53 protein-coding genes (2 of these 53 running past the window's edge) are annotated in these 56000 nt (G+C 72.4%); 21 read left to right on the top strand and 32 right to left on the bottom strand.

Annotated features, from left to right (window positions below; translation table 11 throughout):
* The 3 genes from AC5WAM_RS18185 to cseC all read left to right on the top strand — a co-directional run.
* Positions 1-646, top strand: partial view of a hypothetical protein gene (locus AC5WAM_RS18185; RefSeq protein WP_495523162.1) — the 3' portion only. 41 nt of this gene lie to the left of the window's left edge; only the last 646 of its 687 coding nucleotides appear in the window; its start codon lies off the left edge, out of view; the stop codon is at positions 644-646.
* A 99-nt stretch (positions 647-745) separates the two neighbouring features.
* Positions 746-1459, top strand: a complete 714-nt coding sequence (gene cseB, locus AC5WAM_RS18190; protein ID WP_366794223.1) for a two-component system response regulator CseB — start codon at positions 746-748, stop codon at positions 1457-1459.
* Positions 1460-1536: 77 nt separating this feature from the next.
* A complete protein-coding gene (gene cseC, locus AC5WAM_RS18195; protein ID WP_495523163.1) occupies positions 1537-2946 on the top strand; it encodes a two-component system sensor histidine kinase CseC in 1410 nt (469 codons plus the stop codon).
* A gap of 91 nt (positions 2947-3037) precedes the next feature.
* Here cseC and AC5WAM_RS18200 read toward each other — a convergent pair whose 3' ends face one another.
* The 3 genes from AC5WAM_RS18200 to AC5WAM_RS18210 all read right to left on the bottom strand — a co-directional run bounded on the left by AC5WAM_RS18200 (position 3038) and on the right by AC5WAM_RS18210 (position 5737).
* Positions 3038-3481 (bottom strand): VOC family protein, encoded by a 444-nt coding sequence (locus AC5WAM_RS18200; protein ID WP_366794225.1) that lies wholly within the window; start codon positions 3479-3481, stop codon positions 3038-3040.
* A 56-nt stretch (positions 3482-3537) separates the two neighbouring features.
* Complete coding sequence (locus AC5WAM_RS18205; protein WP_495523164.1) at positions 3538-3996, bottom strand: helix-turn-helix transcriptional regulator; 459 nt, start codon at positions 3994-3996, stop codon at positions 3538-3540.
* Positions 3997-4177: 181 nt separating this feature from the next.
* Positions 4178-5737, bottom strand: a complete 1560-nt coding sequence (locus AC5WAM_RS18210; protein ID WP_495523165.1) for an MDR family MFS transporter — start codon at positions 5735-5737, stop codon at positions 4178-4180.
* 178 nt (positions 5738-5915) lie between these two features.
* Between AC5WAM_RS18210 and AC5WAM_RS18215 the strand changes: the two genes are divergently transcribed.
* Positions 5916-6497 carry a TetR/AcrR family transcriptional regulator gene (locus AC5WAM_RS18215; protein WP_366794228.1) on the top strand — a complete coding sequence of 194 codons (582 nt, stop codon included), beginning with the start codon at positions 5916-5918 and terminating at the stop codon, positions 6495-6497.
* A gap of 24 nt (positions 6498-6521) precedes the next feature.
* On the opposite strand, the gene AC5WAM_RS18220 is transcribed toward AC5WAM_RS18215, so the two are convergent.
* Complete coding sequence (locus AC5WAM_RS18220; protein ID WP_366794229.1) at positions 6522-7079, bottom strand: M23 family metallopeptidase; 558 nt, start codon at positions 7077-7079, stop codon at positions 6522-6524.
* A 356-nt stretch (positions 7080-7435) separates the two neighbouring features.
* Between AC5WAM_RS18220 and AC5WAM_RS18225 the strand changes: the two genes are divergently transcribed.
* The gene (locus AC5WAM_RS18225) at positions 7436-10474 is read left to right on the top strand and encodes an NACHT domain-containing protein (RefSeq protein WP_495523166.1); all 3039 of its coding nucleotides are present in this window, start codon (positions 7436-7438) and stop codon (positions 10472-10474) included.
* A 113-nt stretch (positions 10475-10587) separates the two neighbouring features.
* The gene (locus AC5WAM_RS18230; protein ID WP_495523167.1) at positions 10588-11565 is read left to right on the top strand and encodes a PDDEXK nuclease domain-containing protein; all 978 of its coding nucleotides are present in this window, start codon (positions 10588-10590) and stop codon (positions 11563-11565) included.
* A 211-nt stretch (positions 11566-11776) separates the two neighbouring features.
* On the opposite strand, the gene AC5WAM_RS18235 is transcribed toward AC5WAM_RS18230, so the two are convergent.
* Complete coding sequence (locus AC5WAM_RS18235; protein ID WP_138961125.1) at positions 11777-14302, bottom strand: ATP-dependent Clp protease ATP-binding subunit; 2526 nt, start codon at positions 14300-14302, stop codon at positions 11777-11779.
* A gap of 465 nt (positions 14303-14767) precedes the next feature.
* On the opposite strand from AC5WAM_RS18235, the gene AC5WAM_RS18240 reads away from it, so the two are divergent.
* Entirely contained in the window at positions 14768-15424 is a 657-nt protein-coding gene (locus AC5WAM_RS18240; protein WP_495523168.1) for an SCO3374 family protein, read from the top strand.
* Here AC5WAM_RS18240 and AC5WAM_RS18245 read toward each other — a convergent pair.
* The 11 genes from AC5WAM_RS18245 to AC5WAM_RS18295 form a co-directional block, all read right to left on the bottom strand.
* A complete protein-coding gene (locus AC5WAM_RS18245; protein ID WP_030679881.1) occupies positions 15403-15738 on the bottom strand; it encodes a histone-like nucleoid-structuring protein Lsr2 in 336 nt (111 codons plus the stop codon). The two genes, AC5WAM_RS18240 and AC5WAM_RS18245, sit on opposite strands and share 22 nt — an antisense overlap.
* A gap of 224 nt (positions 15739-15962) precedes the next feature.
* The gene (locus tag AC5WAM_RS18250) at positions 15963-16556 is read right to left on the bottom strand and encodes an amino-acid N-acetyltransferase (RefSeq protein WP_366794234.1); all 594 of its coding nucleotides are present in this window, start codon (positions 16554-16556) and stop codon (positions 15963-15965) included.
* 9 nt (positions 16557-16565) lie between these two features.
* Complete coding sequence (locus AC5WAM_RS18255) at positions 16566-17009, bottom strand: BlaI/MecI/CopY family transcriptional regulator (protein ID WP_366794235.1); 444 nt, start codon at positions 17007-17009, stop codon at positions 16566-16568.
* Positions 17010-17173: 164 nt separating this feature from the next.
* Positions 17174-17350 carry a hypothetical protein gene (locus AC5WAM_RS18260; RefSeq protein WP_366794236.1) on the bottom strand — a complete coding sequence of 59 codons (177 nt, stop codon included), beginning with the start codon at positions 17348-17350 and terminating at the stop codon, positions 17174-17176.
* A gap of 13 nt (positions 17351-17363) precedes the next feature.
* Positions 17364-18026 (bottom strand): hypothetical protein, encoded by a 663-nt coding sequence (locus AC5WAM_RS18265; protein ID WP_495523169.1) that lies wholly within the window; start codon positions 18024-18026, stop codon positions 17364-17366.
* Positions 18027-18167: 141 nt separating this feature from the next.
* Positions 18168-18437: a hypothetical protein gene (locus AC5WAM_RS18270; protein ID WP_495523170.1), complete on the bottom strand. Its 270-nt coding sequence runs from the start codon at positions 18435-18437 to the stop codon at positions 18168-18170.
* 87 nt (positions 18438-18524) lie between these two features.
* A complete protein-coding gene (locus tag AC5WAM_RS18275; RefSeq protein ID WP_138961121.1) occupies positions 18525-19331 on the bottom strand; it encodes a type III pantothenate kinase in 807 nt (268 codons plus the stop codon).
* A gap of 6 nt (positions 19332-19337) precedes the next feature.
* Positions 19338-20360 carry a carboxylating nicotinate-nucleotide diphosphorylase gene (nadC, locus tag AC5WAM_RS18280; RefSeq protein WP_495523171.1) on the bottom strand — a complete coding sequence of 341 codons (1023 nt, stop codon included), beginning with the start codon at positions 20358-20360 and terminating at the stop codon, positions 19338-19340.
* Complete coding sequence (locus AC5WAM_RS18285) at positions 20357-22060, bottom strand: L-aspartate oxidase (protein WP_495523172.1); 1704 nt, start codon at positions 22058-22060, stop codon at positions 20357-20359. Before AC5WAM_RS18285 ends, nadC begins: the two co-directional genes overlap by 4 nt.
* A 55-nt stretch (positions 22061-22115) precedes the next feature.
* Positions 22116-23117 carry a pantoate--beta-alanine ligase gene (panC, locus tag AC5WAM_RS18290; RefSeq protein ID WP_366794240.1) on the bottom strand — a complete coding sequence of 334 codons (1002 nt, stop codon included), beginning with the start codon at positions 23115-23117 and terminating at the stop codon, positions 22116-22118.
* Positions 23114-24112, bottom strand: a complete 999-nt coding sequence (locus AC5WAM_RS18295; RefSeq protein ID WP_495523173.1) for a Rossmann-like and DUF2520 domain-containing protein — start codon at positions 24110-24112, stop codon at positions 23114-23116. The genes panC and AC5WAM_RS18295 overlap by 4 nt, the downstream gene beginning before the upstream one ends.
* Positions 24113-24248: 136 nt before the next feature.
* Between AC5WAM_RS18295 and AC5WAM_RS18300 the strand changes: the two genes are divergently transcribed.
* A complete protein-coding gene (locus AC5WAM_RS18300; RefSeq protein ID WP_495523174.1) occupies positions 24249-25487 on the top strand; it encodes a threonine aldolase family protein in 1239 nt (412 codons plus the stop codon).
* Here AC5WAM_RS18300 and AC5WAM_RS18305 read toward each other — a convergent pair.
* Positions 25447-25683: a hypothetical protein gene (locus tag AC5WAM_RS18305; RefSeq protein WP_495523175.1), complete on the bottom strand. Its 237-nt coding sequence runs from the start codon at positions 25681-25683 to the stop codon at positions 25447-25449. The two genes, AC5WAM_RS18300 and AC5WAM_RS18305, sit on opposite strands and share 41 nt — an antisense overlap.
* Positions 25684-25973: 290 nt before the next feature.
* Between AC5WAM_RS18305 and AC5WAM_RS18310 the strand changes: the two genes are divergently transcribed.
* Positions 25974-27083 (top strand): DUF5937 family protein, encoded by a 1110-nt coding sequence (locus tag AC5WAM_RS18310; RefSeq protein ID WP_495523176.1) that lies wholly within the window; start codon positions 25974-25976, stop codon positions 27081-27083.
* Between the two features lie 36 nt (positions 27084-27119).
* Here the strand turns inward: AC5WAM_RS18310 and AC5WAM_RS18315 are convergent, their stop codons facing one another.
* Positions 27120-27794 carry a response regulator transcription factor gene (locus AC5WAM_RS18315; protein WP_495523177.1) on the bottom strand — a complete coding sequence of 225 codons (675 nt, stop codon included), beginning with the start codon at positions 27792-27794 and terminating at the stop codon, positions 27120-27122.
* A 126-nt stretch (positions 27795-27920) separates the two neighbouring features.
* On the bottom strand, positions 27921-29123 hold the full coding sequence (locus tag AC5WAM_RS18320) for a sensor histidine kinase (protein ID WP_366794245.1): 1203 nt from the start codon (positions 29121-29123) through the stop codon (positions 27921-27923).
* Positions 29124-29227: 104 nt separating this feature from the next.
* On the opposite strand from AC5WAM_RS18320, the gene AC5WAM_RS18325 reads away from it, so the two are divergent.
* The gene (locus AC5WAM_RS18325; RefSeq protein WP_495523178.1) at positions 29228-30256 is read left to right on the top strand and encodes an SAM-dependent methyltransferase; all 1029 of its coding nucleotides are present in this window, start codon (positions 29228-29230) and stop codon (positions 30254-30256) included.
* Here AC5WAM_RS18325 and AC5WAM_RS18330 read toward each other — a convergent pair.
* On the bottom strand, positions 30221-31363 hold the full coding sequence (locus tag AC5WAM_RS18330; RefSeq protein ID WP_138966889.1) for an NADH-quinone oxidoreductase subunit D: 1143 nt from the start codon (positions 31361-31363) through the stop codon (positions 30221-30223). The genes AC5WAM_RS18325 and AC5WAM_RS18330 overlap by 36 nt on opposite strands.
* Positions 31364-31477: 114 nt before the next feature.
* Here AC5WAM_RS18330 and AC5WAM_RS18335 point away from each other — a divergent pair, with 114 nt between their 5' ends.
* Positions 31478-31990 carry a PH domain-containing protein gene (locus tag AC5WAM_RS18335; protein WP_366794247.1) on the top strand — a complete coding sequence of 171 codons (513 nt, stop codon included), beginning with the start codon at positions 31478-31480 and terminating at the stop codon, positions 31988-31990.
* 14 nt (positions 31991-32004) lie between these two features.
* A complete protein-coding gene (locus AC5WAM_RS18340) occupies positions 32005-33345 on the top strand; it encodes a PH domain-containing protein (RefSeq protein WP_495523179.1) in 1341 nt (446 codons plus the stop codon).
* Positions 33346-33585: 240 nt separating this feature from the next.
* On the opposite strand, the gene AC5WAM_RS18345 is transcribed toward AC5WAM_RS18340, so the two are convergent.
* The 4 genes from AC5WAM_RS18345 to AC5WAM_RS18360 all read right to left on the bottom strand — a co-directional run bounded on the left by AC5WAM_RS18345 (position 33586) and on the right by AC5WAM_RS18360 (position 37274).
* Positions 33586-34659: a hypothetical protein gene (locus AC5WAM_RS18345; RefSeq protein ID WP_495523180.1), complete on the bottom strand. Its 1074-nt coding sequence runs from the start codon at positions 34657-34659 to the stop codon at positions 33586-33588.
* Positions 34660-34818: 159 nt separating this feature from the next.
* Positions 34819-35781: an ABC transporter substrate-binding protein gene (locus AC5WAM_RS18350; protein ID WP_495523181.1), complete on the bottom strand. Its 963-nt coding sequence runs from the start codon at positions 35779-35781 to the stop codon at positions 34819-34821.
* Positions 35782-35856: 75 nt separating this feature from the next.
* Positions 35857-36537: an ABC transporter permease gene (locus tag AC5WAM_RS18355; protein WP_138961108.1), complete on the bottom strand. Its 681-nt coding sequence runs from the start codon at positions 36535-36537 to the stop codon at positions 35857-35859.
* Entirely contained in the window at positions 36534-37274 is a 741-nt protein-coding gene (locus AC5WAM_RS18360; protein ID WP_138961106.1) for an ABC transporter permease, read from the bottom strand. Before AC5WAM_RS18360 ends, AC5WAM_RS18355 begins: the two co-directional genes overlap by 4 nt.
* A 308-nt stretch (positions 37275-37582) precedes the next feature.
* Between AC5WAM_RS18360 and AC5WAM_RS18365 the strand changes: the two genes are divergently transcribed.
* Entirely contained in the window at positions 37583-38740 is a 1158-nt protein-coding gene (locus tag AC5WAM_RS18365) for an ABC transporter ATP-binding protein (RefSeq protein ID WP_495523182.1), read from the top strand.
* A gap of 181 nt (positions 38741-38921) precedes the next feature.
* On the opposite strand, the gene AC5WAM_RS18370 is transcribed toward AC5WAM_RS18365, so the two are convergent.
* Positions 38922-40055, bottom strand: coding sequence for an alpha/beta hydrolase (locus AC5WAM_RS18370; RefSeq protein WP_366794252.1), 1134 nt, complete (start codon positions 40053-40055; stop codon positions 38922-38924).
* 280 nt (positions 40056-40335) lie between these two features.
* Here AC5WAM_RS18370 and AC5WAM_RS18375 point away from each other — a divergent pair, with 280 nt between their 5' ends.
* The 6 genes from AC5WAM_RS18375 to AC5WAM_RS18400 all read left to right on the top strand — a co-directional run bounded on the left by AC5WAM_RS18375 (position 40336) and on the right by AC5WAM_RS18400 (position 45372).
* Entirely contained in the window at positions 40336-42153 is a 1818-nt protein-coding gene (locus AC5WAM_RS18375; RefSeq protein WP_366794253.1) for a phosphatidylglycerol lysyltransferase domain-containing protein, read from the top strand.
* 30 nt (positions 42154-42183) lie between these two features.
* The gene (gene folP, locus AC5WAM_RS18380; protein WP_366794254.1) at positions 42184-43068 is read left to right on the top strand and encodes a dihydropteroate synthase; all 885 of its coding nucleotides are present in this window, start codon (positions 42184-42186) and stop codon (positions 43066-43068) included.
* Positions 43065-43694 carry a nuclear transport factor 2 family protein gene (locus tag AC5WAM_RS18385; RefSeq protein ID WP_495523183.1) on the top strand — a complete coding sequence of 210 codons (630 nt, stop codon included), beginning with the start codon at positions 43065-43067 and terminating at the stop codon, positions 43692-43694. The genes folP and AC5WAM_RS18385 overlap by 4 nt, the downstream gene beginning before the upstream one ends.
* 176 nt (positions 43695-43870) lie before the next feature.
* Complete coding sequence (folB, locus tag AC5WAM_RS18390; protein ID WP_138961101.1) at positions 43871-44230, top strand: dihydroneopterin aldolase; 360 nt, start codon at positions 43871-43873, stop codon at positions 44228-44230.
* On the top strand, positions 44227-44823 hold the full coding sequence (gene folK / locus AC5WAM_RS18395) for a 2-amino-4-hydroxy-6-hydroxymethyldihydropteridine diphosphokinase (protein WP_366794256.1): 597 nt from the start codon (positions 44227-44229) through the stop codon (positions 44821-44823). The genes folB and folK overlap by 4 nt, the downstream gene beginning before the upstream one ends.
* Positions 44824-44883: 60 nt before the next feature.
* Entirely contained in the window at positions 44884-45372 is a 489-nt protein-coding gene (locus tag AC5WAM_RS18400) for a DUF3180 domain-containing protein (protein WP_242720558.1), read from the top strand.
* 211 nt (positions 45373-45583) lie between these two features.
* On the opposite strand, the gene folE is transcribed toward AC5WAM_RS18400, so the two are convergent.
* From folE to dacB, 6 genes are all read right to left on the bottom strand, one after another.
* A complete protein-coding gene (gene folE, locus AC5WAM_RS18405) occupies positions 45584-46189 on the bottom strand; it encodes a GTP cyclohydrolase I FolE (RefSeq protein ID WP_138961098.1) in 606 nt (201 codons plus the stop codon).
* Between the two features lie 113 nt (positions 46190-46302).
* Entirely contained in the window at positions 46303-48339 is a 2037-nt protein-coding gene (gene ftsH, locus AC5WAM_RS18410; RefSeq protein ID WP_495523607.1) for an ATP-dependent zinc metalloprotease FtsH, read from the bottom strand.
* Between the two features lie 203 nt (positions 48340-48542).
* Entirely contained in the window at positions 48543-49103 is a 561-nt protein-coding gene (hpt, locus tag AC5WAM_RS18415) for a hypoxanthine phosphoribosyltransferase (RefSeq protein ID WP_030679974.1), read from the bottom strand.
* A gap of 76 nt (positions 49104-49179) precedes the next feature.
* Positions 49180-50265: a tRNA lysidine(34) synthetase TilS gene (tilS, locus tag AC5WAM_RS18420; protein WP_366794257.1), complete on the bottom strand. Its 1086-nt coding sequence runs from the start codon at positions 50263-50265 to the stop codon at positions 49180-49182.
* A gap of 237 nt (positions 50266-50502) precedes the next feature.
* A complete protein-coding gene (locus tag AC5WAM_RS18425) occupies positions 50503-51624 on the bottom strand; it encodes a zinc-dependent metalloprotease (RefSeq protein WP_138961095.1) in 1122 nt (373 codons plus the stop codon).
* A gap of 92 nt (positions 51625-51716) precedes the next feature.
* Positions 51717-53228 carry a D-alanyl-D-alanine carboxypeptidase/D-alanyl-D-alanine endopeptidase gene (dacB, locus tag AC5WAM_RS18430; RefSeq protein ID WP_495523608.1) on the bottom strand — a complete coding sequence of 504 codons (1512 nt, stop codon included), beginning with the start codon at positions 53226-53228 and terminating at the stop codon, positions 51717-51719.
* Positions 53229-53325: 97 nt separating this feature from the next.
* On the opposite strand from dacB, the gene AC5WAM_RS18435 reads away from it, so the two are divergent.
* The gene (locus AC5WAM_RS18435; protein ID WP_138966881.1) at positions 53326-53817 is read left to right on the top strand and encodes an inorganic diphosphatase; all 492 of its coding nucleotides are present in this window, start codon (positions 53326-53328) and stop codon (positions 53815-53817) included.
* 183 nt (positions 53818-54000) lie between these two features.
* On the top strand, positions 54001-55659 hold the full coding sequence (locus AC5WAM_RS18440) for a threonine/serine exporter family protein (protein ID WP_366792230.1): 1659 nt from the start codon (positions 54001-54003) through the stop codon (positions 55657-55659).
* Positions 55660-55673: 14 nt separating this feature from the next.
* Here AC5WAM_RS18440 and AC5WAM_RS18445 read toward each other — a convergent pair whose 3' ends face one another.
* Positions 55674-56000 carry the 3' portion of a DedA family protein gene (locus AC5WAM_RS18445; RefSeq protein ID WP_495523184.1) on the bottom strand. The gene runs 918 nt beyond the window's last position, so only the last 327 of its 1245 coding nucleotides appear in the window; the start codon falls outside the window, past its right edge — the gene reads right to left on this strand; it ends in the stop codon at positions 55674-55676.

A 56000-nucleotide genomic window follows, 5' to 3' on the forward strand; every position in this document is an offset into this window, starting at 1 on the left:
CGGTCGGGCGGGACAGGACAGACGAGCGGGTGTGAGTCCGAAGGCGGGGAGTACGGCGGTGGCCGTGCTCGCCGCCCTCGGGCTTTTGCTCGCCGTGACGAGCTGCTCCACGGGCGGCTCCGGCACCCGTGACGAGGGCCCGGCGCGCACCGGGGCCGTGGCCTCGGCCTCCCCCTCGGAGTCGCCGGCCCCCGCCCCCAAGAACGTCGACGCGGTCCAGCTCGTGAAGAACGACCCGAAGGTCAGCCTCGCCGTGAAGCGAGACCTGAAGCCGTGCACCGAGGACGAGTACCCGGTGGACGTCTCGTACGGCAACCTGACCGGAGCAGCGTCGTCCGACATCGTCGTGAACGTGCTGACCTGTGGTGACGCCGTGGGCATCGGAAGTTACGTGTATCGCCCCGACGGCAAGAAGTACGAGAATGTCTTCGTCGACGAGCAGCCTCCCGTCTACGCCGAGATCGACCGTGGCGACCTGGTCGTCAGCAAGCAGCTGTACGGCAAGGACGGCTCGGTGGCGGAGCCCACGGGCGAGGACGTCATCACGTACCGCTGGGCGACGGACCACTTCACCGAGCGGGGCCGCGTCCGCAACAACTACAGCAGCGCGGTGGGCGGCGAGCCCACCCCTTCGAGCGACAACTGAGCCACGCCCGCCGCACGACCCGAGACCACCCATCCGGACCGGACAGTGACCACCCCGACCACCTCGACCGCCCTGACCACCTCGAACTGAGAGCACCCGATGGCAGAACACACCCATGTCCTGTTCGTCGAGGACGACGACGTCATCCGCGAAGCCACGCAGCTCGCCCTGGAGCGCGACGGCTTCGTGGTCACCGCCATGCCCGACGGGCTGCTCGGCCTGGAGGCGTTCCGCGCCGACCGGCCCGACATCGCGCTGCTCGACGTGATGGTGCCCGGCATGGACGGCGTCTCGCTGTGCCGCCGCATCCGCGAGGAGTCCACGGTCCCGGTCATCATGCTGTCGGCCCGGGCCGACTCCATCGACGTCGTCCTCGGCCTGGAGGCGGGCGCCGACGACTACGTGACCAAGCCGTTCGACGGCGCCGTCCTGGTCGCCCGCATCCGCGCCGTCCTGCGCCGCTTCGGACACGCCAGCGGCTCCGGCACGGGGGCGGCAGCGTCCCAGGACCAGGGGCCCGGCGACGGCGGGGTGCTGACCTTCGGCGACCTGGAGATCGACACCGAGGGCATGGAGGTGCGCCGCGGCGGCCAGCCGGTCGCCCTGACGCCCACGGAGATGCGGCTGCTGCTCGAGTTCTCCTCCGCGCCGGGCACCGTCCTGTCCCGCGACAAGCTCCTGGAGCGCGTCTGGGACTACGGCTGGGGCGGCGACACGCGCGTCGTCGACGTCCACGTGCAGCGGCTGCGCACGAAGGTCGGCCAGGACCGCATCGAGACGGTCCGCGGCTTCGGCTACAAGCTCAAGGCGTGAGCTTGCGGGATGCGATACGAGGCGCTGCGCGCCGGGTCCGCCGCGGCGGTGCCCGCGCGGCGGTCCAGGGGGCGGACATGAGCGGAGCGGCACGGCGCGGGCGGGACGGCCGCACCGGATTCGGCGGCCGGGCCGGTGGCCTGCGGGACCGGCTCATCGGCCTGGTCGGGACGCGGCTGCGGACCGGCGTGCGGTGGAAGATCGCCACCGCCATCGGCTTCGTCGGCGCGCTGATCGCGGTCGCGCTCAGCCTCGTCGTGCACAACGCCGCCCGGGTGTCCATGCTCGACAACGCGCGCGACCTCCAGGACGAGCGCGTCCAGATCGCCCAGCGCAACTACGAGTCGCGCGGCACCACCACCGCCATCTACGGCACCAAGGTCGACGACCCGGAGCTGCCGAAGGAGCTGCGCCGCCAGGTCCTCAAGGGGCGCCGCGCCACCTACGTCCAGGAGCGCGGCGACGGCACGCCCGACATCTGGGCGGCCGTGCCGCTCAGCAACGGCCACGTCCTTTCGGTGCACACCCGCTTCACCGACCGCAGCGCCACCATCATGAAGGACCTCGACCAGGCCCTGGTGATCGGCTCCATCTCGGTCGTCTTCGGCGGCTGCGCGGTCGGCGTGCTCATCGGCGGCCAGATGGCGCGGCGGCTGCGCAAGGCGGCGACGGCCGCGCGCGAGGTCGCGCAGGGCCACACCGAGGTGTCCGTACGGGACGCCATCGGCGGGGTCGTGCGCGACGAGACCGACGAGCTGGCGCAGGCCGTGGACGCCATGGCGGACGCGCTCAAGCAGCGTCTGGAGGCCGAGCGCCGGGTGACCGCCGACATCGCGCACGAGCTGCGCACGCCGGTGACCGGGCTGCTCACGGCGGCCGAGCTGCTGCCGCCGGGCCGCCCCACCGAGCTGGTCAAGGACCGCGCGCAGGCGATGCGCACGCTCGTCGAGGACGTCCTTGAGGTGGCCCGGCTCGACTCCGCTTCGGAGCGGGCCGAGCTGCAGGACATCCTGCTCGGCGAGTTCGTGAGCCGGCGGATGGCCACGCTGCCCGTCGAGGTGACGGTGGCCGTGGTGCACGAGTCGGAGGTCACCACCGACCCGCGCCGTCTGGAGCGCATCCTGTACAACCTGGTCACCAACGCCGCCAAGCACGGCAAGCCGCCGATCGAGGTGAGCGTGGAGGGCCGCGTGGTGCGGGTGCGCGACCACGGCCCCGGCTTCCCCGAGGCGCTGCTCGCCGAGGGCCCGAGCCGCTTCCGCACCGGCTCCGCGGACCGCGCGGGCCGCGGCCACGGCCTGGGCCTGACCATCGCGGCGGGCCAGGCGCGGGTGCTCGGCGCCCGGCTGACCTTCCGCAACGTGCGTCCCCCCGGGGAACCCACGGACGGGCCCGCGGAGGGGGCCGTGGCGGTCCTGTGGCTGCCCGAGCACGCGCCGACGAACACGGGCAGCTATCCGATGCTCCAGCTGCCGGACCTCGGCTGAGGGCGAGGGCAGGGGCGGGGGTGGGGGCGGGGCTCAGCGGCCCCAGGCCTCGTCGGGGGCTCAGCAGCCCCCCCCCGTCCTTGCCGGGGGCTCAGCAGCCCCAGTCCTTGTCGAGGTCGAGGCCGCCCTCGCGCGGCTGGGTGAACGAGAACCAGTTCCCCGAGTCGTCGCGGAAGATCGCCTCGATGCCGTAGGGGCGCTCCTGGGGCTCCTGGAGGAACTCGACGCCGCGGGCCTTGAGCTTCTCGTAGTCCCCGTGGATGTCGTCCGTGCTCAGGGCCGCGCCGAGGGTGCCCTTGCCGACCAGCTTGCGCAGCGCCTCGGCGGACTCGGCGTCCATGCCCGCGCCGCCGGGCACCATCAGGGCGATCATGACCTCGGGCTGGTCCTTGGCGCCCACGGTGAGGAAGCGCATGCCGCCCTCACCGAGGGTCATGTCGGTGCGGACCTCCAGGCCGAGCTTCTGCGTGTAGAACTCCTTGGCCCGGTCCTGGTCGAGGACCCAGACGGTGGAGATGGCGAGTCCCTTGATCATGGTGTGCTCCTGTGTGCGGGGATGTCCTTGCCCGGCCACCGTAGGCAGCGGCCCGCTCAGTCCGCTTCTTGAGAATTGCGGTCTGTCCCGGCCTCGGATCCCGGGGCGGCCGGGCGGCCGGAGCGGCCCGGGAAGCCGCCCGCCCACAGCAGCGCGTAGCACCCCGGGATGAGCGCGGAGCCGCGGCCCAGGTGCTTGCGCCGGTACTCACTGGGGGTGAGGCCCGTGTGGCGCTTGAACGTGGACGAGAACGTGCCGACGCTGGTGAAGCCGACCAGCATGCACACCTCCGTGACCGCGAGGTCGGCCGAGCGCAGCATGTCCTCGGCCCGCTCGATGCGGCGCCGCGACAGGTACTGGCCGGGGGTCTCGCCGTACGTCTCCTTGAAGGCGCGCAGGAAGTGATAGCGGGAGTACCCGGCGTGCGCGGCCACCGCGGCCAGGTCGAGGTCAGGGTCAGCCCAGTCACGGTCCATCGCGTCCTTCGCCAGGCGCAGCTGCCGCAGTCTGTCCACCCGTCCGATGCTGGCACGCGCCACTGACAACGGCCCCCCGACCGGTCCCGGGCACGGCCGCGGCCCCCGGCGCGCTCGCGCCGGGGGCCGTGGTGGGCCGGGGTGCGGGGCGGCCGCTCGGACGGCTCGGCGGCCGTCGCTCCCGCCCCGCGCGCGGAGTCCCCTTCCGCGCTCCCGGCTGCTACTGGTCGGCGGGGGCCGCGGGGGCCGCGCCCCGCAGCGGCGTCTCCCGCACGAACACCGCGGCGCACAGCGCGGCCGCGGCCATCACGGAGCCGAGCACGAAGGCGGCGTGCGTCCCGGACGAGACCGCGTGCTGGTAGGCGTCGCGCACCACGTCCGGCAGCTTGGCGAGGCTCGCCGCGTCGAGCTGCGCGGACTGCTCGGTGACCTTGCCGCCCGCGGCACCGGCCCGCTCGGCCATCTCGTCCTGCACCCGGTTGTTGAACAGCGCGCCCATGACGGCGACGCCGAAGGACGAGCCGAGCGTGCGGAACAGCGTGGCCGAGGAGGACGCGACGCCCATGTCCTTCATCTCGACGCTGTTCTGCGCGACGAGCATGGTGATCTGCATCAGGCAGCCCATGCCCGCGCCGAGGACCGCCATGTAGATCCCGGAGGTCAGCCGGGAGGTCTCGGTGTCCATCTGGGCGAGCAGGAAGAGGCCCACGGCCATCAGGACGCTGCCGGCGATCGGGAACACCTTGTACTTGCCGGTGGAGGTGGTGACGCGGCCCGCGACGTTCGACACGGCCATCATGGCGAGCAGCATCGGCATGAGCAGCAGGCCGGAGTTGGTGGCCGAGGCGCCCTGCACGGCCTGCTGGTACAGCGGCAGGAAGAGCATCGCGCCGAACATCACGAAGCCGGTCAGGAAGCTGATCACCGACATCAGCGAGAAGTTGCGGCTGCGGAAGATCCGCAGGGGCATGAGCGGCTCGGCGGCCTTCTGCTGCACGAAGTAGAAGCCGACGAGCGAGGCGACGCCGAGGCCGATGAGCTCCATGATCACGGCCGAGCCCCAGGCGTACTCGGTGCCGCCCCAGGTGGTCACCAGGACGAAGGACGTGATGCCGACGGTGAGCAGCGCCGCGCCCAGGTAGTCGATGCGGCCGCTGGCCTGCTTCTTCGGCAGGTGCAGCACGGCGCTCACCATGAACAGGGCGACGATGCCGAGCGGCAGGTTGATGTAGAAGGCCCAGCGCCAGCCGAGGTGGTCGGTGAGGGTGCCGCCGACGAGCGGGCCGCCGATCATCGCGACCGCCATGACGCCGGTCATCATGCCCATGTACTTGCCGCGCTCCCGGGGCGGCACCAGTTCGCCGATGATCGCCATGACGCCGACCATCAGGCCGCCCGCGCCGAGCCCCTGGACCGCGCGGAAGGCGATGAGCTGCCCCATGTCCTGGGCCAGGCCGCTGAGCGCGGAGCCGATCAGGAAGATCACGATGGAGCTGAGGAAGGCGCCCTTGCGCCCGTACATGTCGCCGAGCTTGCCCCAGATCGGGGTGGAGGCGGCGGTCGCGAGCGTGTACCCGGTGACGACCCAGGACAGGTGCTCCAGGCCGCCGAGGTCGCCGACGATCGTCGGCATCGCGGGGCTCACGATCATGTTGTCGAGCATCGCGAGGAGGATCGCGACCATCAGCGCGAAGATCACCACCCGCACGCTCCGCTGGGGTGGCTCCTGTGCCGCCCGTTGCTCCTTGGTCCCCGGCCCGACTGCTACGGCGTTCGCCATGTCGCTCCCCGCTCGCCAGCTACTTACTTGCCGCCCGGCAAGTTGATTACACTGAGGGAAGGTAGACCCCCAACTAGCCGGGCGTCAAGTAAGTAGGCTGGCCGGGCGTCAAGCACGTCCCAAGGGGCCGTAAAAAGCGGAGCTCCCTCGGGCGGAGAAGGAGTGCGAGGATCGCCCCATGGGCACAGGGAAGCAGCAGCGCCGCGGTGACACCCGCCAGCGCATCCAGGACGTGGCACTCGAACTGTTCGCCGAGCAGGGGTACGAGAAGACGTCGCTGCGGGAGATCGCCGAGCGTCTAGAGGTCACGAAGGCGGCGCTGTACTACCACTTCAAGACCAAGGAAGACATCCTCACCAGCATCTTCGACGACATGACCCGCCCCATCGACGAGCTGATCGAGTGGGGCAAGGAGCAGCCCCGCACGCTCGACACCAAACGGGCGATCCTCACGCGCTACAGCGAGATCCTCACGAACGCCGCCCCGCTCTTCCGCTTCATGCAGGAGAACCAGGCGACGATGCGCGACCTGAAGACCGGCGAGAGCTTCAAGGACCGCATGCTCGCGCTCCTGGACATCCTCAGGGACGACGACCCGGCGACGCCGATGACCGCGCAGGTGCGCTGCTTCAGCGCGCTGTTCACCATGCACGGCGGGATGTTCGTGCTCAAGGACGCCGAAGGCGACCCCGAGGAGAAGCGGAAAGCCATCCTCGAGGTCGCCATCGACTTGGTGACCCAGGCGCACGAAGGCGCCTGAGTCAGAGCGTGCGCGCGGAGGGGATCACACGCGCACGCCCTGCTGGCGCAGGAAGGAGACCGGGTCGACGGCCGAGCCGTAGTTCGGCGTCGTACGGATCTCGAAGTGCAGGTGGGGGCCGCTGGAGTTGCCCGTGTTGCCGGAGAGGGCGATGCGCTGGCCGCCGGCGACCGCCTGGCCGACGCGCACCTCGACGCGGGAGAGGTGCGCGTACTGCGAGTACGTGCCGTTGGCGTGCTTGATCACGACGGCGTTGCCGTACGCGGGCCCGTCACCGGCGCCGTTCGGGCCGGCCTTCACGACGGTCCCGGCGTGCACGGACTTGACCACGGTGCCGCTCGGGACGGCGAAGTCCTGGCCGGAGTGCTTGTGGGCCCACATGCTGCCGCCCAGGCCGAAGGTCGCGGAGAGGCGGTAGCGGTCGACCGGGTCCTGCCAGGACGGGGCGGCCGGGGCCTTCGCGGCGGCGCCCGCGGCACCCGCTCCGAGCGCCGTCACCGCGCCGACGCCGACGGCGACGACGGCCGCGCGGACACGGCGGGACGGACGGCCGGAAGGGTGGGACTTCGAGCGCTTCGACATGGAGACCTCCGGGGCGGTCGGCACACGGGGTGCCGGGCACGGGCCGCGGGGGCGCGGCTCGCACGCTGGGGACGTACAAGACAGGGCAAGACAGGAACGGCAAAGCGAATCCGGCACGCTTTGGGGGTGCGTGCCGGATGGCCATCCCTTGGTAACCCCCATCCCGCCCGGCGCCCAAAACGCGCTTCTACTAGGGGCGGCCGTAGCTCCGGGGGCGCGTTGCGGGCCGAAAGTCCCCGCCACGGCGCCGAAGGGCACCACTACCCGTCCTCGTATGTGACGTATGCCCTGTGCCCCATGTCACCGCCGCCAAGATCCACCACCGGCGGGATGTGACCGGCGCTACGCTCGCGCGCATGGAACCCGCGGCCGTCGGCATCCGTCTCGCGTCCACAGTCGTCACCCCTTTGGTCAGGAAGCTGTTCGCCCGCCCCGGCCCCGGCGCCGCCCTGGTGGACGAACCCGTACGCATCGACTCCCTGGTCTCCTTCACGGGAGAGCGCCGGAAGCTGACGGACAAGGACCTGCGCGGCCTGGCCGCCGAACTGGTCCGCCAGGCGGTCCGCGCGGGCGAGCGCCCGCTGCCCGCCGACGAGGAGCAGGCGGTGGTCCACGCCCTGGCGGACACGCTGCACGCCCTCGGCGACCTCACCCTGACCGACGTGGAGGCCGTGGAGCTCGGCCACGAGCAGCTGGCGCGGAGCCTGCGCCGGGCGGCCGCGGCGGCGACCGGGGACCCGGCCCGCGACCTGTCGGCGGACGCCACGTACGTCTACGAGCGCCTGCTCACCGCCACCTGTCTGCACGTCCTGAACTTCTTCACGCAGCGGTCGGCGTTCGTGGCCCACACGCTGGTGCGCCAGAGCCGCCGCCAGGCGGAACTCATAGCCAAAGTTGACGAGCTGATCAGAAGGGACCCCCTTCCGGGAGCGGAGGACGCGGCCTTCGAGCAGCGGTACCTGGAGTACGTCGCGAAGAGGCACGGCAAGCTGACGATCTTCGGGATCGACCTGGCGAACTCCCCCGGGAAGTGGCCGCTGGACGCGGCGTATATGAGCCTGATGGCGACCCCGCGGGGCGAGGCCCCTGCCGACGACATCCAGCCGGGCGACGACTGGCGGGAGATCCTCGGCAAACAGCTGGAGCAGGAGGAGCCCCACCCTGCCGACCAGGCCCTCGCCACCCACGACCGCGTCCTGCTGCGCGGCGAGGCGGGCTCCGGCAAGACGACCCTGGTGCAGTGGCTCGCGGTCTCGGCGGCCCGCCAGGACCTCGACGAGCGGATGGCGTACCTCTACGACCGCGTCCCCTACGTCCTGCCCCTGCGCACCCTCACCCGCCACGGCGAGCGCCTGCCCGCGCCCAGGGACTTCCTCGCGGCGGTGGGCTCGCCGCTGGCCGGGGAGCAGCCCGGCGGCTGGGAGGCGCGCGTGCTCACGGCGCGGCGCGCCCTGCTCCTGGTCGACGGCATCGACGAGGTGCCGGACGCGGAGCGCGCCCGCACGCGCGCGTGGCTGGCGGACCTCATGGACGCCTACCCCGGCAACCGCTGGCTGGTGACCTCCCGCCCCTCCGCCGTACGGGAGGACTGGCTGGCGGACGAGGAGTTCACGGAGCTGACCCTCGCGCCGATGCGCGGGCCGGACGTGGCCGCGTTCATCGGGCGCTGGCACGCCGCCGCGACGACGGGCGCCCCGGACGACGACGCGGAGCTGACGGCGTACGAGAGCCAGCTCCTGGCGGCCGTGCGCGCCAAGCCCGACCTGGGCCGCCTCGCCACCAACCCCCTGATGTGCGGCCTGATCTGCGCCCTCCACCGCGACCGCAGGGGTTTTCTGCCCCTCGGCCGCAAGGACCTCTACACCGCGGCCCTGTCCATGCTCCTGCTGCGCCGGGACCGCGAGCGCCACATGGGCATGCCGGAGCTGCGCGAGGAGCCCCAGCTCCAGGTCCTGCAGCGGCTCGCGTACTGGCTGATCCGCAACGGCCGCACGGAGCTGGACCGCTCACGGGCGGAGACGATCATCGCGGACGCGCTCCCCGCGGTGCCGGAGCTCGCCGCGCTCGGCGCCGCCCCCGCGGTGTACGACCACTTCCTCCAGCGCAGCGGGCTGCTGAGCGAACCGGGCCCGGACACGGCGGTGTTCGTCCACCGCACCTTCCAGGACTTCCTCGGCGCGCGGGCGGCCGTCGACGAGGGCGACTTCGGGATGCTCGCGCGCCACGCGGCGGACGACCAGTGGGAGGACGTCATCCGCATGGCGGTGGCGCAGGCGCGCCCGCGCGAGCGGGCCGAGATCCTGCGCGACCTGCTGGCCCGCGGCGACAGCCTGCGCGACGCCCCGCGCGCCCGCGTCCACCTCCTGGCGGCGGCCTGCCTGGAGCACGCGGCGGAGCTGGACCCGGCGGTGCGGGCCGAGGTGGAGCGGCGCACGGCCGAGCTCGTTCCGCCGCGCGACGCGGCCGACGCCCGCAAGCTGGGCGCGGTCGGCTCCATGGTGCTCGACCTGCTGCCGGGCCCCGACGGCCTGACCGAGAACGAGGCCCTCAACGTCGCCATCGCCGCGACCCACGTCCCGTCCGACGCGGCGATCCCCTTCCTGGCCCGTTTCGTCCACCACCCCGCGCAGATCGTGCGCAGCCAGCTCATGTGGGGGTGGCACCGCTTCGACTGCCGCCTGTACGCGGACCAGATCGTCCGTCACCTCGACGACGGGGAGACCCACTTCACGCTGCGCGGTGACGAACAGGTCGAGCAGGTGGAGCGCCTCGGGCTGCGCCCGAAGCACCTCGACGTCCGGGGCACCGTCACCAGCCCGGCGACCTCCCGGCTGATCGAGGCCTGCGAGCCCACGTTCCTGATGCTCTCGCGGCCCTTGGCGCACCTGACGGACGGAGCCCTCAGCACGCTCGCCGGGGTGGCGGAGCTACGCCTCTTCGACAGCGTCGAGCCCTGGGCGCTCAGCCGGATCCCCGCCGACGCGCCCCTGCGCACCCTCGGCCTCTTCAACTCCACGCGGCGCGTGACCGACCTGCACCTCCTGGACCGGTGGCAGGGCTTGGAGTGGGTGGTGTTCGGCGACGAGGACGGGCCGAGGAGCGCGGCGGACTGGGAGGCCCTGTCGCGGCTGCCCCGGCTGCGGCGGCTCGACCTTCCGGCGGACGTCCTGGACCGTGCGCCCGCCGGGTTCAGCCTGCCCCAGGTGACCGAGCTGTGGCTGGCCCTGGAGGACGCCTGGGCCCCGGCGGCGAAGGCCGCCGCCCGCCTCTTCCCGAGCGTGCGCCGCGTCCTGGTACGAGAAATGCGACGCCAGAGCTCCCTTCCGTACCTCGCCCGGGCGCAGGCCGGGTTCAGCGAACGGGACCTGGACCTCCGCTCCTGGCCCGTCGGCTGAGACAGCCGAGCGGCGCCCCGCGGGAAGCCGAACTCCCAAACCACCCCCACACGTTCGGATGACCCCACAGGGTTCCCGCCCCTGTCAAGCGCGCGCTGCGCCAGCCTCGCCCCATGCACAAGTACGAAGATCTGCTGGCCGAAGCGAAGGCCACGGCAGAGGGGGCCCGCCTCCGCACCCGGAGGGCCGTGAACGCCGAACTGGTCCAGATGTACTGGCGGATCGGCAAGCTGATCCTCGCCCGTCAGACAGAGGACGGCTGGGGCACCGGCATCGTGGCCCGGCTCGCCACGGACCTGCGGGGCGCCTTCCCCCGGCAGCGGATCTTCTCGTACCGCAACCTCGTGCAGACCCCGAAGATGGCGCACACCTGGCCCGCGCTCATCGCCCAGCGCCCGGTCGCGCAGCTCCCCTGGAGCCACATCACGGTGCTGCTCGACAAGTTGCACACCCGCGCGGAGCGGGACTTCTACGCGACCGAGGCCGTGCGCAACGGCTGGTCACGGGCGCAGCTGACCCTGGCCATCCGCCAGCGCCTGCACCTCCCGCAGCGCGCCACCCCGCCGCTTACCGACGACGTGGCCCTGCCCGCGGGCTCCCCCGCCCTCGCCGAACTCGCCTGCGACCCCTACCGCCTCGACTTCCTGCGCCTGGACGACCAGCGCCCGGCCGACCCCACGTACGAGGAGTCGATCGCGAACCGGATGGTCCGCGTCCTCACCGGCCTCGGCAGCGGCTTCGCGTTCGTCGGCTGCCGCTACCCCGTCCTCGCCGGTGACCAGTACCACCGCGTGGACCTGCTCTTCTACCACCTCTCCCTGCGCCGCTACGTGGCCTGCGCACTCGGCACGACCACCACGCGCCCCACCCACCTCACCCGTCTGGACGCCCAGGTGCGGGCGGTGGACGAGCTGGTCCGCGACCCCGACCGGGACGCCCCCACCATCGGCGTCCTCATCGAGACGAGCAGCGGCCAGGCCACCTACACCTCGCTCCCCCCGCGCGGCCGCCAGCTTCTGCCCACGGAGGAGGACCTGACCCGCGTCCTGCGCGAGGCCATCGCCCCGGCCGACGCCACCCCCCACCTCTGAACGCCTGCGAACCGGCGCCAGGGACTCGACGGCACTCGCCTCCCCCGCGGCGGCCCCTGTGCCCGGATGGGCATTTCCGCCGCCCGCACGGCCCGAGAACTGCTCGCATTCGTCATTCCGGTGGAACGCCCCGGCCCCATAGCCGGAAAAGGGGCTGCCCCGGACCGTACGAAACGGTCCGGGGCAGCCCCTTCGGCGTGCTCTGGAAGAGCTACGCCTCCTTGCTCAGGTTCGGCCCCGAGCCACCGGCGGCCGACTCGATCGGCGGCACGTCCGGCAGCGCGGCCTTCTCCTCGCCACGGAAGGTGAACGTGGCGGTCTCGCCCTCGCCCTCCGTGTCGACGACCACGATGTGGCCCGGACGCAGCTCACCGAAGAGGATCTTCTCGGAGAGCGTGTCCTCGACCTCGCGCTGGATGGTGCGGCGCAGCGGCCGGGCACCCAGGACGGGGTCGTAGCCCTTCTTGGCGAGGAGCTCCTTGGCGGACTGGGAGAGCTCGATGCCCATGTCCCGGTCCTTCAGGCGCTCGTCCACCTTGCTGATCATGAGGTCGACGATCTGGAGGATGTCGTCCTGGGTCAGCTGCGGGAAGACGACGACATCGTCGACGCGGTTGAGGAACTCGGGGCGGAAGTGCTGCTTGAGCTCGTCCGAGACCTTGTTCTTCATGCGCTCGTAGTTGGTCTTCTTGTCGCCCGAGGCCGCGAAGCCCAGGTTGAAGCCCTTGGAGATGTCCCGGGTGCCGAGGTTGGTCGTCATGATGATGACCGTGTTCTTGAAGTCCACGACCCGGCCCTGGGAGTCGGTCAGACGACCGTCCTCCAGGATCTGAAGGAGCGAGTTGAAGATGTCCGGGTGGGCCTTCTCGACCTCGTCGAAGAGGACGACGGAGAACGGCTTGCGGCGGACCTTCTCGGTCAGCTGGCCGCCCTCCTCGTACCCCACGTAGCCGGGGGGCGAGCCGAAGAGGCGCGACACCGTGTGCTTCTCGCTGAACTCCGACATGTCGAGGGAGATCAGCGCGTCCTCGTCACCGAAGAGGAACTCGGCGAGGGCCTTGGACAGCTCGGTCTTACCGACGCCGGACGGGCCCGCGAAGATGAACGAGCCGCCGGGGCGCTTCGGGTCCTTCAGACCGGCACGCGTACGCCGGATCGCCTTCGAGAGCGCCTTGACGGCGTCCTTCTGGCCGATGACGCGCTTGTGGAGCTCGTCCTCCATGCGGAGCAGCCGGGAGGACTCCTCCTCCGTCAGCTTGAAGACCGGGATGCCGGTGGCCGTGGCGAGGACCTCGGCGATCAGCTCGCCGTCGACCTCGGCGACGACGTCCATGTCGCCGGCCTTCCACTCCTTCTCGCGCTTGGCCTTCGCGGCGAGGAGCTGCTTCTCCTTGTCGCGCAGGGACGCGGCCTTCTCGAAGTCCTGCGAGTCGATCGCGGACTCCTTGTCCCGGCGCACGCCCGCGATCTTCTCGTCGAACTCGCGGAGGTCCGGCGGCGCGGTCATCCGGCGGATGCGCATCCGGGAACCGGCCTCGTCGATCAGGTCGATCGCCTTGTCCGGCAGGAAGCGGTCCGAGATGTACCGGTCGGCGAGGGTGGCCGCCTGCACGAGGGCCTCGTCCGTGATCGAGACGCGGTGGTGGGCCTCGTAGCGGTCGCGCAGGCCCTTGAGGATCTCGATGGTGTGCGGCAGGGACGGCTCCGCGACCTGGATCGGCTGGAAGCGGCGCTCGAGGGCCGCGTCCTTCTCCAGGTGCTTGCGGTACTCGTCCAGCGTGGTCGCACCGATGGTCTGGAGCTCGCCGCGGGCCAGCATCGGCTTGAGGATGCTCGCCGCGTCGATGGCGCCCTCGGCGGCACCCGCACCCACGAGCGTGTGCAGCTCGTCGATGAACAGGATGATGTCGCCGCGGGTGCGGATCTCCTTGAGGACCTTCTTCAGGCGCTCCTCGAAGTCACCGCGGTAGCGGGAGCCGGCGACCAGGGCGCCGAGGTCCAGCGTGTAGAGGTGCTTGTCCTTGAGGGTCTCGGGCACCTCGCCCTTGACGATGGCCTGCGCGAGCCCCTCGACGACGGCGGTCTTGCCGACGCCGGGCTCACCGATCAGGACCGGGTTGTTCTTCGTGCGGCGGGACAGCACCTGCATGACCCGCTCGATCTCCTTCTCGCGCCCGATGACCGGGTCGAGCTTGGACTCACGAGCGGCCTGGGTGAGGTTCCGGCCGAACTGGTCGAGGACCAGGGACGTGGAGGGCGTGCCCTCGGCAGGACCGCCGGCGGTGGCGGTCTCCTTGCCCTGGTAGCCGGAGAGCAGCTGGATGACCTGCTGCCGCACCCGGTTGAGATCGGCACCCAGCTTGACCAGGACCTGGGCGGCGACGCCCTCGCCCTCGCGGATCAGGCCGAGCAGGATGTGCTCCGTGCCGATGTAGTTGTGGCCCAGCTGAAGGGCCTCGCGGAGCGACAGCTCCAGGACCTTCTTGGCACGGGGGGTGAAGGGGATGTGCCCGGACGGGGCCTGCTGGCCCTGGCCGATGATCTCCTCCACCTGCTGGCGGACCGCCTCGAGCGAAATCCCGAGGCTCTCCAGGGCCTTAGCGGCGACACCCTCACCCTCGTGGATCAGGCCCAGGAGGATGTGCTCGGTGCCGATGTAGTTGTGGTTGAGCATCCGGGCTTCTTCCTGAGCCAGGACGACAACCCGCCGCGCGCGGTCGGTGAACCTCTCGAACATCGTTAATCGCTCCTCAGAGCGGTCAGGCAGTAAGGGGTCGGTCCCCTCCCTGTCCTTCCGCAGCTTAGTCCCGCAAGCGGGGACCGCTCATTCCAACTGCCGACACCGGTCGGATCACCCTCACTACGGTAGGGAACGCTTCCTGACTCATACGCCGACACATGCTCCAACCTGATGGTGCGAGACGATGTTCCCGCAGGCCAGGCAGTTACCCTCGCCATCAGTACGCCGTTGGCGAACGTGAGACGCCTGAACACCGCGTGTCGCCCCTCCCCACTAGGGATGTCTTACCCGTATGCACGGACACTCCATGCGGCGCACACCGGTTCCCTCCGCTACGGGCGAACACCCTTGCGCCGGAGAGCGTCCGGGCACGCCCCCATTTTCGCCACCGTACGCAACCAGTGCCCCACCCTGCGTGACGTTCGCCGTAACTCCCGTACGCCTCGGGCGGTTGCTCCTGGCATGGCCCTTCCCAGCGTTCCGCACCCCCGGCCGTCCGCCGAACCGCGCACCCGGCGTGCGGGGGCGCTGCGGGACGACCCGGTGCGGCGGTGGTACGAGCGGGAGCTCGGCTGGCCGGTGCGCCCCGGGCCGGGGCCAGGGGCCGCCCTCCGCCTGATCACGGGGGTGCGCTTCGACGTCCTTCAGCTGCCGGCCGAGGCGGGCTTCGCCGCGCTGCGCCACCTGGGCCCGAAGGCTCCCGTGGCCCTGCACGGCGGGACGATGCGGCTCCTGGTGGCCGCGGGCAGCGCCGACGAGCTGCCGGGGCTGCTCGACTGGCTGGAGTGGGGGGGCATCCCCCTGGACCTCACCGCGATCGGCACGGGCGGCCTCATCGACGCGCCGACGCCGCCGGGCCTGCCCGGCTCACGAGGGGCCGCCGTGTGGCTGCGCCCCCCGGAGCCCGGACACGAAGTGGAAGCCACGCTGCCGTCGCTCACGACTCTGGCGACCCTGGCGCCACGGGCGGCGGCGCGGGTCCTGGACGGCAGCGGAACCGACCCCCATTCCGGCTCCGCCGCGGGCTCCGATCTCGTACGGCTCGTGGACACGGCGGCGACACAGTGCCACCGGGTCCGCTTGCGGCGTGCGAGCAATCAGCCGTTGGCCTTCTCGTAGGCCTCGCGGATGGACGCGGGGACGCGGCCGCGGTCGTTGACCTCGAAACCGTTCTCCTTCGCCCAGGCGCGGATCTGCGCGGTGTCCTGGCTCTGGCTCGCTGCCGGGGCGCGCCCCTTGCCACGACCGCTCGCGCGGCCTCCGGTACGCCGACCGCCCTTGAGGTACGGCTCGAGGAGTCCGCGGAGCTTGTCTGCGTTGGCGGTGGTGAGATCGATCTCGTAGCTCTTGCCGTCGAGGGCGAACGTCACGGTCTCGTCCGCCTCGCCGCCGTCGAGGTCATCGACAAGAAGGACCTGAACCTTCTGTGCCACCGGATTTCCTTTCATCGATAACTTCAGGGCCGGGCCACGCGGCCTGCGCCGCCGATTCGCCGCCCCCTGTTATATGCAGCACTGCAGTACGTCGGAAAGCAAACCGCTTTTCCTGGAAAAACACAAACCCCTGGGAGAGACCGGCTCCACGAGATCCCGGGAAACATGCGCGTTTCGGACATAGGGCACCGGGCATGTGACAGCCCGGAATAGTGCCGTCACGATCACAGATGCAGAAGCATCCGGCTGTTGCCCAAGGTGTTCGGTTTCACTCGTTCGAGACCCAGGAACTCCGCTACGCCCTCGTCATAGGAACGAAGGAGCTCCGTGTAGACATCTGTGTCGACGGTATCGGCGGGTGCCTCGCCGATCTCCACGAAGCCGTGCTTGGCGAAGAAGTCGACTTCGAAGGTGAGGCAGAAAACGCGCCGGACACCGAGCCGGCGCGCGGTCCGAAGCAACTTACCGAGCAGCTGATGCCCCACGCCCGCGCCCTTGACCTCAGGATTCACCGCGAGGGTACGGACTTCGGCCAGGTCTTCCCACATCACGTGCAGGGCCCCGCAGCCGACCACCGTCCCCGCTTTGCCGTTGCCGCCGCCGCGTTCCGCGACCCAGAACTCCTGGATGTCCTCGTAAAGCGTGACGGTCGCTTTGTCGAGCAGGACACCCCGGCGGGCGTACGAGTCGAGCAGGGACCGCACGGCGGGCACATCCGTGGTGCGCGCCCTGCGTACGGAGACGGCATTTGGCGCGGAGTCGCTGAGCGGCGGGACTTCGGCACGCTCCGCGGGGAGTTCGTCGGGCTCGGCTGGCATGGGCGGACGCTATCGCTCGGTCACGCGGTCCGGACCGTCGGGGTTCGCGGGGTTCTCGGGGTTCGCCGGGTTCGCCGGGCTCGCGGGGCTCTCATGGGATTCGACCATGCGGACCGCGTCGCTGAGGGCTTCCCGCTGCTGTGGCGACATCATGCCGAAGAAGGCGACGAGAGCGGCCGCCGGGTTGTCGCTCTGCGACCAGGCTTCGTTCATGAGTGCGGCCGAGTAGGCGGCACGCGTGGAGACCGCCTCATATCGATAGGCGCGACCTTCCGCTTCGCGGCGCACCCAGCCCTTCTGATGGAGATTGTCCAGAACGGTCATCACCGTGGTGTACGCGATCGACCGTTCCTGTTGCAGGTCTTCCAGGACTTCTCGAACGGTCACGGGGCGGTTCCACTTCCACACCCGCGTCATCACTGCGTCTTCGAGTTCTCCCAAGGGGCGAGGCACAGCAGAACAATAGTGGGCGAAGTGACCTAAGTCACTGAAGCCGCGAAAGGCGGGACGGGCATGGGCAGGCGCCCCACAGTGTCGACTTTTATGACAAAAAGGGCATACGGTTCGCGCACGAGGGGAACCGTATGCCCTTGAGGGGCCTCGGACGGGCGCCTGGGTCAGGCGCCGGCCTTCGGTGACTGCCGGACGGCCTCGGCTCCGGCGATCGCCGCGTCGACGGCGGCGTCCTCCTTGGCCTTGTTGGCGCCGCCCTGGGTCTTGACGATCGTCACGATGAGGCCGATGAAGAACACGGCCATCACTACGGGGGGCACGAGCGCGGAGACGTATTCCATGCCCCCAGCGTAGCTAGCCCGCCGCGAGCCGCTGCGACGGGGCGGGGGGCCGGGCCGGGCGCTTGGGCGGGAACACCTCGGCCGGGGTGGGCACCGGGCGCGGCCGCTCGGACGGAGCGGGCTCCGCGGGCGGCTCGGGCCGGGGCGCGGGCTTGTCCCCGTCGGCGGCGCGGCCGCCGGGCAGGGCCAGGAGCCGGGTGCGGGACTGCGGCACGAGGGGCCGGGGCGGGGGCGCGGTGCGGCTGTCCGCCGCCCGGGCTTCGCTCGCCGCCGCGAGGCGGGCGCGCAGGGCCCGCTCGGCGAGGCCCTCGCAGCGGGCGAGCAGGGCGGCCGCGCGCGGTGTGCCGCGCAGGGCGCGCAGCGCGGCGAGGTCGTCGGGAGCGGGCCGGTAGCCGGTGGCGAGCACGTCCTCCAGGAGCTCCAGGTAGCCGGCGGCGGTGCCGGGGAGCGCCGCCCGGTAGCGCGCGAGGTCGGCCACCAGGAAGGCGCGCAGCCGTGCGCCTTCGCGCACCGTCTCGTCGATGTCGTCGGCGAGGCGCACGCAGTCCTGCACGGCCTGGTCGTCGAGGGCGTGAGCGGTACTGGGGTGCAGGGCGAGGGCCAGGGCGCGGCGGAGCACGCGCAGCTCCTGAGCGCCGAAGGCCATGCCGCCCCGGGATCCGTATGGCGTGGGCATGGGGTGACGATACGCGCGCAAAGGACAAAATCGTCTTAACTCACCCGTATGCGCGACACGAGCCTGCGGCCGCGCTTGTCTGGGTGGTGGGCTCTGTCTTCCCACCCGTCCGCCCGGAATTCCCCGGCCTTGCCGGGCGGCCTATTTCGAGCGGCGCCGCGTCGTGGCGAAGGCGACCGCGCCCACGCCGAGGGCCGCGGCCCCGGCGGCCGCGGCCCAGGGCAGCACCCCCGCCCCGGTCTCGGCCATGCGGCCGTCCGGGCGGGGTCCGGAGGGCGCGGAGGGCTCGACCGTGGACAGGGCGGGCCCGGGCGGCGGCTCCTGTGCCGAGGCCGGCGCGGCGGCCGTCAGCGCCGCCACCGCCAGGGCCGCCGCGGCACCCCACCGCCCCCTACGTTTCCTGCGTCCCATGCCCATCAGGCACCCAGCCCCCACACCCGCTCAGAACCCCTCCCTGGGGAGACTCCACGGGGCGGCGCCAGGTTGCCTGAGGGGACGTCAAGTACGCGACACGTTCCGCTCGTAGACCAGACGGAGGCCGATCAGCGTCAGCCACGGCTCGTGCTCGTCGATGACCGACGCCTCGCCGAGCACCATGGGCGCGAGCCCGCCCGTGGCGATGACCGTGACGTCGCCGGGCTCCCCGTGCGGGCCCGCGAGCTCGCGGGCCATCCGCCGTACGACGCCGTCGACCTGGCCCGCGAAGCCGTACAGGATGCCTGCCTGCATGGCCTCCACGGTGTTCTTGCCGATGACGCTGCGCGGCCGGGCCAGCTCGATCTTGCGCAGCTGCGCGCCGCGGACGCCGAGGGCCTCCACGGAGATCTCGATGCCGGGAGCGATGACGCCGCCCGCGTACTCCCCGCGCGCGGAGACCGCGTCGAACGTCGTCGCCGTACCGAAGTCCACGACGATCGCGGGACCTCCGTAGAGCTCGACCGCCGCGACCGCGTTGATGATGCGGTCGGCGCCGACCTCCTTGGGGTTGTCCATGAGGATGGGGACGCCGGTCTTGATGCCGGGCTCCACGAGGACGGCCGGGACGTCGCCGTAGTAGCGGCGGGTGACCTCGCGCAGCTCGTGCAGGACGGACGGGACCGTGGAGCAGATCGCGATGCCGTCGATGCCGTCGCCCAGCTCCTCGCCGAGCAGGGGGTGCATGCCCATCAGGCCGTTGAGGAGCACCGCCAGTTCGTCGGCGGTGCGCCGGGCGTCGGTGGAGATGCGCCAGTGCTCGACGATGTCCTCGCCGTCGAAGAGCCCGAGGACGGTGTGGGTGTTGCCGACGTCGATCGTGAGCAGCATGGCGGGTTACTCCGCCCCGCGCGCGGGGGCCTCGGCGGCGTCCCTCAGGTCGAGGCCGATGTCCAGGATCGGCGAGGAGTGCGTGAGCGCGCCCACCGCGAGGAAGTCCACGCCCGTCTCCGCGTACGCCCTGGCGTTCTCCAGGGTGAGGCGGCCGGAGGACTCCAGGAGCGCGCGGCCGCCGACGATCGCGACGGCCTCCGCGGTCTCCCCGGGCGTGAAGTTGTCCAGGAGGATCAGGTCGGCGCCCGCCTCCACGACCTCGCGGAGCTGGTGCAGGGTGTCCACCTCGACCTCGACGGCCACGTCCGGGAAGGCGTCCCGGACGGCCTTGAAGGCCTGGGCCACGCCGCCCGCAGCGACCACGTGGTTGTCCTTGACGAGGGCCGCGTCGGCGAGCGACATGCGGTGGTTGACGCCGCCGCCCGTGCGGACGGCGTACTTCTCCAGGGAGCGCAGGCCCGGCGTCGTCTTGCGGGTGTCGCGGACCTTCGCGCCGGTGCCCTCCAGGGCGTCCGCCCACGCGCGCGTGGCGGTCGCGATGCCGGACAGGCGGCACAGCACGTTCAGCGCGCTGCGCTCGGCGGTGAGCAGGTCACGGGTGCGGGTGGTGATGCTCATCAGGACGTCACCGGCCTCGACGCGCTCGCCGTCCTCGACGTGCCGCTCGACCTCGAACTCGTCCGCGCAGACCACGGAGACGATGGCCTCGGCGACCCGGAGGCCCGCGACGGTACCCGCCTGGCGCGCCGTGAAGTCGGCGGTGGCGACGGCCTCTTCGGGGATGGTGGCGACCGTCGTGACGTCCACGGCGTCCGGCGAGAACTCCATGTCCTCGGCGATCGCGAGGTGCGCGATGTCCTCGACCTGGACGGGGTCGAGCCCGGCGTCGGCGAGGAGCTGGGCGAGCGACGGGTCGAGTCCGCACGCCATGGCGTCGGGCGCCTCGTCGCCGCAGCCGCAGGCGTCGCCGCAGCCGCTGTCGGCGAGGGGGAGTTCGGGGGTGCCGGTGGTGCTCACGTCGGTCACTGCTCCTGAGTGCTGGGGAAGCTGGCGTTGTCGGTGGTGCGTATGGCGAGGGTGCGATCCGGATTGATGCGTACGACGATGTGGCGTCCCCACGCCGCGTCGTCGCGGGTCCCGTGGTCCTCGCGCCAGTGGCAGCCACGAGTCTCCTCGCGCCGCTGCGCCGCCGCCACCAGAACGCGCGCCACGCACAGGAGGTTGGTGGTCTCCCAGGCGTCGACGCCCGGCTCAGCGGTCTTGCCGTCCTCGGCGAGCGCGCCCGCCGCGGCCGCGTGGATCCCGGCGAGCCGCTCGGCGGCCTCGGCGAGCGAGGCGGCGGAACGCAGCACTCCGGCGCCCTCGGTCATGGCCCGCTGGATGGCGAAGCGGGCCTCCGGGGGCAGCAGCGGGTGGGCGGGCTGCTCGGGGGCCGCCACCGGGGCGGGCACGCGCGCGTGGAGGCTGTCCGCGGCCTGCCGGGCGGCGATGTCCGCCGCGATGCGCTCGGCGTAGACCAGGCCCTCCAGGAGGGAGTTGGACGCCAGCCGGTTCGCGCCGTGCACGCCTGTGCAGGCGACCTCGCCGCACGCGTACAGGCCCGCCACGGTGGTGCGGCCGTGCAGGTCGGTGCGGACGCCGCCGGAGGCGTAGTGCGCGGCGGGGGCGACCGGGATCGGCTCGGTCACCGGGTCGATGCCGTGGGCCCGGCAGGCGGCGAGGATCGTGGGGAAGCGCGTGGCCCACATGTCGGCGCCGAAGTGGCGGCCGTCCAAGTACATGTGCTCGACGCCCTGTTCCAGCATGCGGCGCGTGATGCCCTTGGCGACGATGTCGCGCGGGGCCAGCTCGGCGAGCTCGTGGGCGCCCAGCATGAAGCGCACGCCGTCCGCGTCCACGAGGTGGGCGCCCTCGCCGCGCACGGCCTCGGACACCAGCGGCTGCTGGCCCTCGGCGTCGGCGCCCAGGAAGAGCACCGTCGGGTGGAACTGCACGAACTCCAGGTCGGACACCTCCGCGCCCGCGCGCAGGGCGAGGGCCACGCCGTCGCCCGTGGACACGGACGGGTTCGTCGTCGCCGAGAAGACCTGGCCCATGCCGCCGGTGGCGAGCACCACGGCGGGCGCGCGCACGGCGCCCACGCCGTCGTGCTGGCCCTCCCCCATGACGTGCAGGGTCACGCCCGCCGCGTGCCCGTCGGCGTCCGTCAGGAGGTCCAGGACCAGGGCGTTCTCGACGGTGGGTATGCCGCGCTCGCGGACCGCTTCGACGAGGGCGCGGGAGATCTCCGCGCCGGTCGCGTCGCCGCCCGCGTGCGCGATGCGGCTGCGGTGGTGGCCGCCCTCGCGGGTCAGGGCGAGCCCGCCCCCGGCGGCCGCGTCGAACCGGGCGCCCGTCTCGATGAGGCGGCGCACGGCGTCGGGGCCCTCGGTGACCAGGAGGCGCACCGCCTCCTCGTCGCACAGGCCCGCGCCCGCCACGAGGGTGTCGTCCAGGTGCTGCTCGGGGGTGTCGCCCTCGCCGAGCGCGGCGGCTATGCCGCCCTGCGCCCAGCGTGTGGAACCGTCGTCCAGGCGCGCCTTGGTGACGACGACGGTCTCCAGGCCCGCCGCCGCACAGCGCAGCGCGGCCGTCAGACCGGCCACTCCGGAGCCGACGACCACGACGTCGGCGGTCAGCGACCAGCCGGGGGCGGGAGCGTGCAGCCGTATGCCAGTACCGCTCATGCGAGGGCTCCGATCACGGTCGTACGGGGGCGCGCGGCGGCCCCGGTGGGCGCGGTCACGCCGGACCTCCGAAGGTCAGCGGGATGTTGTCGATGAGGCGGGTCGTGCCGACCTTGGCGGCGACGGCGAGCACCGCCTCGCCCTGGTGGCCGCGCACGACCGGCCGGAAGTCCGACGGGTCGACGAGCGCCGCGTAGTCCAGGACGAGCGGGGGCCGGAGGCGCGCCGCCTCGTCGAGGACCTGCCGCGCGGCCGCGAGGACGGCCTCGGGGCCGGCGGGCGCGGCCTGGGCGACCGCGTGGGCGTCGGCCGCCGCGCGGGACTCACCGAGCGCGTTCAGCGCGTCCGCGCGTGCCGGGGTGGCCGGGGCGAGCGCCGCACGCGCGCGCAGGGCCTCCTGCGCGGCGTGCCGGTCGCGGCCCGCGAACAGGGCGCGGGAGAGCGCGAGGGCGGTGTGCCGCTCGGCCGGTGACAGATAGCGGTTGCGGCTGGAGCGGGCGAGGCCGTCCTCCTCGCGGACCGTCGGCACGCCGGCGATCTCCACGGGGAAGTTCAGATCCCGGACCATGCGGCGGATCAGGGCGAGCTGCTGGGCGTCCTTCTGGCCGAACAGCGCCACGTCGGGGGCCGTCAGGTGCAGCAGCTTGGCGACGACGGTGAGCACGCCGTCGAAGTGCCCGGGGCGCGTGGCGCCTTCGAGGACCGTGCCCATGGGGCCCGCGCCGACGCGGACCTGGGGCTCGCCGCCGGGGTAGACCTCCTCCACGGAGGGCGCGAACACGACGTCGGCGCCCGCCTGCTCGGAGGTCTTCACATCGGCTTCGAGGGTGCGCGGGTAGCGGTCCAGGTCCTCGCCCGCGCCGAACTGGAGCGGGTTCACGAAGACCGTGACGACGACCTCGCCGTCGGGGCCCGCGGCGCGCCGCGCCTCGCGGATCAGCGTGGCGTGGCCCTCGTGCAGGGCCCCCATGGTCATGACGACGGCCCGGCGGCCCGTACGCGCGCGTGCGCGCAGGTCGTCGGCGGTGTGCAGCAGCCGGATCGGTGCGCCGCTCATCGGTCTCCTCCGTCCGCTCCGCCGTCGTGGAACCCCTCGGTGCCGCCCGCGGCTCCCCCGGGGCCCGCGAGCACGCCGAGGAGGTCCTCGGCGAGCTCGGGCTTGAGCAGGCCGTGCGCGAGCGCGCGGTCGGCGGTGGCGCGGGCCATCGCCAGATACCCGGCCACGGTCTGCGGCGCGTGCTTGCGCAGCTCGGCGACGTGCGCGGCGACGGTGCCCGCGTCGCCGCGCGCGACCGGGCCGGTCAGCGCGGCGTCACCGGAGCGCAGGGCGTTGTCCAGGGCCGCGCCGAGCAGCGGGCCGAGCATGCGGTCGGGGGCCGCGACGCCCGCGCCGCGCAGCAGCTCCATGGACTCGGCGACCAGGGTCACCAGGTGGTTGGCGCCGAGCGCGAGCGCCGCGTGGTACAGCGGCCTGGCGTCCTCGGCGATCCACTCGGGCTCGCCGCCCATCTCGATGACCAGGGCCTCGGCGGCGAGCCGCAGCTCGTCGGGCGCGGTCACGCCGAAGGAGCACCCGGCCAGGCGCTGGACGTCCACGGGGGTGCCGGTGAAGGTCATCGCGGGGTGCAGCGCGAGCGGCAGCGCGCCCGCGCGCAGGGCGGGGTCGAGGATCTTCGCGCCGTACCGCCCGGAGGTGTGCGCGAGGAGCTGTCCGGGGCGCACCGCGCCGGTCTCGGCGAGGCCTTCGACAAGGCCGGGAAGGGCGTCGTCGGGCACGGTCAGGAGCACCAGGTCGGCGCGCTCGAGGACCTGCGCGGGCGTGACCACGGGCACGTCGGGGAGCATGGCCGCGGCCCGCCTGACGGAGCTGTCGGAGACGCCCGACACGGCCACCGGACGGTGCCCGGCGAGCTGCAGCGCGGCGGCGAGGGCGGGGCCGACGCGGCCCGCGCCGACGACGCCCACGGTGAGCCGCGCGGGCCGGTCCTTGGGGTCGGGGCCGTGGCCCGCCCGGGGGTCGGAGTGGGGCTCCGGCCGGTGAGGTGCGTTCACGCGATGACGCCTTCCCGTTCCAGTCCGCTCGGGGTACCGGACGATTTCTCGTCATGCTAACGCTATCCGTCCGCGCGGCGCCGTCGGCTGTCCACAGGCTGTGGGCATTCGTACGACCGCGCGGGATGATCTGTGGATGACCGCACACGACGCGCAGGACGACGCGCTCACTCCGCAGGAGAGCCCCCGGGCGGCCGGGCCGGGGACCCGGCAGGAGGACCCCGGGGCGGCCGGGCCCGAGGGCCGGGGCGAGCCCGACGAGCAGGAGCGGCGCATCGCGGCGGCCCGGGGCGCTCGGCGGCTCCTCGCCCGCCACCCGGTGACCGTTCCGCTCGGCGAGCACCTCGCCGCCCTCGCCGGGGGCGCGGCGGACGTCGCGGACCTGGAGGGACCCGCCGACCTGTACGGCGACGGCGTGGTCGAGGACCTGGAGGACGAGGTCGCGCGGCTGCTCGGCAAGGAGGCCGCCGCGTTCTTCCCGACGGGCACGATGGCGCAGCAGGTGGCGCTGCGCTGCTGGGCGGGCCGCACCGGCAACGCGACGGTGGCGCTGCACCCGCGCTCCCACCCGGAGGTCCACGAACGGGGCGCCCTGGTCACGGTGAGCGGTCTGCGCACGGCGCACCCCACGGACGCCCCGCGCCCGCCCACGGCCGAGGAGGTGCGGGACTTCGAGGAGCCCTTCGGCACGCTGATGCTCGAACTGCCCCTCAGGGAGCCCGGTTTCCTGCTGCCCACCTGGGACGAGCTCCAGGAGGTGGTGGCCGCGGCCCGCGAGCGGGACGCCGTGGTCCACTTCGACGGTGCCCGGCTGTGGGAGTGCGCACCGCACTTCGGCCGCTCCCTGGACGAGATCGCCGGGCTCGCGGACAGCGTGTACGTGTCGTTCTACAAGTCCCTGGAGGGCATCGCGGGCGCCGCGCTCGCCGGCCCGCAGACGCTCGTCGAGGAGGCGCGGGCCTGGCGGCACCGCTACGGAGGGCTCGGTTTCCAGCAGTTCCCGACCGCCCTGTCGGCGCTGCTCGGCCTGCGGAACGTCCTGCCGCGCCTGCCGGAGTACGTCGCCCACGCGCGCGTGGTCGCCGACGCGCTGCGCGAGGCCTTCGAGGCCTCCGGGGTGCCGTGGTCGCGCGTGCACCCGCAGCCGCCGCACACCCACCAGTTCCAGGTGTGGCTGCCGTACCCGCCCGACATCCTGAACGAGGCGGCCCTCGCGCAGGCCGAGGAGACGAAGACCCTGCTGTTCTGGCGCTGGTTCCCGGACGGCCCGCCGGGCCTGTCCGTCACGGAGGTCACCGTGGCCGGGCCGGGGATGGCGTGGACGGCCGACGACGTCAGGGAAGCGGTCGCGGACTTCGTACGCCGCCTCCCCTGAGGCCGTGCAGGGCCCGGCGGAGGGCGGCCCGCAGGCGTCCGTGCGCGGGGCGTTCGTGGACCACGGCGTGGAACCGGCCGTAGTCGCGCACCTCGCGCACGACCTGCCAGTCGTGGGCGCCAGGCGCGGGCGGCGCGGCCTCGCCGTGCTGGGCGGCGCGGTAGCTGTCGAGCAGGAACTGCTGGGTGACGCTCATGACGTACGACCTTTCATGGCAAATAGTACTTAACGGGCAGCGCGGAGGCGGCGGAACCCGTCGGACGTCCGGGGCGGGGCCCCGAGGACCGGTGAGCGGGAAGGAGAGAGGGCCGGAGGGAGGAACAAGCCGGGCCGGGCCGGGAGAACGGCCCGCCGGGGCGGGGCGGCGACATCGGCACCCCGTCGATGTCCCAAGCCTGCGCCAGGCCCGGCGGCCAGGTCCCGCCGATTGACGTCAGTCGTCAATCGACGGCGGCGATGTCAGTGGCCCGGTGCACCATGGGGACCATGAGCGTGAGCATCGACATCACCGGCCTGGCGCCGGAGCGGGTCCATGTCGTGCCCTCGCCCCTCGCCGAGCTCGGCATGGCGCTGCACGCCCTGTCCGAGCCCGGTCACCACCCGGGGCTGCAGGGCTGGGCGACGGCGGTCAACGCGCGTCTGGACCAGAGCCTCGCGGACCGCCTGTGCGAGGCGGACTTCCTGTGGCGGACGACGTTCTCGGACGTCTTCGCGCCGTTCGCGGGCATCCCCGGCAAGCGGGCGCTGCCCGGTGCCACGCTCGCCGAGGAGCTCGACCAGCTGGACAAGCTGACGGACGAGCAGTTCGTGGACGCCGCCCTGGAGTTCACCTGCCAGCTCGCCTACGACCAGAACCGCGTGACGGACCCGCTGAACGACCTGGACATGCGCCGCCACGCCCTGGAGCTTGCCGCCGCCCGGGGCGAGCACCAAGTGGCGTTCACCGAGCGCCTCCTGGACGACCCGCCCGCCGTGCGCGCCTGGTTCCGCCAGCTGATGCAGGACTGCGACGAGGCGTTCTTCGCGGACACCTGGGCCCGGGTGAGCCACCAGCTCGCCGCGGACGCCCGGCACAAGACCGAGCTGCTGCGCCGCAAGGGCCTCGGCGAGGCCCTGAAGGCGATGTCCGGGGCGGTGACCCTGGACGAGGAGGCCCGGCGGATCACCATCGACAAGATGGCCTCGGGCCACACCAGGACGGCCGAGGGCGGCCTCGTCCTGGTGCCGACCAGCCTCGGCTGGCCACACGTGATGGTCCTGCACCGCTATGGCTGGCAGTCCTCGATCACCTACCCCATCAGGTCCCCCGGCCTGACCGAGCCCGCCTCCGTGGAGCAGCTCACCCGCCGCATGGCCGCGCTCTCGCACCCGGTGCGGATGCGCCTGTGCCGCCACCTGGCCCGCGGGGCGTACACCACGGGTGAGCTGGCGGACGCCCACGGCATGACGGCCCCGGAGATATCCCGCCACCTGAGCGTCCTGAAGAAGGCCGAGCTGATCACCACCCGCCGCCGCGGCAGGTACGTGCAGCACCAGCTGGACCTGGGCGTGGTCTCGCGGCTCGGCAGCGAGTTCATCGAGGGCGTGCTCCGGTAGGCCGTGCCGGGGGGCCCGCCCGGGCCCCCGGAGGGGTCAGCTTCCGCCGCCGCCCGCGCGCACCAGGCCCGTCTCGTAGGCGAGCACCACCACCTGCACCCGGTCCCGCAGTCCCAGCTTGGTCAGGATGCGGCCCACATGGGTCTTCACGGTCGCCTCGGACAGCACGAGGCGGGCCGCGATCTCGCCGTTCGACAGGCCCTGGGCGACGAGCACCATGACCTCGCGCTCGCGCTCGGTGAGCCGCTCGAGGCCCTTGTGCTGCGGCTGCCCCGCCGTGCCCGGCAGCATCGGCGCGAACCGGTCCAGCAGACGCCGCGTCGTGGACGGCGCGACCACCGCGTCACCGCTGTGCACGGCCCGGATCGCGGCGAGCAGTTCGCCGGGCGGCACGTCCTTGAGCATGAACCCGGACGCGCCCGCCTTCAGCCCCGAGAAGGCGTACTCGTCGAGGTCGAAGGTCGTCAGGATCAGCACCTTCGGGGGGTTGGCCTCGGAGCAGATGCGGCGCGTCGTCTCCACGCCGTCCAGCTTCGGCATGCGCACGTCCATCAGGACCACGTCGACCGCCGTGGCCCGCAGCACCTGGAGGGCCTCCACGCCGTCGCCCGCCTCGGCGACGACCTCCATGTCCGGCTGGGCGGCGAGCACCATCCGGAATCCGGTGCGCAGCAGCACCTGGTCGTCGACGAGCATCACGCGGATGGACATCACACGGTCCCTTCAGGGTGGATCGGCGGCAAGGACATCGGCGGAACGGGCGGGAGCGGGCCGAAGCAGCACCCCACGGGCGGAGTCAACCACGGACACCTGGTCCCGGTGCACCGGTGACAGGTGTCAGTGTGCGGGTTTGAGAGGCAGCAGCGCGCTGATGCGGAATCCGCCCCCCGGCCGCGGGCCCGCGTCCAGGGTGCCGCCGACCATGCCGACGCGCTCGCGCATGCCGATCAGGCCGTGGCCGCTGCCGTCCGCGCCGCCGTCCTCGTACAGCTCGTGCGGGGCGCCCTTGCCGTCGTCCTCCACGAGCAGCCCGAGGCCGTCGTCGAAGTAGACGAGCCGGACGCTGGCCCCGGCGTTCTCACCACCGTGCTTGCGGGTGTTGGTGAGGGCCTCCTGCACGATGCGGTACGCGGTCAGCTCCACGCCGCTGGGCAGCGGGCGCGGGGTGCCCTCGACCTTGAAGTCGACCGGCAGACCGGCGCCGCGCACCTGCTCGATGAGCTCGTCGAGCTGCTCGACGTCCGGCTGCGGGACGTACTCCCCGCTCTCCTCGGGCTCGCCGGTGCGCAGCACGCCGAGCAGCCTGCGCATCTCCGCGAGCGCCTGGCGGCCGGTGCCGGAGATCGTCGCGAGGGCCTGCTTGGCCTGGTCGGGCGCCGCGTCCAGGACGTATGCGGCGCCGTCGGCCTGGACGACCATCACCGACACGTTGTGCGCGACGACGTCGTGCAGCTCGCGGGCGATGCGGGCGCGCTCGGCCGCGACCGCGACCTTGGCCTGCGCCTCGCGCTCCCTCTCCAGGCGGGCGGCGCGCTCCTCCAGTTGCGCGAAGTAGGCGCGGCGGGTGCGGATCGAGTCACCGAGCACCCAGGCGAGGGCGAACGGAACGAGCATGAAGACGGTGTAGAGCACCTTGCCCCACATTCCGGTCGCTGTCTCCGGCCAGCGCAGCTGCGACAGCGGCGCGGCCGCGAGACCGCCGGTGAGGGCGAACCGCGAGGCCCACTTGGGGCCGTCGGCGGCCGCCGTGTAGATGATCACGAGCATCGCGAAGTTCGCCATGTTCGGCCGCACGTCGCCGGCCATCTGCACGAGGCCGATCACCGCGGCGAGCACCAGCATGTGCTCCGTGAACCGGCGGCGCAGCGCCACCACCAGGCACAGGCCGATGACGACCGGGACCACCACCAACGTGGGGTCGTGGCCCTCCGAGTCGGCGACGGCCACCACGCTCAGCCCGGAGAGACCGAGGAGAACGAACGCCCAGAAGGCGTCGACCCCCGTCGGGTGTCTGCGGAGAAAGTCATAGAGGCGCTGCACGTAACCCAGCGTAGGCAACCGGTCCGGGCCCCGGGTCAACCCGAGGTGCGATCCGTACGGCCGTCTCGTACTCCCCAAGGTGGAGGCCGCATAGCCTTCTCGCTGTGACGCACGAGGCACAGCGAGCGGCAGGGCACCCCGCGCGGGGCTGGCGGGAGGCCACCGAGGAGGCCCTGTACGGGCCGTACGGCTTCTACCGCAGGCCCGAGGGCCCGGCGGGGCACTTCCGCACCTCCGTGCACGCCTCGCCCCTGTACGCGGCCGCCGTGGCCCGGCTCCTGCGCCGCGTGGACGCCGCGCTCGGGCACCCCCGGGAGCTGGCGTTCGTGGACGTGGGCGCGGGCCGCGGCGAGCTGACGACGGGCGTCCTCGCGGAGCTGCCCGCCGACGTGGCGGCCCGCACGCGCGCGTACGCGGTGGAACGCGCCGCACGCCCCGAAGGCCTCGATCCGCGCGTGCGGTGGTGCGCCGCCCCGCCCGCCGGGGCGAGCGGCCTGCTCTTCGCCAACGAGTGGCTCGACAACGTCCCCCTGGACGTCGCGGAGACCGCCCCCGACGGCTCGGTGCGCCGGGTCCTCGTCCGCGAGGACGGCACCGAGGAGCTCGGCGGCCCCCTGGCGGGCCCCGACGCCGACTGGCTCGCCCGGTGGTGGCCCCTGGGTACCGAGCCCGGTCTGCGGGCGGAGATCGGCCGCCCCAGGGACACGGCCTGGGCGGCGGCCGTCGCGACGCTGGACCGCGGCCTCGCGGTCGCCGTCGACTACGCGCACGCCCAGGACGCGCGACCGCCCTTCGGCACGCTGACGGGCTTTCGCGAGGGCCGGGAGGCGGTGCCCGTGCCGGACGGGAGCTGCGACATCACCGCCCATGTGGCGCTCGACGCCTGCGCCCTGCCCGGCGGACGGCTGCTCACCCAGCGGGCCGCGCTCGCCGCCCTGGGGGTGCGCGGCGGCCGCCCGCCGCTGGCCCTGGCCTCCGCCGACCCGGCGGCGTACGTACGCGCCCTCACGCGCGCGGGCGAGGCGGCGGAGCTGACCGCGCGGGGCGGGCTCGGCGACTTCGGCTGGCTGACGCAGCCGGTGGGGATCGCGGACCCGCTACTTGTCGATGTCGCCGACCACGAAGAACAGTGACCCCAGGATCGCCACCATGTCGGCGACCAGCTGCCCCGGCAGCAGCTCGGTGAGCGCCTGGATGTTGTTGTACGACGCCGAGCGGAGCTTGAGGCGGTACGGGGTCTTCTCGCCCTTGGACACCAGGTAGTAGCCGTTGATGCCGAGCGGGTTCTCCGTCCACGCGTACGTGTGGCCCTCGGGGGCCTTGAGCACCTTCGGCAGGCGCTGGTTGATGGGCCCCTGGGGGAGGTCGGCGATCCGGTCCAGACAGGCGTCCGCGAGGTCGAGGGCGTTGTGGGTCTGCTCCAGGAGGCACTCGAAGCGCGCCAGACAGTCGCCCTCCTCGCGGGTCACCACCTTCAGGACGTCGCCCAGCTCGCCGTACGCCAGATACGGCTCGTCGCGGCGCAGGTCGAAGTCCACTCCGGAGGCACGGGCGATGGGACCGCTCACTCCGTAGGCATGCACCGCCTCTTCGGAGAGCACGCCCACGCCGCGCGTGCGTCCCCGGAAGATCTCGTTGCCGAGGACCAGTCGGTCGTACACGTCCATGCGGGAACGCACCGAGGCGACGGCCGCCCGCGCGCGGGCGGTCCAGCCCGCGGGCAGGTCCTCCTTGAGGCCGCCGACCCGGTTGAACATGTAGTGCATTCGGCCGCCGGAGATCTCCTCCATGACGTTCTGGAGCTCCTCGCGCTCCCGGAAGGCGTAGAAGACCGGGGTGATGCCGCCCAGCTCCAGCGGGTACGAGCCGAGGAACATCAGGTGGTTCAGCACGCGGTTCAGCTCGGCGAGCAGCGTGCGCGTCCACACCGCGCGCTCGGGCACCTCCATGCCGAGCATCCGCTCCACGGCGAGCACCACGCCCAGCTCGTTGGAGAACGCCGACAGCCAGTCGTGGCGGTTGGCCAGCATCACGATCTGCCGGTAGTCGCGTGCCTCGAAGAGCTTCTCCGCACCCCGGTGCATATAGCCGATGACCGGCTCCGCGTGCTGGATGCGCTCGCCGTCCAGGACGAGGCGCAGGCGCAGCACGCCGTGGGTGGACGGGTGCTGCGGCCCGATGTTCAGCACCATGTCCGTGCTCTCGGCGGCACCGCCGACCCCGACCGTCGTCTCGGTCAGCTCCGTACCCGCCGCTGTCCGCGTCTTCCCGTGCTCCGTCGTGGGGCTCATGCGCACAGTCTGACGCACGGGCGCGGCCGCGCCACTGTCAGATGCCGTACGTAGGCTGGGGGCATGGAGACGGGGACGGGGGCGCCGGGGACGGCGCCCGGCGCGGACGCGGGCGAGCCGGTGTGGACCGGGCTGCCGCGCGGGCTGCTGAAGATGCGCCGGATGCTGCTCGTGGTCTGGCTGGTGCCGATGGCGGCGGCGCTCGGGGTGCTGCTCGGCCTGTTCGCCGGACCCGTCTGGACCGTCCTCGCGGCCCTCCCGCTCGCCCTCGCGGCCTGGGGCTGGGTCCTCCTGGAGCGCAACTGGCGCTCCTGGCGGTACGCGGAGCGGGTCGACGACCTGCTCATCAGCCGCGGCGTGCTGTGGCGCGAGGAGACGGTCGTTCCGTACGGCCGCATGCAGCTCGTCGAGGTGACCTCGGGGCCCGTGGAGCGCTACTTCGGCCTCGCGGGCGTCCAGCTGCACACCGCCGCGGCCGCCACGGACGCGCGCATCCCCGGCCTGGAGCCCCAGGAGGCCGAGCGCCTCCGCGACCGCCTCACCGAGCTCGGCGAGGCCCGATCGGCGGGGCTGTGACCGGGGAGCCGGCCGTGGGACCGCGCGCGGAGGCCGCGCCCGAGCCGCAGACCGGCCGGGGCGGCCCGGCGGAGCGGCGGCTGCATCCCGTGACACCGCTGCGGCGGGCCTGGGCGCCCGTCGCCGTGCTCATGGGCTGGGCCGTCCACGACCCGGACGGCGCCCAGCGCCGCATGGCCGACATGACCGCCACCTCGCTCGCCCTGGTCGCCACGGCGGTCGTCATCGGCGGCTCCCTGTACGGCTTCCTCAGCTGGTGGTACACGCACTACGCCGTCACCGACACCGAACTGCGCATCCGTACGGGCCTGGTGTTCCGACGCACCGCGCACATCCGGCTCGACCGGCTCCAGGCCGTCGACCTGACCCAGCCGCTCGCGGCCCGCGTCGCCGGCGTCACCAAGCTGAAGCTGGACGTCGTCGGCACGGACAAGAAGGACGAACTGGCCTATCTCGGCGAGCGCGACGCCACCGCGCTGCGCGCCGAGCTCCTCGCACGGGCCGCCGGTTTCGCCCCCGAGACGGTCCACGAGGTCGGCGAGGCGCCCTCGCGGCAGCTGCTGCACGTGCCGCCGCGCATGCTCGCCGTCTCCGTCCTGCTCACCGGCGCGCCCTGGCTGCTGCTGCTCGCCACGCTCGTCGTCCCGACCGTCCTGTGGTTCCTGACGCACAGCGTGTGGACGGTCATCGTGACCGGCATTCCAATGCTCGGCGGTGCCTTCGCCAGCAGCGTCGGCCGCTTCGTCGGGGAGTACGACTGGACGGTCGGCGAGTCCCCGGACGGTCTGCGCCTGGACCACGGGCTGCTCGACAAGGCGCACGAGACGGTGCCGCCGGGCCGCGTGCAGTCCGTACGGCTCGTGGAGCCGCTGCTGTGGCGCCGGTTCGGCTGGGTGCGGGTCGAGCTGGACGTGGCCGGGTCGGCGAACGGCGTGCTCGTCCCGGTCGCCCCGCGCGCGCTCGCCGAGTCGGTGATCGCGCAGGTCCTGCCGGGGGTGCGGGTGCCGGGCCCGGACGAGCTGTCCCGGCCGCCCGCGCGCGCGTCGTGGTGCGTCCCGGTGTGGTGGAAGGGGCACGGGCTCGCCGTCACCGACGCGGTGTTCGCCGCGCGGCACGGTCTGCTCCGGCGGCGGCTCTCGCTGGTGCCGCATGCGAAGGTGCAGAGCGTGCGCCTGGTGCAGGGGCCCTGGGAGCGGTTCAAGGGCGTCGCCGACGTGAAGGTGGACACCGGGGCGGGCCGTACGGTGACGGCTCGGCTGCGGCCCTCCGGGGAGGCGGCGGAGCTGTTGCGCGGGCAGGCGGAGCGCTCCCGTACGGGGCGCCGGGCCGCGCGGCCCGACCGGTGGATGGCCTGACCCTGCCTGCCCTCCGCGGGCAGCGCCCGCCACCGCTACCGCGGCGGACGCCTCCCGCCCTCCCGGCTGCAACTCCCCGGCCTCGCGAGGCCCGGCCCCGACGCGCAGCGCCTGCGCCGAGTGGGCGGTGCCGCCGCTACCGCGGCGGAGTTTCCCACCCTCCCGCCGCCTTGCGAGCCCGGCCCCGACGCGCAGCGCCTGCGGGTGGATATCCCCTACGGCCCTCGGCCGGGCATCCGCTCAGGCGCGCAGCGCCGTGCGCAGGCCCTTCAGGTCGATCTGCTCCGTCTCGTCGTGGGCGGTCAGGTCGATGACCTGGCCCACGCCGCGCTCCGCGTCGGTCGTCGCGTCCGACGGCTTGAACTCGGCCTCGGCCTCCGCCTTGTGGACCGCGAGGGCCTCCTCGCCCACGACGTCGGCGAGGTCCTCGTTCTGCACGGCGTCGAGGGCGGCCGGGGCCGCGCCCTTCGTGCCGAAGAAGTCGAAGCCGCCCTCTCCGGCGGTCCTGCGGACCTGCGCGGGCGGCACGACGGCCGCCGCGGCCGGAACCAGCTGGTGCGCGCCCACCGCGCGCTCGTGGCCCTCCACGGCCTCGTCGGCCGCCTCGGGCTCGGCGGCCGCCTCGGCTGCCTCAGGGGCGCTCGGCTCGTCGCCGTCCGCCGCGTCCGCCACGGCCTCCGGGGCGTCGGAGGCATCGGAGGTGTCGAGGTCCTCGGCGGCCTCGCCCTCGGCCTCGGGCTCGCCGTGCCGCCCCGCCAGGCGGTCGAGCGCCGCGTTGGCCCGCTCGTACAGCGAAGCCTCGGGCGTCACTTCCTCGGAGTCCTCCGAAGAGCCCGCGGGGAGCGCCCGCGTGGACGTCGTGGCCTCGATGGCGAGCAGCCGTCGCCCTTCGAGGGCGCTGGCACGCTCGGTCTCCGCCGTCGCGTACCGGCGCAGCAGCGCGGCGTGTTCGTTGCGCAGCGCGGCCAGCTCCGCCCGCTTGGAGCGCAGCTTGTTCTCCAGCTTGGAGCGCAGCTCACGCGCCTCGTCGAGGTCGGACTCGCACTCCGCTATGCGCTCCTCGTAACGCCACTCCTCGCTCGCGCGGGCCCGGCCGAGCTCCGCGACCCGCTTGCCCGCGGCCCGGTCCCAGCGGCGCATGACGACGGAGCCCAGGACGGCGCTCGCGGCCGCGGCGGCGGCGAGCCCGCGCAGCACGACGGGTTCCGCGAACAGCCAGGCGCCGCCGGCTGCGGCGAGGGAGAAGCCTGCGACCGCCGACGGAGGAAGCAGCCTGTGCAGTGGTGGGGAATGGCGGTGACGTCCACGTGGCATGGCCAGAAACTTACCGCGCGTAGGCGAAGTCTGGTGCCCCGCCCGCCAAAATCCCGGTGCCCCCACCGCAACTCCCCACCCCGCCGAGCCACTTCTTCTCCGACCGGCCACTCCACCGCCTCCGGCCGGATTTCGCAACCCGGCACGCGATCTCCGCGCTTACTTCTTGATCAGGCCCTTGGACTTCAGATAGTCCTGCGCGACATCGCCTTCCTTCTGGCGCTCCTCGTCGACCTTGCGGTTCAGTTCGATGAGATCGTCCGTCGTGAGCGTCTTGGTGAGCTTGCCGAGCGCGTCGGCTATCTCCTTGTCGCCCGCCGACTTCTCGTTCACGACGGGAAGGATGTTGTCGGCGTTCTGGAGCTTCTTGTCGTCCTCGAGGATCACGAGGCCGAAGTTCTTCAGCGTCGCGTCGGTGGTCGTCGTCAGGACCAGTTGGTCCGTGCCGTTCTTCACTGCCTGCTTCGACTGGGTGGTGCCGACGCCCTTGGGGTCGATTCCGGCGACGTCGATGCCGTACTTCTTCTTCAGTCCTGGGGCGCAGAACGGCCGCGTCTCGCATTCGTCACCGGCGGCGATCCTGACCTTCTCGCCGGACTTGCCAAGATCCGAAAGCGTCTTGAGCTTGTGCTCCTTCGCGTAATCCTTGGTCACCGCGAACGCGTTCTGATCGACCGCGCCGCCCGCCGGAAGCACCTTGAGGCCGCGCGGCTTCGCCAGCTTGGTCAGTTCGCTGACCGTGGCCCCCAGGTCACTGGACGCGACCGGCTCGGCGTCCGAGCCGTTCTTCTTCAGGTTCAGGAATTCCGCGAGCGTGGCCGCGTATTCGGGGGCGACGTGGATGGAGCCCTTCTTCAGCTCCGGCTCGTACACCTCGCGGTTCTGCACGGTCTTCACCGACGCGTCGTATCCGGCGTCCCGCAGCACGCCCGCGTACAGCTCGGCGAGCACCTTCTGCTCGGTGAACCGCGCCGAGCCCACCACGATCGCGCCCTTGCCGCCGGCCGAGCCCTTGTCGTCCTCCAGGCTGTCGCCGCCGCACGCGGCGAGGCCCGCGCCCAGTGTCACGACGGCCACGGCCGTCCCTGCCATCCGTCGCGCGCGACGCGTTCTGCTGTTCATCGGTGAACCACCATTCGAGAGTTTCAAGACCACAGGGGTGAAGAGAGGGGGAGGGCCCGAGGCCCCGTCGGGCGCTCAGGCACGCATACGGGACCGCCCCCGCATCGGGTCGCAGGCCCACCCCACCGCGACGAGCACACCCTCCACGGCCAGGGCGAGCAGCGCCACCAAGAAGGCGCCCGCGACCACCTGCGGCGTGTTCTGCAGATTGAACCCGGCCGTGATGATCCGGCCCAGGCCGCCCTCGCCCGCCATCGCGGCGAGCGTCGCCGTGGCGACGACCTGCACGGCGGCCGACCGCACCCCCGTCATGATCAGGGGGTACGCCAGCGGCAGCTCGACCCGCCCGAAGACCTGACGGCCGCTCATTCCCATGCCGCGCGCGGCCTCGACCACCGAGCGGTCCACCTCGCGCATGCCCACGTAGGCGTTCGTCAGGAGCGGTGGCACGGCGAACAGGACCAGGGCGATCAGCGTCGGCACGTCCCCGTGCTCCCCGAGCGGGGTGAGGGTGAGCAGGATGAGCACCGCGAGGGTCGGCACCGCGCGCCCCACGTTCGAGATGTTCACCGCGAGGGCGCCGCCCTTGCCGATGTGCCCGAGCAGCAGGGCGATCGGCAGCGCGATGGCGCACGACACGGCGAGGCAGACCCCGCTGAAGTAGAGGTGCTCGGCGAGCCGGTGCCACACCCCCTTCTCGCCCTGCCAGTTGGCGGACGTGGTCAGCCACTCATAGGCACCGGATATCGCGTTCATACGGGCTCAGCCACCTTGCCCACACCGGGGGCCGCGTCCGCTTTGCGCGAGAAGCGGCTCGTACGTATTCGATGCGCCCGGGTCCACGGGGTGAGCCAGCGCTGGAGCGCGAGCAGCAGCAGGTCGGCCGCGAGCGCGAGCAGGACGCACAGCACCGACGCCGTGAGCACCTGGGCCTTGAACTGGGTGTCGAGGCCGTCGAGGATCATCGTGCCCAGGCCGCCCTTGTCCACGATGGCGCCGACCGTGGTGAGCGCCACCGTCGAGACCGTGGTGATGCGCACGCCGGCGAGCAGCGAGGGCAGCGCCAGCGGCAGTTCGACCTCCCACAGCAGCCGCAGCGGGCCGTACCCCATGCCCTTGGCGGCCTCCCGCGCCTCCTCGGGGACCGCGCGCAGGCCCGCGAGGATGTTCCGCACGAGGATCGTCAGGGAGTACAGGACGAGGCCCGTGACGACGAGCGACGCGGACAGGCCGAAGAACGGAAGCAGCAGCGAGAACATCGCGAGCGACGGGATCGAGTACAGCACCGTCGTCACGCCGAGGATCGGCGCGGCGAGGAAGCGCCAGCGCCGCGCGAGCAGGGCGAGCGGCAGCGACACCGCCACGCCTATCGCCACGGACGCCGCCGTGATGCCGACGTGCTGCACCGTCGCGTCGATCAACTCCTGACTGCGCGAGCGGACGTACTCGCCGCAGATCCAGTCGTTCGTCACGAGACAGTTCCGCTTGCTCACCCGCCCCGCCTCCCCCGATTCCCCGAAGCCATGCCGATCGGACGTGTGCTCCATCGCACACGTGCCGCGTGTCCTGTCGACCGCACAGGCCGACCCGGTGCGCGGGCCGGGTGCGCCGACCGCGCGCGGCCCCTCCACCCGGGCCCCGCACGGACCGTGACACGTGCCCAAACGCACACGTCCATCTGTCCCGCGACCCTAACGCCGAGCACTGACAATCGCCGAGACTCGTCGTGCGGGCGCAACACGGCCTTCACAGACGCGGGCGCACCATGGCCCTCTCAGCACACGCGCCACAATGGGGACTCATGATCCGGTTCGAGCATGTGACCAAGCGGTACGCGGACGGCACGACGGCCGTCGACGACCTGTCCTTCGAGGTCAACGAGGGTGAACTGGTCACACTCGTCGGCCCTTCGGGCTGCGGCAAGACCACGACGATGAAGATGGTGAACCGGCTCATCGAGCCGACCAGCGGCCGGATATTCCTCGACGGTGACGACATATCGGACATCGATCCGGTCCACCTGCGCCGCCGCATCGGCTACGTCATCCAGCAGGTCGGCCTGTTCCCGCACAAGACGGTCCTGGACAACACCGCGACCGTCCCGCACCTCCTCGGCGTCAAGCGCGCCAAGGCCCGCGAGCGCGCCGCCGAGCTCCTCGACCTCGTGGGCCTCGACCCGGCGGTGTACGGCGACCGCTACCCCGAGCAGCTCTCCGGCGGCCAGCGCCAACGCGTGGGCGTGGCACGGGCGTTGGCGGCCGATCCGCCGGTGCTCCTGATGGACGAGCCGTTCGGCGCGGTCGACCCGGTGGTGCGCGAGCACCTCCAGAACGAGTTCCTCCGCCTCCAGCAGGCCGTGCGCAAGACCGTGTTGTTCGTCACGCACGACATCGAGGAGGCCGTCCGGCTCGGCGACCGCATCGCCGTCTACGGGCACGGCCGCATCGAGCAGTTCGACACCCCGTCGACCGTCCTCGGCGCGCCCGCCACGGAGTACGTCGCGGACTTCGTCGGGGCGGACCGGGGCCTGAAGCGCCTCTCCGTGACGCCGATCGAGGAGGGCGACCTGGAGCAGCCGCCGGTCGTGCACCTCGACGACGCGCTGCCCAGGGAGCTGGACGCCCGCTGGGCCGTCGTCCTGGACGGCGACAACAACCTGCACGGCTGGATCTCCGCGGAGCACGCGCGCGTGGGCACCGGTACGGTGCGCGAGCACGCGCGGCGCATGGAGGCGTGGCTGCCGGTGGGCGCGAGCCTGAAGCAGGCGTTCTCCACGATGCTCCAGCACGACGCGGGGTGGATCGCGGTCATCGACGAGCGCAGCGAGGGGCGGTTCCTCGGGGTGCTGACGCCGGCGCGGCTGCACGAGGCGCTGCGGCGCTCGACGACGGCGGACGCGTTGGACATCGCGCGCGGGGACGTCGAGCTGGAGAGCGTGGCTTCGGTGACGGGCGGCTGACACGGTCGCTCGGCACCGGGGTGCTGCACGACCGCGTCGGCCGCCCGCACCGAGCCCCGGGGGCCGGGCAGCCGTTTCAGCCTTCCGTAGCGGACCCCGAGGGCTGAACGACCGCTTCAGCCACCCTCAGCGGGCCCCAGAGGCCGAGCAACCGTTTCAGCCCTCCACAACGGGTCGAGGGCTACCGCACGTCCGAGCCGCCCGTCAGGCGTTCGCTCATCCACACCAGGGACCCCGGGATCTCCCGCCGCCACGTGTTGAAGTTGTGGCCGCCGCTGTCGAGGATCATCGACGAGACGCGCGTCGGCGGCTTCACCTTGTCGATGAACTTCAGGGTGTCCTTGTAGTTGCCCTCGCCCTTCTTGCTGCTGCTGAGCAGCAGGGAGGTCTTCGGGGGCGGCATGTGCTCCAGGTACCACATGAGGTTGGCCTGGTTCTCCAGGTCCTTGTCCCCGTGGAAGAGGTTGCCCGTGGTGACGTCCTGGGCGGCCTTGTAGTAGCCGGACAGGCTCGCCCCGGCGCCGTACACGTCGGGGTGGTGCATCGCGAGCTTCAGCGCGCAGTAGCCGCCCGTGGAGTCGCCGATGATGCCCCAGGAGTCGGGCTTCTTGCCCGCGCGGTAGTGCTGGGTGATGGCGTCCGGCAGGTCCCGGGCGAAGAAGGTCTCCGTCTGCGGGCCGCCGGGGATGTCCACGCACTCGGTGTCGCGCGGCGGCGCCACGGTCGGCCGGAGCATGACCAGGATCATCGGCTGCATCTTGCCCTGGCGGGCCTGCTTGTGGGCGGTCTGCGGGTAGTGCAGGCCCTTGATGAGCGCCTCGGCGGTGCCGGGGTAGCCGGTCAGGACGACGGCCGAGGGGAAGGTGCGGTGCTTGTACTGCGGCTGGAAGTACTCCGGCGGCAGATAGACGTACGCGGGGCTGGCGATCTTCGAGTTCCGGCCCTGGACCTGGACCTTCTGGATCTGGCCGCCGACACGGGGCGTCTCGCCGCCGGGGACGTCCACGGTCTGCGTGTCCGTGACCTTGACCGGGCCCTTCTCACCCTTGAGCACGTCGTGGTCCACGACGACGCCCTGTTCGGTCTCCTGGCCGAGCAGGTCCGCCCAACTGGCGTAGAACCCGAACGCCTGGTTGGTGTAGAGACCGATGGAGGCGAAGACCGCGACCTGCGTGGCGAGGAGCAGCCCGACGCGCCCGGTGATGGCGCGCCAGCTGCGGCGTGCGAGCCGCGGCCACAGCCAGATCGTGCCGATGAACAGCAGCACGGCCAGCGCGATCGCGAGTGCCAGCACTTTGTTGCTCGTGAGACCCATGGGAAGATCCTGCCTGCGCTTTCTGCCTGTTCACTCCCGGGGGCCGGAAGGGCGGGCTCCGGACTCGGGTCAGAGCCCTGGCCCGGGTTTGGCCGGGGCTTTCCTCGGCCTTGCCATGCCTTTTCCGCCAGCTTTGAGCTGGTTTTCCGGTTCGGAGTGAACCCGTGTCCCCGAAGGACCGTCCTAGAGGGCGCAATATTGCCGGTTGCCGGTTTTGGCACCGGATCGAAGCTCTCTCGCGGAACTACGGGATGCGATGTCTGTCAGGATAGATGGGGAAATGTCGGGTGTGGTTCCAGAAGGCAAGGGTGGGCTGCGCCGCATCCTCCGCGGCCCCCGCCCCGAAGCCGTCCCCACCCTGGTCGCCAGAGCCTGCACGCTCGTAGGGCTCCTGAACGTGGCGGCGGGGGTGTTTCCCCGCTTCCGCCACAGCCGTCTGCACACGTTCGCCGAGGTCCTGCCCGGTCTGTTCGGGCCGTTCGCCGCCGCGCTCGCGCTCAGCTGCGGCGTGCTCCTGCTGCTCCTCGCGCACGGTCTGCGCCGCAACAAGCGCCGGGCGTGGCGCGCCGCCGTGGTGCTGCTGCCGCTGGGCGCCGTGGCACAGTTCACATACCGTCACTCGTTCATCGGCGTGTTGATCCCGATCGCGCTGCTCGTGCTGCTGCTGCGGCACCGCAAGGAGTTCGCCGCGCTGCCCGACCCGCGCAGCCGCTGGCGGGCGCTCGCCAACTTCGTGGTGCTCGGCGCGGGGTCCCTCGCGCTCGGCCTGGTGATCGTCAGCGTGCACCCGGACAAGGTCGTGGGCGACCCCAGCATCTCCGAGCGCCTGATGCACGTCCTGTACGGCCTCTTCGGCGTCGAGGGCCCCGTCGACTACACGGGCCGCACTCCCTGGACCGTCGGCTTCTCGCTCGGCGCCCTGGGCCTGCTCACCGCCCTCACCACCATCTACCTGGCCTTCCGCCCGGAACACCCGGCGGCGCGCCTCACCGAGGACGACGAGACCCGGCTGCGCGAGCTGCTCGCCAAGCACGGCGGCCGCGACTCGCTCGGCCACTTCGCGCTGCGCCGCGACAAGGGCGTGGTGTTCTCGCCGAGCGGCAAGGCCGCGGTCACGTACCGCGTCGTGTCGGGCGTGATGCTGGCCTCCGGCGACCCCATCGGCGACGTCGAGGCCTGGCCGGGCGCGATCGAGCGCTTCATGGACGAGGCCAAGGCCCACTCCTGGACGCCCGCCGTCATGGGCTGCTCCGAGACGGGCGGCCAGGTGTGGACGCGCGAGACCGGCCTGGACGCCCTGGAGCTGGGTGACGAGGCGGTGGTGGAGGTCGCGGATTTCTCCCTGTCCGGGCGCGCGATGCGCAACGTGCGCCAGATGGTCAAGCGGATCGAGCGCAATGGCTACGAGACGCGCGTACGGCGCATCCGTGACCTCGGCGAGCAGGAGCTGGAGCGCATCCAGCGGGCCGCCGACGACTGGCGGGGCACCGACACCGAGCGCGGCTTCTCCATGGCCCTCGGCCGCATCGGCGACCCCTCGGACGGCGACTGCCTGATCGCGACCGCCCACAAGACCGACGAACAGCCCGGCCCGTACGGCGACTTGAAGGCCGTGCTGCACTTCGTGCCGTGGGGCAAGGACGGCGTGTCGCTCGACCTGATGCGCCGTGACCGCAGCGCCGACCCGGGCATGAACGAGCTGCTGATCGTGGCCGCGCTGCAGGCCGCCCCGCAGCTCGGCATCGCGCGCATGTCGCTGAACTTCGCGATGTTCCGCGCCGCCCTCGCGCGCGGCGAGAAGCTGGGCGCGGGGCCGGTCCTGCGGGCCTGGCGCGGACTGCTCGTCTTCCTCTCGCGCTGGTTCCAGATCGAGTCGCTGTACAAGTTCAACGCCAAGTTCCGGCCGCGCTGGGAGCCGCGCTTCGTGGTCTACCGCTCCAGCCGCGACCTCCCCCGGATCGGCTTCGCGGCCATGCAGGCGGAGGGCTTCGTGACCCTCGCGCTGCCGCGGTTCCTGCGCCGCCGCACGGCGGGGCCCCGCCCCTGCCCGCACCAGTCGGTGCGGTCGGCCGAGCAGCACGAGGTCCGTGCGGCGTAACACCCGCGCACCCGGGCCTAGGCTGGAGGCATGAGTACGTTGCGCGGGCGGGGATCGGTCGAGGGGCTCCCCCAGTGGGACCGCTGTGCGGTCATGGGTGTCGTGAACGTGACCCCCGACTCCTTCTCCGACGGCGGCCGCTGGTTCGACACCACGGCCGCCGTCAAGCACGGCGTCGACCTGGTCGCCCAGGGCGCCGACCTGGTCGACGTGGGCGGCGAGTCGACCCGTCCGGGCGCCCCGCGCGTGGACGAGGACGAGGAGCTGCGGCGCGTGGTGCCCGTCGTACGGGGCCTGGCCGCCGAGGGCGTCACGGTGTCCGTGGACACCATGCGCGCCGCCGTGGCCCGCCAGGCGCTCGCCGCGGGCGCGGTGCTCGTGAACGACGTCTCCGGAGGGCTCGCCGACCCGGACATGGTGCCCTCCGTGGCCGCCGCGGGCGCGCCGTTCGTGGTGATGCACTGGCGCGGCTTCCTCACGGACATGCACGCCAAGCCGGTGTACGAGGACGTGGTCTCCGAAGTCGTCGACGAGATCCACGCGCGCGTGGAGGCCGCGATCGCGGGCGGCATCGCCCCGGAGCGGATCGTCATCGACCCGGGCCTCGGCTTCTCCAAGGACGCCGAGCACGACCTGGCCCTCGTGGCCCATCTGGAGCGGCTGCGCGACCTCGGCCGCCCGGTGCTCGTCGCGGCCTCCCGCAAGCGCTTCCTCGGCCGGGTCCTCGCGGGCCCCGGCGGCTCGCCGCCCCCCGCCCGCGAGCGGGACGCGGCCACGGCCGCCGTCTCCGCGATCGCCGCCCACCAGGGCGCCTGGGCGGTCCGGGTGCACGAAGTGCGCGCGACGGCGGACGCGGTACGCGTGGCGCAGGCCGTGACGGACGCGGGCACGGCCGGAGCGGCGGGCGCTCGGTGACCCGCGCCAGAACGGACATCGAGCAGGTCGAAAGGGCGAACACCGCCTTCTACGAAGCACTGGAGCGCGGCGACTTCGACACCGTCACGGACCTCTGGCTGGACCAGGCGGACCTCGCGGACGGCACCGGCAGCGGCGGCCCGTCGAGCCTGACCAGCGCCCTCTCCCGCCTCCCCGTGGACCTGGAGGACGACGAGAGCCCCGGCACTCCCGACGGAACGGACGACGACAGCCGCGACGGCGGCGCCGACGGATTCGGCGAGGACGCGGACGACGGCGCCGCGATCTCCTGCGTCCACCCGGGCTGGCCGGTCCTCACCGGCCGCGGCGAGGTCCTGCGGTCGTACGCGCTGATCATGGCCAACACGGAGTACATCCAGTTCTTCCTCACCGACGTGCGGGTCAGCGTGGCCGGGGACACGGCCCTGGTGAGCTGCACGGAGAACATCCTCAGCGGCGGCCCGGCGCCCCGCGAAGGAGACGAGCTCGGCCCGCTCGTCGGACAGCTCGTGGTCGCCACGAACGTGTTCCGCCGCACGTCCGACGGCTGGAAGCTGTGGTCGCACCACGCGTCACCCGTACTCGCCGAGTCCGGCGACGACGAGGACGACGAGAGCCCCTCCTGAGGGAGTGGGGCCCCGCCCCGAGTGGGTAGGGGCACCGGCGGACGCCTGCGGCGGGGCCTTCCGGCGGCCCCGCGGACGAACGCTGTCGGTGCCCGCAGGTAGATTCGAATGTGGCTGGGGTGCCGACCGCACTCGGCAGGGACCGGCCGTACCGACGACTGTCAGGAGTGATTCGCGTGGATCGTGTCGCGCTGCGCGGCCTGAAGGCCCGCGGGCACCACGGTGTCTTTCCGCGGGAACGCGAGGAGGGCCAGACCTTCATCGTGGACCTGGTCCTGGGTCTGGACACCCGTGCGGCCGCTGCCGACGACGACCTGGCGAAGACCGTGCACTACGGCATCGTGGCGGAGGAGGTCGTGGCCGTCGTGGAGGGCGAGCCGGTGAATCTCATCGAGACGCTCTCCGAGCGCATCGCCCAGGCCTGTCTGAAGCACGACGGCGTCCTGGAGGTCGAGGTCACCGTGCACAAGCCGGACGCCCCGATCACCGTCCCGTTCGACGACGTGACCGTCACCATCACCCGGAGCCGCGTATGACCCCCCACAGCGACCCCACCGTCCAGCCGGTCCCCGCCTCCGTGGTGGAGCAGGTGGACGCCGCCGACACCACGCTCTCCAACCCCCGCCGCGCCGTGCTCTCCCTCGGCGCGAACCTGGGCAACCGCCTGGAGACCCTCCAGGGCGCCGTCGACGCCCTGGAGGACACCCCGGGCCTGCGCGTCAAAGCGGTCTCCCCCGTGTACGAGACGGAGCCCTGGGGCGTCGAGCCCGGCTCGCAGCCCTCGTACTTCAACGCGGTGGTGGTCGTGAAGACCACCCTCCCCCCGGCCTCGCTCCTGGAGCGCGCGCAGGCCGTCGAGGAGGCCTTCCACCGCGTCCGCGACGAGCGCTGGGGCGCCCGCACGCTCGACGTGGACATCGTGGCGTACGCCGACGTCGTCTCGGACGACCCGGCGCTCACCCTGCCGCACCCGCGCGCGCACGAGCGGGCCTTCGTGCTCGTCCCGTGGCACGACGTGGAGCCGGAGGCACGGCTCACCGGCCGCGGCCCGGTCGCCGACCTGCTCGAGGACGTCACCCGCGAAGGCGTCACGCCGCGCGCCGACCTGGAACTCCGCCTGCCCGAGTAGTCGTTAGGGTCTACCGAGAAGGCGGCAGCGGGACACAGGCAAAAAGGGGCGACCTCCGGAATGAAGCAACTGCGCGTGAGGACGCTGGCAGGTCTCTTCGTCGTCGCCGGAGTGCTCTCCTGGGCGGGCGCCCGGCTGTGGAACTCCGTGGACACGCTGCCGCGCGTGCCCCTCGCCGCGCCCATCGTCCTCGCGGTGATCGCCGTGGTGCTCCTCGCCACGGCGATCTCGCTGCGCGCCCGGCTGCGGGCCCAGCGCGAGCGGCGCCCCGGAGCCAAGGGCGTCGAGCCGCTGATGGCGGCCCGCGCGGTGGTCTTCGGCCAGGCGAGCGCCCTGGTCGCGGCCCTGGTGTGCGGGATGTACGGCGGCGTGGGCGTCTTCCTGCTCGGGTTCCTCGACATCCCCGACCGGCGCGACCAGGCGTACTACGCGGCCTTCTCGGTGGTCGCGGGCATCGGCGTGATAGCGGCCGCGTTCTTCCTGGAGCGCGTGTGCAAGCTGCCGGAGAACGGCGACGACGAGCACGGCGGCGCGGCCCCGGCGGCCTGACCCGACCGCACCGACCCGACCGCACCGGCGGAGCCCCGGCCGCACCGACACCGCCGCCCCAGCGAAGCCCCGGCAGCGCCCGGGGCTGTCCCGGCGGCGTGACACCGACGCCCCACAGCGCCTCACCGGCCCCACAGACGCCCGCGGCCCCCCGCAGGAGCTCCCGCTCCCCCGGAGGGCCGTCACGCCGCGTACGGGCCTCTCAGCCGCCTCAGCGCGCCAGTATCAGGCTCATCGCCTCGGCACGGGTCGTCGCGTCCCTGAGCTGGCCGCGCACCGCCGACGTCGTGGTCTTGGCACCTGGCTTGCGGATGCCCCGTACCGACATGCACATGTGCTCGGCCTCCACGACGACGATCGCGCCGCGCGCTTCGAGGATGCGCATCAGGGAGTCGGCGATCTGCGTGGTCAGCCGCTCCTGGACCTGCGGGCGGCGGGCGTAGACGTCGACGAGCCGGGCCAGCTTCGACAGGCCCGTGATCTTGCCGGAGTCCGCGGGGATGTAGCCGACGTGCGCCACGCCGTGGAACGGCAGCAGGTGGTGCTCGCAGAGGCTGACGATCTCGATGTCCTTCACCAGGACCATCTCGTCGTGGCCCAGGTCGAACGTGGTCGTCAGGACGTCCTCGGGCTCCTGGCGGAGCCCGGAGAGTATCTCCCGGTAGGCGCGCGCCACCCGGGCCGGAGTGTCGCGCAGGCCTTCACGGTCCGGATCCTCGCCGACCGCGATCAGCAGCTCCCGCACGGCGTTCTCGGCCCGCTTCTCGTCGAACTCGCCGATCGAGCCCTCGCCGGCCAGCGTCACGGGGTCGGTCATCTGTGCCTCGTTCCTGGTTCCTGGTACTTGCGGACGGCCGAAAAGAGCCGTGCCCCCCAGGCTAGAACCAGGGGGGCACGGCATCCATTCCGGGCCTGCTGAGGCGCGCGGGATCAGCTCTCGGGGCGGTCCTCCGGGGCCACCTCGAGGGACTTGGTCTCCGCGCCGGAACCGCTGGAGGCGGTCACCGCGGGGGAGGCACCGTTCGCGCCGTTCGTCAGGGACAGCTCCTTGGGCGAGAGCACCGGCGGGCGGGTCGACGGCGTGCGCCGCGTGGAACCCGTCCAGGCCGGGCGGGCCGGGCGCTTGACGATCGGGGCGAAGACCTCGGCGATCTCCTCCTTGCCGAGGGTCTCCTTCTCGAGCAGCGCGAGGACCAGGTTGTCCAGGACGTCGCGGTTCTCGACGAGGATTTCCCAGGCCTCGTTGTGCGCGGTCTCGATGAGCTTCTTGACCTCTTCGTCGACCAGCGCCGCGACCTCTTCCGAGTAGTCCCGCTGGTGCGCCATCTCGCGCCCGAGGAACGGCTCGGTGTTGTCGCCGCCGAACTTGATCGCGCCGAGCCGCTCGGTCATGCCGTACTGCGTGACCATCGCGCGGGCCGTGGCGGTGGCCTTCTCGATGTCGTTCGCCGCACCGGTGGTCGGGTCGTGGAAGACGAGCTCCTCCGCCGCGCGGCCGCCCAGCATGTACGCCAGCTGGTCCAGCATCTCGTTGCGCGTGGTGGAGTACTTGTCCTCGTCCGGGAGGACCATCGTGTAGCCGAGGGCACGGCCGCGGGACAGGATCGTGATCTTGTGAACCGGGTCGGAGTTCGGGGAAGCCGCCGCGACCAGGGCGTGTCCGCCCTCGTGGTACGCGGTGATCTTCTTCTCCTTGTCGGACATGATCCGGGTCCGCTTCTGCGGGCCCGCCACGACGCGGTCGATGGCCTCGTCCAGCATGTGGTTGTCGATGAGCTTCTTGTCGCTGCGGGCGGTGAGCAGCGCCGCCTCGTTCAGCACGTTGCTCAGGTCGGCGCCGGTGAAGCCCGGGGTGCGGCGGGCGACCGCCGCGAGGTCGACGTCCGGGGCGACCGGCTTGCCCTTCTGGTGGACCTTGAGGATCTCCAGACGGCCCTGCATGTCCGGGCGGTCGACGGCGATCTGCCGGTCGAAGCGGCCGGGCCGCAGGAGGGCCGGGTCGAGGATGTCCGGGCGGTTCGTGGCGGCGATCAGGATGACGCCGCCCTTCACGTCGAAGCCGTCCATCTCGACGAGCAGCTGGTTGAGCGTCTGCTCGCGCTCGTCGTGACCGCCGCCGAGGCCGGCGCCGCGGTGGCGGCCGACGGCGTCGATCTCGTCGACGAAGACGATCGCCGGGGCGTTCGCCTTGGCCTGCTCGAAGAGGTCTCGGACACGGGAGGCACCGACACCGACGAACATCTCGACGAAGTCGGAACCGGAGATCGAGTAGAACGGGACGCCCGCCTCGCCCGCGACGGCGCGCGCGAGGAGCGTCTTGCCCGTACCGGGCGGGCCGTACAGCAGCACGCCCTTGGGAATCTTGGCGCCGACCGCCTGGAACTTGGCGGGCTCCTGGAGGAACTCCTTGATCTCGTGGAGCTCCTCGACCGCCTCGTCCGAACCGGCGACGTCGGCGAACGTCGTCTTGGGGGTGTCCTTGGTGATGAGCTTCGCCTTGGACTTGCCGAAGTTCATGACCCGGCTGCCGCCGCCCTGCATCTGATTCATCAGGAACAGGAAGACGACGACGATCAGGACGAAGGGGAGGAGCGACAGCAGGATGCCGACGAAGGGGTTCTGCTTCGACGGCGAGACGGTGTAACCGTCGGGGATCTGCTTGTCGTTGAACTTGGCCTGCAGCATCTTGGCGATGTCGACGCCCTGGTCGCCGATGTAGCTCGCCTGGATCTTGCTGCTGCCCTTGACCTTCTGGCCGTCCTTGAGCTCGACCTTGATGGTGTGATCGTCACCGGTCGTGAGCTTGGCCGACTCGACCTTGTTGTCGTCGATGGCCTGCACGACCTGGCCGGTGTCCACTGTCTTATAGCCGCCACCCGAACCGACGACCTGCATCAACACGACCACGGCAAGGACGGCCAGCACGATCCACATGACTGGCCCACGGAAGTATCGCTTCACGTCCATCCACACGGAGCGATGCCGCTCCGTACCTCCTGCCATAGTGAGTTTGATAAAAGACTGTTCTTCGGACGGTACCCCAGCATTGTCACCCGAAGCCGCACGGGACGGCTGGCAATCCCGCCTTCGCATGCTCCAACGGCGGGAAACGGCTGGGGGTTCCCGGGCGTCTTACGCCGCCCGGGCCTCCCCGCGCAAGTCGAGCGCCGTCAGCCGCCGTACACGTGCGGGGCGAGGGTGCCCACGAACGGCAGGTTGCGGTACTTCTCCGCGTAGTCCAGGCCGTACCCGACGACGAACTCGTTCGGGATGTCGAAGCCGACCCACTCGACGTCGATCGCGACCTTCGCGGCCTCCGGCTTGCGCAGCAGCGTGCACACCTTGAGGGATGCGGGCTCGCGCGAGCCGAGGTTGGACAGCAGCCAGGACAGGGTCAGGCCGGAGTCGATGATGTCCTCGACGATCAGGACGTGCTTGCCCTTGATGTCGGTGTCGAGGTCCTTGAGGATCCGGACCACGCCGGAGGACTGGGTGCCCGCGCCGTACGACGACACCGCCATCCAGTCCATGGTGACCGGGGTGGACAGGGCGCGAGCCAGGTCCGCCATGACCATGACGGCGCCCTTGAGCACGCCGACGATGAGCAGGTCCTTGCCCGCGTACTCCGCGTCGATCTTCGCGGCCAGCTCAGCCAGCTTCGCGTCGATCTCTTCCTTGGTGATGAGCACCGACTGGAGGTCGGTGCCCATGTCTTTCGCGTCCACCCGCATCACTTTCGGTCGTCCCACCGGCCCGCGGAGAAGAGTCGGGAAAACAGCTGGAATCAGTTGCAACCGGTCTTCCGCGTCAGCCTTGCCGGATCACCAGTCTGCCACCCTGCCGCTGAGCGACGACTTTGCCCGGGAGATTGATGGCCCCCTGGCCGCGCCATCCGGTGATGAGCCGGTCGACCTCTTCGATGTGCCGGGCGAACAGCGCGCCCGCCGGAGCACCGGCCTCGATGGCCGCCCGCCGCACGATGCGGCGGCGCACCGCGGGCGGGAGGGCGAAGAGCTTCGCGCACTCCAGGCGTCCGTTCGCGTCGCGCACGGAGGTCTCGGCCTGGGCGGCCCAGGCGTCAAGCGCGTCGGCGTCGTCCCGGGACAGTTGGGCCGTACGGGCGAGGGCCTCCACGACGCCCTTGCCGAGCGCCTTCTCCAGGGCGGGCAGGCCCTCGTGGCGCAGGCGGGAGCGGGTGTAGGCCGGGTCCGCGTTGTGCGGGTCGTCCCAGACCGGCAGGGACTGGACCATGCACGCCTTGCGCGCGGTCTGCCGGTCGATGTGCAGGAACGGCCTGCGGTAGCGGCCCTGGGTGCCGGACACGGCGGCCATGCCGGACAGGGAGCGGATGCCGGAGCCGCGCGCGAGGCCGAGCAGGACCGTCTCGGCCTGGTCGTCGCGGGTGTGTCCGAGCAGCACGGAGGCGGCGCCGTGGCGGTCGGCGACGGCGTCGAGGGCCGCGTACCTGGCGTCGCGGGCGGCGGCTTCCGGGCCGCCGCCGCGGCCCACCGACACGGCGAGCGACTCGACCGGGTCGAGGCCGAGGGCGGTCATGCGCGCGACGACCTCGGCGGCCCGCAGGTCGGAGCCCGCCTGAAGGCCGTGGTCGACGGTGACGGCGCCGGCGCGGATGCCCAGCTTGGGGGCTTCGAAGGCGAGGGCGGAGGCGAGCGCCATGGAGTCGGCGCCGCCCGAGCACGCCACGAGCACGAGCGGCGAGGGGAGCGGCTCGTGTGCGGGGAGCGTCGGGCGTGAGGTCGGGGAGGCGTGCGCGTCTACGTGGGGGGCGTGCGGGGAGTCGAGTTCGCGCTGGGCGGCGACGTCGGTCAGTACGTCGTGAAGTACGCGGCGGACCGCCAGGCGTATCGCCGCGACCGCAGGATGGGGACCCATTCCGGTTGGTTCCCTTCATGAAGTTCGGGGGGTGAGCCTCGGGGCTGTCACTCAGCGCCCTCGCGTGGGGGTCGCGAGGTACGGATCCCATGATCCCCACACAATCGGTCACTGAGAGTGTGTCGATGGTGACAGAACCGAGCCGTTACCCGAGCATTGCACGCCTACCCATGGCTCACGGTCCCTCGGACGGGTGATAACGGGGGCGTTCTCCTGCCGTCGGCCGCATCTGTTCGCTCAGTCTGCCTTACGGTGCACCCGCGCGACCCAGTCCGCTGGTTTGGCGATCTCCGCCTTGGTGGGAAGCGTGTTCGGAGAGGTCCATACGCGGTTGAACCCGTCCATGCCGACCTCGTCGACGACGGCCCGCACGAAGCGCTCCCCGTCGCGGTACTGCCGCAGCTTGGCGTCCAGGCCGAGGAGCTTGCGCAGGGCCTGGTCGAGGCGGCTCGCACCGCGCTGGCGGCGCTCCTTGAACTTCTCGCGGATCTCGCCGACGGACGGCACGACACCGGGGCCGACGCCGTCCATCACGTAGTCCGCGTGGCCCTCCAGAAGGGACATCACGGCCGTCAGGCGGGCCAGGATCTCGCGCTGCGTCGGGGTCTGCACCAGGTCCACGAAGGAGCGGCCGCCGTCGTCCTCCTCGGCCTCCGGGCGGCCGCCCGCCAGGCTCTGCGCGGCCTCCCTGATGCGCTCCAGGACGGTCATCGGGTCCACCTCGGTCTCCCCGAGGAAGGCCTGGATCTCGCTCTCCAGGTGGTCGCGCAGCCACGGCACGGACGAGAACTGGGTGCGGTGCGTCTCCTCGTGCAGGCACACCCAGAGGCGGAAGTCGTGCGGGTCGACGTCCAGTTCGCGCTCCACGTGCACGATGTTCGGCGCCACGAGGAGGAGCCTGCCGCCGCCGTTCGCCCCGGCGGGCAGCTCGCGGGTGGCGGGGGCGAAGGTCTCGTACTGGCCGAGGACCCGGGACGCGAGGAAGGACAGCAGCATGCCGAGCTCCACGCCCGTCACTTTGCCGCCGACCGCGCCCAGGACGGCGCCGCCCGGGCCGCCGCCGCGCCGGTCCTTCATCTTCTCCAGGAGGGGCTTGAGGACCTCGCGGAACCCGGCCACGTTCGCCCGGACCCAGCCCGCGCGGTCGACCACGAGCACGGGTGTGTCGTGTGTCGCGTCCGTACCCATCCTGGTGAAGGAACGGACGTGCTCCTCCGAGGACTTGGCGTGCCGGCGCAGCTCCGCGACCACGGCGCGGGCCTCGTCCCGGCTCACCTCCGGGCCCGGCCGCACGAGCCGGGTCGCGGTCGCCACCGCGAGATTCCAGTCGACCATCTCCGCACCACCGAGGCTCGTCATGTGTCAACGGTACGTGGTCGGCCGCGCGCGCGTACCGGGTTGGGGCGCCCTTCGGCCGGGCCCGGCGGCGGCACCGGGCCCGGTGGACGCGGCTACGGGGCGCAGCCGCAGGCGGCTGTCGCCGAGGCCATGGCGTCCAGGGCCGCCTGGGCCCCGACCGCGTCCGTCGTGCCCGTCGTCATGAAGGCGAAGGCCAGGAGCCGCCCGTCGGCGGTGACGACCGTGCCGGCCAGGGCGTTGACGCCGGTGAGCGTGCCGGTCTTGGCGCGGACCAGGCCCGTGCCCGGCGACCCCTTCGGGTAGCGGTCGACGAGGGTGCCGGTGAAGCCCGCGACGGGCAGGCCGGTGACCACGGAGCGCAGTTCGGGGTGGTCGCGGTCGGCGGCGCGGGCGAGCAGCGCGGCGAGCAGGTCCGCGCTGAGCCGGTCCTCGCGGTCGAGGCCGCTGCCGTCGGCGAACTTCGCCCCCGACAAGGGGAGGTCGAGCTTCCGCAGACGGGCGCGGATCGCCCGGGAGCCGCCGTCGAAGCTCGGCCGCTGCCCGCTCGCCCTGGCCGCCTCGCGCGCGAGGGCCTCGGCGATGTCGTTGTCGCTGTGGGTCAGCATGCGCTCGACGAGCACGGAGAGGGCGGGCGACGAGGTCCGCGCCAGCTTGCCCGCGCGCGGGGAGGCCTTGGCGCGGGCGGGGTCGCCCTGCACGTCCAGGCCCCGCTCGCGCAGCAGGTCCGCGAACTTGCCTGCGGCGTCCGCCGCCGGGTCGGTGCTGCGCGGGGCGGGGCCCGAGGTGGAGTCGTCGAGGCGGCCCTCGTCGACCATGAGGGGGCTGACCGGCGTGATGTTCTCGTTCGGCCCGATGGGGTGCTGCGCCGGGCCCGCGTACCGGGAGGTGTCGTAGGCGAGCGTCACCCGGCCCTTGGTGCCGCGCTTCTTCAGGGCGCGGGACGTGTCGTCGGCCAGGGCGCGCAGGCTGGCGAAGCCCGTCACGTACCGGCCCTCCTTGCGGGCGGTCAGCGTGGGGTCGCCGCCGCCGACGAGGACGACCTTCCGGGAACCGGGTTCGAGGACGGTCCGCGTGGTGAGCCGGTGGTCGGGGCCGACGGCGGCGAGCGCGGCCACCGCCGTGGCGATCTTCGTGGTGGAGGCGGGTGTCAGGGCGTCGCCCGCGCGCTCGCCGTACAGGCGCTTGCCGGTGGCGACGTCGACCACGACCGCGGCCCGCTCGGGGCCGAGCGCCCGGTCCTTCAGGACCGGGTCCAGGACGTCGGAGAGCGCCTTGCCGCCCGGCTTCGCGCGGGCCGGGGCGCCGAGCCCGGCGAGCACGGCCGGGGCGCTCGGAGCGGCCTGCGGGCCCCGCATTCCCGGAAAGCCGAGGTGATCTGCGCCACCCCCGGCTTCCTGAGAGGCGGCGGAGCGACGCTCCGCCGTACGCTGACCGGAGGAGTCCCAGGGCCCGGCCGCGGTGACCGCCACGGCCGCGACGGCGAGGCCCACGGCGGCGGAGCCCGTCGTGACCTGCCACGTCTTGGCTGTCCGGAGCTGTCCGGCAGGCCCGACGGCAAGCCGCCGCAGCAGCGGCAGCGGCCGCCGAAGCCACCGCCGAGTCATGCGCTCGTCCACGACGACCTGCCCCTTTCGCGATCACACATCTGCGTGAGGGACACTTAACCACCCGAAGTATGTGCTGATCATGGAGGAGCCACCCGTGGAGTTCGACGTCACCATCGAGATTCCGAAGGGTTCGCGGAACAAGTACGAGGTCGACCACGAGACCGGCCGCATCCGCCTGGACCGTCGACTCTTCACGTCCACCAGCTACCCGGCGGACTACGGCTTCGTCGAGAACACCCTGGGCGAGGACGGCGACCCGCTGGACGCCCTGGTGATCCTGGACGAGCCGACCTTCCCCGGTTGCCTCATCAAGTGCCGCGCGATCGGCATGTTCCGGATGACCGACGAGGCGGGCGGCGACGACAAGCTGCTGTGCGTCCCGGCCTCCGACCCGCGCGTCGAGCACCTGCGCGACATCCACCACGTGTCCGAGTTCGACCGCCTGGAGATCCAGCACTTCTTCGAGGTCTACAAGGACCTGGAGCCCGGCAAGTCCGTCGAGGGCGCCGACTGGGTGGGCCGCGCCGACGCCGAGGCCGAGATCGAGGCCTCGTACAAGCGCTTCCAGAGCAACGGCGGCCACTGAGCCGCACGCACACCAACGGGCCGTGTGACCCCTCCTGGGGTCACACGGCCCGTTTGTGTGCCCCGACGCATACTGAGACGAGCGAAAACGGCAACGATCAATGGAGAGTCGCCCACAACGGGTGACCACGTCCGCGAGAGCGGCGCGCCGGTTCGGGCGCATGGAAGGGAGCGAGGGGAAGCGGTGGCTGACCCGGAGGACGAGGACCGCAAGCCGCAGTCGGACGAGGCGCGCAGCGCCTTCGCCCCGGTGGGCGGGGTCGAGCAGACGGCGGCGCCGGAGGAGGACCACCCGTCCTCGGAGTTCACCATCCCCACGGGGCTGAGAATCCCCGTCGCGCCCGAGGACAAGGAGTCCTCGGCCTTCACCACCCCGCAGGCGTACGACGGACGGCAGACGCCGCCCGCCTTCACGCCGCCGGGCGGTGTGCCGGTGGTCCGGCTCACCAAGGAGGCGCCCTGGCAGGACCGGATGCGCACGATGCTGCGCACCCCGGTCGCCGAGCGCCCGGCCCCCGAGGCCACGCAGCGGCACGAGGACGAGTCCGGGCCCGCCGTGCCGCGCGTGCTCGACCTGACGCTGCGCATCGGGGAACTGCTGCTCGCGGGCGGCGAGGGCGCCGAGGACGTGGAGGCGGCGATGTTCGCCGTCACGCGCGCGTACGGCCTGGACCGCTGCGAGCCGAACGTGACGTTCACGCTCATCGCCATCTCGCACCAGCCCTCGCTCGTCGACGACCCCGTCACGGCGTCGCGTACGGTACGCCGCCGGGGCACCGACTACACGCGGCTGCAGGCCGTCTTCCGGCTCGTCGACGACATCAGCTCCGAAGAGGTCGACGTCTCCCCGGAGGAGGCCTACCGGCGTCTCGCCGAGATCCGGCGCAACCGCCACCCCTACCCGGGGTGGGCCCTGACGGCGGCGGGCGGGGTGCTCGCGGGCGCCGCCTCCGTGCTCGTGGGCGGCGGGGTCGTGGTGTTCGTCGCGGCGGCGATCGGCGCGATGCTGGGCGACCGCCTTGCGTGGCTGTGCGCCGGGCGCGGGCTTCCGGAGTTCTACCAGTTCGTGGTGGCGGCGATGCCGCCCGCCGCGATGGGCGTGGCGATCAGCCTCCTCGATCTGCCGGACGTACGGGCCTCCGCGGTGATCACCGGTGGTCTTTTCGCGCTGATCCCGGGGCGGGCCCTGGTCGCGGGCGTGCAGGACGGCCTGACCGGCTACTACATCACCGCCGCGGCCCGGCTCCTGGAGGTCGGGTACCTGATCGTCGGGATCGTCTGCGGCGTCCTGCTCGTGCTCTATCTGGGCGTGCAGCTGGACGCGGGGCTCAACCCGGAGACGTCGATCCACTCCACCGACCGGCCGCTGATCCAGATCCTCGCGTCCATGGCGCTGAGCTGCGCCTTCGCGATCCTGCTCCAGCAGGAACGATCCACCGTGCTGCTCGTGACCCTGAACGGCGGCGTGGCCTGGGTCGTGTTCGGCGCGCTCGCCCGGGCCGGGGACATCTCGCCGGTGGCCGCGACGGCCGTCGCGGCGGGTCTGGTGGGCCTGTTCGGGCAGCTGCTCTCGCGCTACCGGTTCGCGTCCGCGCTGCCGTTCGTGACGGCGGCGATCGGTCCGCTGCTGCCCGGTAGCGCCACGTACTTCGGGCTTCTGGAGATCGCCCGCAACAACCTCAACCCGGGGCTGGCCTCGCTGTCCAAGGCGGCGGCGCTCGCCCTCGCCATCGCGATAGGGGTGAATCTGGGCGGGGAGCTGTCGCGGCTCTTCCTCAAGGGACCGCGGCCGCCGCAGGAGGCACAGGGGCGCCGCGCGGCCAAGCGGACGCGCGGCTTCTAGTCCGTCCTGCCCGGTCAGTACCGGGGGTGGCCCTGCTGGGGCTCTTCGGGGTGCTGCGGCTGCCGGCCCGGGTACTGGCCCTGCTGGTGCTGCTGGGCCTGCCGCGGGGCCTGCTGGTGCTGCTGCGGGGCCTGCTGGTGGGGGTAGGGCTGCTGGGCCTGGTACTGCTGCTGGCCGTCCGCGGGGGCGGCGTACTGGCCGCCGTGCCGGCCCTCGTACTGGTTGCCGTACTGGCCGCCGTGCTGGTTCCCGTACTGGTTGTCGTAGGGGTACGGCTGCTGGGGCTGGTACTGCTGCTGGCCCTCGTAGGGAGCGGCGTACTGCTGGTGGTCGGCGTGGCC

The organism is Streptomyces sp. JLYT201 (assembly GCF_059448825.1).

What these genes read in the sequence shown, in the direction of transcription:
- AC5WAM_RS18235 (WP_138961125.1), bottom strand. Translation starts at nt 14,302, where the DNA reads ATGTTCGAGAGGTTCACCGACCGCGCGCGGCGGGTTGTCGTCCTGGCT.
- dacB (WP_495523608.1), bottom strand. Translation starts at nt 53,228, where the DNA reads ATGACTCGGCGGTGGCTTCGGCGGCCGCTGCCGCTGCTGCGGCGGCTT.
- AC5WAM_RS18220 (WP_366794229.1), bottom strand. Translation starts at nt 7,079, where the DNA reads ATGTCGAAGCGCTCGAAGTCCCACCCTTCCGGCCGTCCGTCCCGCCGT.
- AC5WAM_RS18260 (WP_366794236.1), bottom strand. Translation starts at nt 17,350, where the DNA reads ATGGAATACGTCTCCGCGCTCGTGCCCCCCGTAGTGATGGCCGTGTTC.
- AC5WAM_RS18215 (WP_366794228.1), top strand. Translation starts at nt 5,916, where the DNA reads ATGGGCACAGGGAAGCAGCAGCGCCGCGGTGACACCCGCCAGCGCATC.
- folK (WP_366794256.1), top strand. Translation starts at nt 44,227, where the DNA reads ATGACCCCCCACAGCGACCCCACCGTCCAGCCGGTCCCCGCCTCCGTG.
- AC5WAM_RS18250 (WP_366794234.1), bottom strand. Translation starts at nt 16,556, where the DNA reads ATGCCAGCCGAGCCCGACGAACTCCCCGCGGAGCGTGCCGAAGTCCCG.
- AC5WAM_RS18345 (WP_495523180.1), bottom strand. Translation starts at nt 34,659, where the DNA reads ATGCCACGTGGACGTCACCGCCATTCCCCACCACTGCACAGGCTGCTT.
- AC5WAM_RS18265 (WP_495523169.1), bottom strand. Translation starts at nt 18,026, where the DNA reads ATGCCCACGCCATACGGATCCCGGGGCGGCATGGCCTTCGGCGCTCAG.
- AC5WAM_RS18400 (WP_242720558.1), top strand. Translation starts at nt 44,884, where the DNA reads ATGAAGCAACTGCGCGTGAGGACGCTGGCAGGTCTCTTCGTCGTCGCC.
- AC5WAM_RS18305 (WP_495523175.1), bottom strand. Translation starts at nt 25,683, where the DNA reads ATGAGCGTCACCCAGCAGTTCCTGCTCGACAGCTACCGCGCCGCCCAG.
- AC5WAM_RS18230 (WP_495523167.1), top strand. Translation starts at nt 10,588, where the DNA reads ATGCACAAGTACGAAGATCTGCTGGCCGAAGCGAAGGCCACGGCAGAG.
- folE (WP_138961098.1), bottom strand. Translation starts at nt 46,189, where the DNA reads ATGACCGACCCCGTGACGCTGGCCGGCGAGGGCTCGATCGGCGAGTTC.
- cseC (WP_495523163.1), top strand. Translation starts at nt 1,537, where the DNA reads ATGAGCGGAGCGGCACGGCGCGGGCGGGACGGCCGCACCGGATTCGGC.
- AC5WAM_RS18370 (WP_366794252.1), bottom strand. Translation starts at nt 40,055, where the DNA reads ATGGGTCTCACGAGCAACAAAGTGCTGGCACTCGCGATCGCGCTGGCC.
- AC5WAM_RS18270 (WP_495523170.1), bottom strand. Translation starts at nt 18,437, where the DNA reads ATGGGACGCAGGAAACGTAGGGGGCGGTGGGGTGCCGCGGCGGCCCTG.
- AC5WAM_RS18310 (WP_495523176.1), top strand. Translation starts at nt 25,974, where the DNA reads ATGAGCGTGAGCATCGACATCACCGGCCTGGCGCCGGAGCGGGTCCAT.
- AC5WAM_RS18200 (WP_366794225.1), bottom strand. Translation starts at nt 3,481, where the DNA reads ATGATCAAGGGACTCGCCATCTCCACCGTCTGGGTCCTCGACCAGGAC.
- hpt (WP_030679974.1), bottom strand. Translation starts at nt 49,103, where the DNA reads ATGCGGGTGGACGCGAAAGACATGGGCACCGACCTCCAGTCGGTGCTC.
- AC5WAM_RS18355 (WP_138961108.1), bottom strand. Translation starts at nt 36,537, where the DNA reads ATGAACGCGATATCCGGTGCCTATGAGTGGCTGACCACGTCCGCCAAC.
- cseB (WP_366794223.1), top strand. Translation starts at nt 746, where the DNA reads ATGGCAGAACACACCCATGTCCTGTTCGTCGAGGACGACGACGTCATC.
- AC5WAM_RS18350 (WP_495523181.1), bottom strand. Translation starts at nt 35,781, where the DNA reads ATGAACAGCAGAACGCGTCGCGCGCGACGGATGGCAGGGACGGCCGTG.
- ftsH (WP_495523607.1), bottom strand. Translation starts at nt 48,339, where the DNA reads ATGGACGTGAAGCGATACTTCCGTGGGCCAGTCATGTGGATCGTGCTG.
- folP (WP_366794254.1), top strand. Translation starts at nt 42,184, where the DNA reads ATGAGTACGTTGCGCGGGCGGGGATCGGTCGAGGGGCTCCCCCAGTGG.
- AC5WAM_RS18315 (WP_495523177.1), bottom strand. Translation starts at nt 27,794, where the DNA reads ATGTCCATCCGCGTGATGCTCGTCGACGACCAGGTGCTGCTGCGCACC.
- AC5WAM_RS18240 (WP_495523168.1), top strand. Translation starts at nt 14,768, where the DNA reads ATGGCCCTTCCCAGCGTTCCGCACCCCCGGCCGTCCGCCGAACCGCGC.
- AC5WAM_RS18365 (WP_495523182.1), top strand. Translation starts at nt 37,583, where the DNA reads ATGATCCGGTTCGAGCATGTGACCAAGCGGTACGCGGACGGCACGACG.
- AC5WAM_RS18375 (WP_366794253.1), top strand. Translation starts at nt 40,336, where the DNA reads ATGTCGGGTGTGGTTCCAGAAGGCAAGGGTGGGCTGCGCCGCATCCTC.
- AC5WAM_RS18335 (WP_366794247.1), top strand. Translation starts at nt 31,478, where the DNA reads ATGGAGACGGGGACGGGGGCGCCGGGGACGGCGCCCGGCGCGGACGCG.
- tilS (WP_366794257.1), bottom strand. Translation starts at nt 50,265, where the DNA reads ATGGGTCCCCATCCTGCGGTCGCGGCGATACGCCTGGCGGTCCGCCGC.
- AC5WAM_RS18275 (WP_138961121.1), bottom strand. Translation starts at nt 19,331, where the DNA reads ATGCTGCTCACGATCGACGTCGGCAACACCCACACCGTCCTCGGGCTC.
- AC5WAM_RS18210 (WP_495523165.1), bottom strand. Translation starts at nt 5,737, where the DNA reads ATGGCGAACGCCGTAGCAGTCGGGCCGGGGACCAAGGAGCAACGGGCG.
- panC (WP_366794240.1), bottom strand. Translation starts at nt 23,117, where the DNA reads ATGAGCGGCGCACCGATCCGGCTGCTGCACACCGCCGACGACCTGCGC.
- AC5WAM_RS18300 (WP_495523174.1), top strand. Translation starts at nt 24,249, where the DNA reads ATGACCGCACACGACGCGCAGGACGACGCGCTCACTCCGCAGGAGAGC.
- AC5WAM_RS18425 (WP_138961095.1), bottom strand. Translation starts at nt 51,624, where the DNA reads ATGACGAGCCTCGGTGGTGCGGAGATGGTCGACTGGAATCTCGCGGTG.
- AC5WAM_RS18285 (WP_495523172.1), bottom strand. Translation starts at nt 22,060, where the DNA reads ATGAGCGGTACTGGCATACGGCTGCACGCTCCCGCCCCCGGCTGGTCG.
- AC5WAM_RS18225 (WP_495523166.1), top strand. Translation starts at nt 7,436, where the DNA reads ATGGAACCCGCGGCCGTCGGCATCCGTCTCGCGTCCACAGTCGTCACC.